A 57,124-nucleotide genomic window follows, 5' to 3' on the forward strand; every position below is an offset into this window, starting at 1 on the left:
CATGGTCAGCGAAATCGGGCCGGGCTCGATGCCGCTGGTTTGCAGCTGTTCGGCATATTGCTGCAGCTCGGCGAAGGTCATCGGCCGATCGGTGCGCACCCAGTTCGGCGCGTCGTAAGGCTGGCGCGGCGCGAGCTGTTCCACCTTGTCCACCGTCACGTTCTGGCCGCGGAACAGGATGTTACCCTGCGCGATGCCCTTCACCGCGGTGATCAAATCGTTGTCGTCACGCCCCTGAATCAACAGCAGTTTGACGTACGGATTGTCGGGGTGGCTGATCATCTCCACCGTCGGGCCGTTGACCGCCGGATAATCGCGCAGGAAATCCGGGCGCTGCGAGTTGGTGGCGAACACCACCGCGTGCTGCGTCGGCAGCGCATTGTACAGCGTCGGGAAGGATTGCCCGCGCCACTGCGCCTTGCTGCCGAACCACGAGGCCAGAATGCCCGCCGCGCGCTGCTGGGCGAGATCAGGCTGGCCGGCGAATACCATCGGCAGCGTCAGCGGCCGATTATCGCGGCTGTCGAAGAACGGCTCAGGGAAGTGCGACAGCTCGTTTTTCACCGGCAGCGTCTGGAAACGCAGCTTCAGCGCGCTGGACTTGCTGACGTCGAGCCACAGCGAAGTGCTGGCCGGGTTTTCGCAGATGTTCTGATAATGGCCGACAAACACCAGCCTGACGCGGTTAAAATCGGTGATATAGCGCGGATCGATCGCCATTTGGATGCGATTGGGCTTGCCCAGCTGCTCTTTGGCGAGGGTGGTCACGCCCATCAGTTCGTCGTTCAGATAGACCTTGACGTGCGACTCCACCGGGATCAGCGCCGGCGACGGCGTAAACTCCATATCGAGCATCGCCTGCGAGACCACCTCATCGCTGCGCACGCCGAATTCGATCTGTCCGTCCGGCCGGGTGCCGCGCAGAACAAAGGTGCCCGGCGGCGGCGCTATCTGCGCAAACGGCAGCGATACGTCGCGCACCGGCGCATTCGGATCCTGCGGCGCGGCGGCCGGCGGTGGCGCGGTCGCCGTATCGGCCGCCGCGGCGATCGGCGGCTGAGCCGCCACGGTCGGCGCAGTGGCGGTTTCGGCCTGCGACAGGGTACTGATGCCTAAGGCCAGAGCAGTTAACCAGGTTATTTTTCGCGTCATCGTATCATCATCAATGTTGGAGCCTGTTCACCGGGCGAGTGAGCGGGCGGTTGAACTCGCAGCTAACCCACTGTTTCTTGTTGATCCAAGGTCGGATCCCTGCCGACGCCGCGCGGAATAAACGACACGACCCAGGCGGTCAGCGACGTGACCCCGACCAGCAGACCGCGCACCAGCGGCGGCGCGTAATCCGCCATGCGCACATAGCCCCGGAAGCCCAACGCCAGCACGTCGCGCAGGCTTTCGATCGGCCGGTCTTCAGGGAACCCGTCCTGCCACAGCGCCCAGGTATCGGCGCGGGCGAAGGTGCACTGAATGAAATCGATGTGTTCACGGGTGGAGAGACTGACCAGACGCACCCCCACCTTGTTGCCGAAGGCGCGCGTCACCACACAGGGGAAGCTGTACTCCTGCTGGCCGCGCTTGAGCAGCAGCGAGGCCTTGTCGCCGTCTTTCAACACGTTTTCCACTCGCATCTCAATGCCCACGCCGCCGTCGGAGTAATCGCGCAGCGTGCAGGGGTAGAGGTGGCCATCGGCACGCGCGATTGCCGCCGGCATGGCGATCTCCACGCGGTGCGCCTGACGCACCTGCTTGGCCTCCACCGCCACCGCCACCGCGCCGCCGAGAATGGTCATGTTGTACAGCACCCACACCAGGCTGATGATCACCGTCATCACCTCGTCCGTCGGGCCATAGGCCAGCCGCCAGGCGCCGAACGCCAGCCCGGCCAGGTTCAGGACCACCAGGAACATGTAAGGCCGGGTGATCACCCAGTCGACATGCTCCTCCTCCACCAGCCCGCCCTTGGCGGTCACGTTGAATTTGCCCTTGTGCGGATTGAACAGCGCCACCGTCGTCGGCCGCGCGATATACCAGGCCAGCACCGTTTCATAGATTTCGCTCCAGAACGAATGGCGGTATTTCCCCTGGATGCGCGAGTTGGTCAGGCTGGCGTGGATCATGTGCGGCAGCACATAAAGCGCGATCGCCAGCGCCGGCGCGAAGATGATGTAGGCATGCAGCAGTAAAAACGCCAGCGGCGCGGTGAGGAAGATCAGCCGCGGAATGCCCGACAGAAAGTGCAGCATGGCGTTGGCGTAGCACAGGCGCTGCGCCAGTTTCAGCCCCTTGCCCAGCAGCGGGTTGTCGAGCCGGAAGATCTGCACCATGCCGCGCGCCCAGCGAATGCGCTGGCCGATGTGCGCCGACAGGCTTTCGGTCGCCAGCCCGGCGGCCTGCGGAATGCGGATATAGGCCGAGGTGTGTCCGCGCCGGTGCAAGCGCAGCGAGGTGTGGGCGTCTTCGGTGACGGTTTCCACCGCGATGCCGCCGATCTCATCCAGCGCGCTGCGGCGCAGGATGGCGCAAGAGCCGCAGAAGAAGGTCGCGTCCCACATGTCGTTGCCGTCCTGCACCAGCCCGTAGAACAAGGTGCCCTCGTTGGGCGTCTGGCGGAAGCGGCCGAGGTTGCGCTCGAACGGATCCGGCGAGAAAAAGTGGTGCGGGGTCTGCAGCATCGCCAGCTTTTTGTCTTTGAAGAACCAACCCATGGTCAGTTGCAGGAAGGAGCGCGTCGGCACGTGGTCGCAGTCGAAAATCGCCACGAACTCGCCGGTGGCCTGCTTCAGCGCATTGTTGATGTTGCCGGCCTTGGCGTGTTCGTGGGTCGGCCTGGCGATGTATTTCACTCCCACTTCGGCGGCGAACGCCCGGAATTCGGGGCGATTGCCGTCGTCGAGGATATAGATGTTCACTTTCTCTTTCGGCCAGTCGATGCCCAACGCCGCATAGATGGTGGGCTTCACCACCCCGAGATCTTCGTTGTAGGTCGGCACCATCAGATCGATGGTCGGCCAGGTGGCGCTGTCAGCGGGCAACGGCACCGGCTGGCGGTTAAGCGGCCAGACGGTCTGGAAATAGCCCAGCACCAGCACCACCCAGGCGTAGGTTTCCGCCACCAGCAGCAACAGGCCGCACACCAGGCTGAGCGGGTCGTCCCAGTTCAGCGTGGCGGTATAACGCCACCACAGGTAACGACAGGAAACGGTCAGCGACAGCACGATCAGCATCAGCGCAGGCAAACGCCCCGGCACCCGGCGCACCACCATCGCGATCCCCCACAGCAGCACGACGAACACGAACTGCGCCGACAGATCGAACGGTTGCGAGATGCACAGCATGGCGAGGATCGCCGCCAACACGCCGACCAGAATAAACAGCGCGCGTCGCATGCCGCGGTTCATGCGGCCGAGGCGCTCTACCGAACGCTGTTCCACGCCGGCGTTTTTCAGCCGTTGCGGCAGGCTCTGCAGCCAATCGGCGTAGCGCTGCTGCAGCCGCCGCCACCCGGCGAAATAGTCGCGCGGCACCGGCGCGCGGCCGCTGCGAAACAGCAGCAGCCACAGACCCTGCAGCAGATAGCGCAGCGCATCCGCCGGGCGCGGGCGTTCGGCGGACAGATGCGGGAACCAGTAAGCGCGGCCGACGCGCACACGCTGCCAGGCCGGTGACTCGAAGCGCAGCAGCATCCACCCCAGCGCCACCAGCAGCGTGGCGAAAAAGGCGGTCAGCGCCGACGCGCCGTTGCGGCGATAGACGCGGTAGCGCGCCTGCACCGCCTGACGCACCGGCGGCACCAGCAGCAGGCTCAGCACCCGGCTCATGGCGCAACGCCCCGTTTGAGGTTGATCAGGCACCAGTTGGCCAGCGTCAGCACTTCATCCGCCGCCAGGCTCTCGGGGCGATACTCGCCCAACGGCTGTTTGACCGCCAGCGCTTCCGCCAACGCTTCGTCGCGGTGGATCACCACCGGCAGCAGGCCGCTCAGGGTTTGCAGCCACAGCTGATGCAGATCCTGCTGCAGCTGGCTGGCGGAGGAGTAGTGATTGACCAGGAAACGGCAGTCATTCGGCAGCGTCTGTTGATGGAGCCGCACCTGACAGTTGGCGTCGGGGTTCAACAGCACGAACACGCTGTCGGCAAGCTGCAGCGCCTGCTGCGCCAACACGCCGTCCCCGACCGGGACATCCAGCAGGATCCAGCGCTGCGGATCGCCGGCGATCAGTTGGCGCAGGTTGTCGCGCCAGCGTTCCGGCTGTTGACGACACTGGCGCTGCACTTCCAGCCTTTCCGCCCCATTCAGGCGGCCAAAAGGCAGAAAGTCGAGGTTTTCACAATAACGCAGCGCACCTTCCTGCCAAGCGCCGCCATCCTGCTCTGCGCGGGCCCAGCCGCGCGCCAGCTCGAACGGTGTGTTGAAATGCAAGCGCAGCAGATTATCCGGCGTGAAGTCGATCGCCAGCACCGACTCGCCCAGTTGCTGCAACGCCCAGGCGAGCGCCGCCGTGACCGAGGTCGTCCCCATTCCACCCCGCAACCCTTGCAGCGCGAGCACCGGCATAGATCAGTGGCTCCCCGTGGTCTGCGCCAATTCGGCCAACAGTGGCCAGCGCGTCATCATTTGCGTTAACCGCTCCTGCCGTGAAATATCGACATAGCGTAATTTCGGCAATGAAAAAGCCTGGCTGAGCGCCTGCAGGTCATCCTGGCTCTCCCCAGGCGCCGCTGCACGAAAATGGGTGGATGCGTTATTCATTCTTCCGCCTTGGCGAAAATAGGCTATGTTAATTAACTATAGCAACGATACAAAAAGAGACAGGCAATAAGATGATTCTCAACAAATATTGTTGAAGAGCGTCGGAGATTTATTATTGCCAGCGTAAAAATGGCTATCTTTAAATATAAACGCCTTTAGTCGGCTTTCAACGAAAGTAGAACACATCCTATGGCGCACTCTTTTTCTCTAGGCATTCGGCAGATTTGGGAAGAGCTGTCGGTGATGCAGGCCCCCGGGCTTTATTGGATCAATATCGACAGGCAAAGCGACGCCGCGCTGCTGTGTCGCCAGGCCATCGCCGCTCAACCGGCCACCCACAAAGTCGCCCTGATCTGCAGCGGAGACAAGCCCGAGCGCCTGCTGGCCGAGCTGGCTGCGCCCGCGTTGCAGAAGCTGCCGCTGTATCAATTACCGGAGAAAAAAGCTGCGCTGACACAGTTGAGCGACGATCTGATGCGCGCCCTGAGGCCGCAAAATCGCTTACTTATCCTGCTGGCCCACGCCAGCCTGTGGCAAACCTTCACCACCGAAGAGCTGCGCGAGTGGACGCGCACCCTCGCCGCCTGGCTGCGGCGGCAGGGCTGTACGCTGTTGATCCTCAGCCACGGCGGCGGCATCAATAAGCTCAAAGGGCAGCTCAGCGCACAGCACCGCATCCTGAACGGCCTGTCCAGCCTGCAATGGCAGCAGGACAGCGCGCAATACCTGGTGAACTGGTGGAGCACCGAAAACGGCATCAACGCCAATCAGCTGCTGACCTTGTATGCGGCGGAAGGTGGCTGGCAGGGCGAGGATGAAAATAGCCAACCCTCCCCCACCGCCTTGCGCAGCGACGAAAGCCAGTATCTGGCCGAGCGCAGCATCCTCGAAGGCGCGCCGCCGCTGTCCGCCAACTGGCAACTGCTGGAGAGCAACGATGAACTGGCGCAGCACGGCATGCTGAGACTCTCGGCGACGTTGATTTTCGCGTTGTATCAAAGCGACCAAATCGATCATCTGGCGCACCAGATCCACACCCTGCGCCGCAGCCGCGGCAACGGCCTGAAAATCGCGGTGCGCGAGATGAGCGCCAGCCTGCGCTACAGCGACGAACGGCTGCTGCTGGCCTGCGGCGCCAACCTGATCGTGCCGCACGTCGCGCCGCTGTCGCGTTTTCTGACCATGCTCGAGGGCATCCAGGGGCAACGCTTCTCACGGCATGTGCCCGCCGACATCGATGCGCTGCTGGCCGGGCTGCGTCCGCTGCAGCTCAAAGGCTACATGCGGCCGGAAGCGTTCAGCCAGGCGGTGCTTTCGCTGATGGGCAACACGCTGCTGCCCGAGGATGGTAAAGGCGTGATGGTGGCGCTGCGCCCAGCCACCGGTCTGCGCGCCGAACAGGCGATGACCCTGTGCCACCTGCGGCGGTTCGGCGACGTGATGACCGTGGTGCAGGGGCGGCTGGTGCTGTTCCTTTCCACCTGCCGCATCAACGATCTGGATACCGCGCTGAAGTTCATCTTCCGCCTGCCGGTGGATGAAGCCTTCAGCAACCGGGTGGTGTGGCACCAGGACGTCGATATCATTTCGGAAATCAAACGCATGGCCCAGGGACGCTGGCAGATTTCGGCCACCGGCCCCGCGGGCGCCGCGCCGCGCCCTCGCGTGGCGGCGGCCGAGGTGCCCGCGGAACGGCGGCAGCCGGTCGCCTTCACGCTGCCGCTTGGCCCGCAGGAGGAACCGCATGCTGAACCTTAACGACATCGTGCAACTGATCCTGCTGTGCGCGCTGATCTTCATTCCGCTGGGCTACGCCTTTCACCGGCGTTTTCCGCATTTGCGTCAATACTGGCAAAACCTGTTGTTATCGCCGCGCTATTTGAAATCCGCCGGTTTATGGGTGCGCACAGGCTCCTCCTCCCAGATTAAACGTAAGAAGCAGCCATGACTCGAAACTCGAATACGCAATCCGATAACGCTCTGTGGCGCTACTGGCGCGGGCTGGGTGGCTGGAACCTCTACTTTCTGGCTAAATTCGCCCTGCTGTGGTTCGGCTACCTGAATTTCCACGCGCTGCCGAACCTGGTGTTCATGGCGTTTCTGCTGATGCCGATCCCTTCGCAACGCCTGCATCGCTGGCGCCATTACCTCGCCATCCCGATCGGCATCGCCTTGTTCTACCACGACACCTGGCTGCCGGGCATCAACAGCATCCTCAGCCAGGGCTCACAGCTGGCCGGCTTCAGCGCCCAGTATCTGCTGGAGCTGATCAACCGCTTTATCAACTGGCAGATGATCGGCGCGGCCTTCGTGCTGTTTATCGCCTACCTGTTCGTCGCACAGTGGGTGCGCGTCACGGTGTTCACCGTGGCGGCGCTGGCGTGGCTCAATATCGTCAACATCGCCGGGCCGGCGGTTTCACTGCTGCCCGCCGCTTCCACGGCGGCCGCCGGCGGCGCCAATACCCCGGCCACATCAGCGCCGGCGGCGGGGGACGCGGCGCCGGCAGACAGCCTGCCGCCGACCAGCGCCAACCTGACGGCCTACCTGAACCAGTTCTACGAGCGGGAAAAAGGCCGCGCCACCGCATTCCCGGCCGCCTTGCCCGCCGACGCCCAGCCGTTCGATCTGCTGGTGATCAACATCTGTTCGCTGGCCTGGGCCGATATGGACGCGGTCAACCTGCAGAATCATCCGCTGTGGTCGAAAATGGACATCATGTTCGACAACTTCAACTCGGCCACCGCCTACAGCGGCCCGGCGGCCATCCGCCTGCTGCGCGCCAGCTGCGGCCAGCTTTCGCATCACGATCTGTATCAGCCGGTGAACCAGCAGTGTTACCTGTTCGACAACCTGGCGAAGCTCGGCTTCAAGGAACAGCTGATGCTCGATCACTCCGGGGTGTTCGGCAACTTCCTGAAAGAACTGCGTGAACAGGGCGGCATGCAGGCGCCGCTGATGTCGCAGGCCGGCGTCGGCAACGAGCTGACGTCGTTCGACGGTGAGCCGATTTATAACGATCTCGAATTGCTGACCCGCTGGCTGGATCAGCAGCAAAAAGGCGGTGACGGCCGCACCGCCACCTTCTTCAACGTCATCCCGCTGCACGACGGCAACCGCTTCGTCGGCTCCAACAAAAGCGCCGACTACCAGCCGCGCGCGCAGAAGCTGTTCGATCAGTTGAACACTTTCCTCAATCAGCTGGAGAAATCCGGCCGCAAAGTGGTGGTGGTGATCGTGCCGGAACACGGCGCGGCGTTGGTGGGCGACAAGATGCAGATGTCCGGCCTGCGCGACATCCCGAGCCCGAACATCACCCATACGCCGGTCGGCATCAAACTGGTGGGCATGAAGGCGCCGCATCAGGGCGGCCCGCTGCAAATCAAAACGCCGAGCAGCTATCTGGCGCTGTCTGAACTGGTGTCGCGCCTGGTGGACGGCAAGGTCTTCAGCGAATCCAGCGTCGATTGGCAGACACTGACGCAGGGGCTGCCGCAGACCCCGGTCATCTCTGAAAACGACAACGCCATCGTGATGCAATATCAGGGGAAACCTTACATTCGCCTGAACGGCGGCGATTGGGTGCCTTATCCGCAATAAGCGCGGCCTCATCAACCTAAAGCGCGCCGCCGGCGCGCTTTTTTATTAGGGCTTTTATAATAGATATAGCGAAGCTTATCGGCCAACCTCACGTTATTAATAACAATTCGTTAAATTCAATTATTCGACAACCATTAACATACGAAGATTCTTAGAAAAATAACTCTTACAAGCATTTAATTAGGGAGGTAATTAAAATGGCGGACTGTGGTCGTTTTCTAATTATTAACCCTTTGATTGAGTAATAAAAAACGCCGGCGTGATGCCGGCGTGAATTTAAGCGATGACGTTCGACGCTTTACGCCCCCGGATGTTCGTCCTGATCGACCGCAAAGCAGGCCACCATCTGCTCACCGTACTGTTTGAGCTGCGGCTGCAGCTGCACGCAGGTGCCGAAAGCGCGGCGGCAGCGGGCATTGAACGCACAGCCCGGCGGCGGATTCATCGGGCTGGGCAGTTCGCCGGTCAGCTTGATACGCTCGCGGCGCATATCCGGGTTCAACCGCGGCGTCGCCGACAGCAGCGCCTGGGTGTACGGATGACGCGGGTTGTTGAAGATCGCCTCTTTGCTGCCCTTTTCCACGCAGCGGCCGAGGTACATCACCATCACCTCGTCGGCGATGTGTTCCACCACCGACAGATCGTGCGAGATGAACACATAGGACAGCCCCAGCTCCTGCTGCAGATCCATCATCAGGTTCAGCACCTGAGCGCGCACCGACACGTCCAATGCCGACACCGGTTCATCGGCGATCACCACGTCCGGATTCAACATCAGCCCGCGGGCGATGGCGATACGCTGGCGCTGGCCGCCGGAGAACATGTGCGGGTAGCGGTCGTAATGCTCGGTCTTCAGGCCGACCTTCGCCATCATCTCCAGCGCTTTTTCCCGCCGTTCGGCGGCGCTGAACGACGTGTTGATCAACAGCGGCTCCTCGAGGATCTGCCCGACCTTCTTGCGGGGGTTGAGCGATCCGTAAGGATTCTGGAACACGATTTGGATCTTCTGCCGCCGCAGCTTCTCGGCCGAGACGTCCGGCTTCAGCAGATCCTGCCCCTGGTAATACAACTCGCCGCCGGTCGGCACTTCAATCATCGTCAGCAGGCGGCCGAGCGTTGATTTGCCGCAGCCCGACTCACCGACCACCGCCAGCGTTTTACCGCGCTCCAGGGTGAAGGACACGCCGTCGAGCGCCTTGACCAGCCGCTCCGGCGCGAACAGGCCCTTTTTCACCGGGTAATGCTTCTTCAGGTCAATCGCCTGCAGTAAAGGTTGATTCTGGCTCATACGGTCGGCCTCCCCGCATCATCCAGCGGTGTGTGACATTTAACCTGACGGCCGGGAATGCTGCGCAGTTCCGGCTCCTCGTTACGGCAGCGCTCGTTGGCGTACGGACAACGCGGGTTGAGCAGGCAGCCGGTCGGGCGATCGTATTTGCCCGGCACCACGCCCGGCAGCGAAGCCAGCCGCGCCTTGTCGGCGGCGAACTCCGGCAGCGCGCGCAGCAGCGCCTGAGTGTACGGGTGGCGCGGCGCGCGGAAAATCTCCGCCGCCTTGCCGGATTCCACCACCTGGCCGGCGTACATCACGATGATGTGATGCGCCGCTTCCGCCACCAGCGCCAGATCGTGAGTGATCAGCAGCAGCGCCATGTTTTCGCGCTGTTGCAGGTCCAGCAGCAGTTCGATGATCTGCGCCTGGATAGTCACGTCGAGCGCGGTCGTCGGCTCGTCGGCGATCAGCAGCTTCGGCCGACAGGCGATGGCCATGGCGATCATCACGCGCTGGCTCATGCCGCCGGAAAGCTGGTGCGGGTATACGTCCAGCCGCGAAGCCGGATCGGGGATGCCCACCTGGGTCAGCAGGTCGATAGCGCGCTGGCGGCGAGTGCGGCGATTGCCGCCCTGATGCACCTTCAGCGCCTCCATGATTTGGTAACCGACGGTATAGCACGGGTTCAGGCTGGTCATCGGATCCTGGAAGATCATCGCCACTTCGGAGCCCACCAGCTGGCGGCGCTCTTTTTCGGAGATCTTGCGCAGATCCTGGCCGTTGAACTCCAGCTTGTCGGCCATCACCTTGCCGGGGAAATCGATCAGGCCCATGATCGCCAGCGAGCTGACGGATTTGCCGGAGCCGGATTCACCGACGATGCCGACCACCTGACCTTGCTCCACGCTGTAACTGATGCGGTCTACCGCGCGGAACGGGGTGCCTTCGTCACCGAAGTGCACCGAAAGCTTGTCTACATTCAATAACGCCATCTCTCTCGTCCTCTGTTACTGCTTGAGTTTGGGGTCGAGAGCGTCACGCAAACCGTCCCCCATCAGGTTGAATGCCAGCACCGTCAGCAGGATCGCCACGCCGGGGAAGGTCACCACCCACCAGGCGCTTTGCGCGAACTGCAGCACGTCGGAGAGCATGGTGCCCCACTCCGGCGTCGGCGGCTGCGCGCCCATGCCCAGAAAGCCGAGAGCGGCCATATCCAGAATGGCGTTCGAGAAACCGAGAGAAGCCTGCACGATCAAAGGCGCCAGGCAGTTAGGCAGAATATTGACGAACATCTGGCGCAGCGCGCCGGCGCCCGCCACCCGTGAAGCCGTGACGTAGTCGCGGTTGACCTCCACCAGCACCGCCGCGCGCGTCAGACGCACATAGTGCGGCAGGGCGACGAAGGTCAGCGCCAGCGAGGCGTTGACGATCGACGGCCCGAATACCGCCACCAGCACCAGCGCCAGCAACAGGCTCGGCAGAGCCAGCATGATGTCGACGACGCGCATGATAATCGCGTCCACCACGCCGCCGAAATAACCGGCCAGCAGGCCGAATATCACGCCCATGATCAGCGACAGCACCACCACCAGGCAGCCGACCAACAGCGACAGCCGTGCGCCGTACATCAGGCGCGACAGCACGTCGCGGCCCACGTCGTCGGTGCCGAGGATATATTGCCAGCTGCCGCCTTCTTGCCACACCGGCGGCTTGAGCAGCGCGTCGCGGAACTGATCCGCCGGCGCATGCGGCGCCAGCACGCCGGCGCCGAGCGCTATCACCAACATCAGAACGATATACACCAGGCCGACCACGGCCCCTTTATTGCGCTTGAAATAGTGCCAAAACTCCTGAAACGGGGTCATCGGCTTCGGCGCACCTTTAACTGCAGACTCAGTGATTTGAGACATGAGAGCGCCCCTTATTTCTTGTGGCGAATACGCGGGTTGACCACGCCGTAGAGCACGTCTACCAGCAGGTTAACCAGAATGATCATACAGGCGACCAGCAACACCCCGCCCTGCACCACCGGGTAATCGCGGCGCTGCAGCGCGTCGATCAGCCAGCGGCCCAGCCCCGGCCAGGAGAAGATGGTTTCGGTCAGAATGGCGCCGGCCAGCATGGTGCCGACCTGCAGCCCGATCACCGTCACCACCGGCAGCAGCGCGTTGCGCAGCGCGTGGACGACGATCACTCGCATGCGGCTCACGCCCTTGGCGCGCGCGGTGCGGATATAGTCTTCGCCCAACACTTCAAGCATCGAGGAACGGGTCATGCGCACGATCACCGCCAGCGGGATGGTGCCCAGTACGATGGCCGGCAGGATCATGTGCATCACCGCGTCGACGAAGTCGCCCGGCTCGCCCCAGATCAGGGTGTCTATCAGCATGAAGCCGGTCAGCGGCTGGCTGTCGTCGAGGAATACCGTGTCGCTGATGCGCCCCGACACCGGCGTCAGGTTAAGCTGCACCGACACCAGCATGATCAGCATCATGCCCCACCAGAAAATCGGCATCGAATAGCCGGTCAGCGAGATGCCCACCGCGGTGTGGTCGAAGATCGAGCCGCGTTTGACCGCCGCCAGCACCCCGACCGGGATGCCCACCAGCACCGCGAAGATCATCGCGCAAATGCCCAGCTCCAGCGTAGCCTGAAAGCGCGGAACGAACTCGCTCCAGACGGAGATGCGGCTTTTAAGCGAGGTGCCCAGATCGCCGTGCAGCACGTTGGACACGTAGGAGAAATATTGTTGATAGAGCGGCTTGTCCAGCCCCATTTCCGCCATCAGCTGCGCGTGGCGCTCGGCGGAGATACCGCGTTCCCCGGCCATGATGGTCACCGGGTCGCCGGGGATCATATGGACGAATGCAAAAGTCAGCAATGTAATGCCGATAAACGTTGGGATAACTAACCCCAAACGTCGGAGTATGAACTGCAACATATCCCGAACTCTCTGTATCAATGCCCGGCAGCTCATCGTCCGCCAGGCTTATTAACGCTCACATGCCTTTGAACGATTCGACGGCCATACGCCGGAGACTGGTCAGCAGGGGCGCAAACCTGTTGCGCCCCTGCAAGTCCATTCGTGCGTCTCCGGTAAAGCGGTCGAAATCAGTCTACAGAGACATTCTCGAAGTGATGCTTACCGAGCGGATCCACGACGTAGCCTTTCACTTCCTTACGCACAGGCTCGTACACGGTGGAGTGTGCGACAATCAGCGCCGGAGCCTGATCGTGCATCACCACCTGCGCCTGCTTGTACAGTTCGATGCGCTTGTCGTGGTTGGATTCGGCGCGCGCCGGTTGAATCAGATCTTCAAACGGCTTGTAGCACCAGCGGGAGTAGTTGGAGCCGTCTTTCGCCGCCGCGCAGCTGAACAGCGTGGCGAAGAAGTTGTCCGGATCCCCGTTGTCGCCGGTCCAGCCCATCATCACCGTCTGGTGCTCGCCCGCTTTGGCGCGCTTGAGGTATTCACCCCACTCATAAGTGACGATTTTGGCTTTCACGCCGATCTTGGCCCAGTCGGCCTGGATCATTTCCGCCATGCGGCGCGCGTTCGGGTTGTATGGACGTTGCACCGGCATTGCCCACATGTCGATGCTGAAACCGTCGGCCATGCCCGCTTCTTTCAGCAGCTCTTTCGCCTTGGCCGGATCGTAAGCGTAATCCTGCACCGCGTCGTTATAGCCCCACATGGTCGGCGGGATCAGGTTCTTGGCCGCCTGACCCGCGCCCTGATAAACCGCGTCGATGATCGCCTGTTTGTTGACCGCCATGGTCAACGCCTGGCGCACCTTCACGTTATCCAGCGGTTTTTTCTCGGTGTTGAACGACAGATAGCCCACGTTCAGCCCCGGTTTCTCCAGCAGGTTGATGGCTTTGTCTTGTTTCATGCGGGCGATGTCGGCCGGATTCGGGTACGGCATTACCTGGCATTCGTTTTTCTGCAGTTTGGCGTAGCGCACGGAGGCGTCAGGCGTGATGGAAAACACCAGGCGATCGATCTTCGGCTTGGTGCCCCAGAAACCGTCGAACGCCTTGTACAGGATCTTGGAGTCTTTCTGGTATTGCAGCAGCTGGAATGGGCCGGTGCCGATCGGGTTCAGATCGACTTTCTCCGGCGTGCCGGCTTTCATCATCACGTCAGCGTATTCGGCGGACAGAATGGACGCGAAGTCCATGCCCAGATCAGCCAGGAACGGCGCCTCCGGGCGGTTCAGCACGAAGCGCACGGTGTTGTCGTCCACTTTTTCGATCTTGGCGATCAGCTTCGGCATGTCCATGCCTTCAAAGTATTCGTAACTGCCGCCGGACACTTTGTGATAGGCGTTGTTCGCATCCAACTGGCGTTCAAAGGAGAACACCACGTCGTCGGCGTTGAAATCGCGCGTCGGTTTGAAGTCTTTGCTGCTCTGCCACTTCACGCCTTTGCGCAGGTGGAAGGTGTAGGTTTTGCCGTCTTCGCTGACGTCCCACTTCTCAGCCAGGCCCGGCTGCAGTTCGGTGGTGCCGGTCTTGAATTCGACCAGCCGGTTGTAGATCGGTACCGAGCTGGCGTCATAGGTGGTGCCGGAGGTAAACAGCTGCGGGTTGAACCCTTCCGGGGAACCTTCAGAACAGTAAACCAACGTCTTGGCCTGTACGCTGGCCGCCACGGTCAGCGCGATCAGCCCAATACCGAATTTCAGAATCCCCGATTTACCCAAGGAACGTGTCATCGTTAGTGCTCCATTGTGTGATGTGATGTGTGTAATTGCCGCCAGGCCTGTATTTTTTATTGCGTGGCCTGTGCGATCGGCGCCCGAAGGCAGAAGGCGTACGAGAAGAGAATGCCGGATGGAACGCATCGCGGCGGGGACGTCTGAGCGCGTGGAATTCACTCAAACAACTCTCGCTCTTACCCCTGAGGCTATCAAGTTGCCAACTGTTTGGGGTGTCGTCAATATAACCAGTGGGGATTTACGCAGACTGTGAGAAACAGCAAACAAACATAAAAAAAACCTTTTGTTAACAGTTCCAGCATGAAAATTTATGCTAAGCGGCCATTTTTAGCGCATTGGTCTGACCCTCACAAACTTACTGGTTTTTAACTCCGTTAAAAAACGCCAAAACTTTGTTGCTGAATGATGAATATCTGAACGGTTATTTTTGTGATCGCCGTTAAAGACAGGAGGAAATGCTGAAGGATTACCCAAAAGGGTGAGTCCGATGAGCGCGTTTTGCTCGGGGCAGAGCCACAATCTGTGCAGCGTAAAAAAACTTTCGGCGGCGAAAAAGCCGGGGGCGAAAGGATATCCCCCGGCAACGCACTGCAACCGATTATTGAACGCCGGCGCTGTTGCCCAGGCTGGCGTTCATGCTGTTGAGAATATCGCCGTTGTCCGCGTCGATCTCCCAGGAGAACAGGCCGCCCAGCTGCTTATCCAGCACGTACTTGCCTTTGGCCTGCACCGAGCGGGCATCGTCGAAGGTGATCAGATCGCCGGTGGAAGGTTTGAACACGTAAGGCGCTTCCGCCGTGGCGTCGTAGGTATACTGCCACTCGCCGCTCATGAACTGGCCGGCGATTTGGCGGTAGTCCACGATGCCGTTCTCCCAGGTGCCTTTAACCGGCCCAGTGGCAGTACCGGTGAACGGAATGTTGTTCTGGTAGCCGTTCACCCCGGTCCAGCCGCGGCCATACATGGCGGTGCCGACCACGATCTTGCCCGGCTTGACGCCCTGCGCCAGCAGCGCATTGACGCCGTTCACCGTGGTGTAAGCGGTGTCCGGCTTCCAGGCCGGCGCATTCAGCGCGGTCTGATGCCCCAGGTTCTTCAGATCGAAGGCGCCATAGAAGTCGTAGCTCATCAGGAAGATGTGATCCATCGAGTTCTGCGCAACGTTGTAAGCCACCTTGTCGATCTTGTCCTTACCGGCGCTGATGGCGGAGGTCAGCTCATACTTGCGGCCGGTTTCCGCCGACAGCTGATCCAGCATCGCCCGCAGCTCCTTCATCAGCAGCACATAGGTTTCCCCGTCTTGCGGGCTGCCCAGGTTCGGGTTGGCGCCTTTGCCGCCCGGGAACTCCCAGTCGATATCCACGCCGTCGAAGAACTTCCAGGTCTGCAGGAACTCTTTCACCGAACCGACGAAGCGATCGCGCTTCACCTTGTCGCCCATGAAGAAGAACGGGTCGGACAGCGTCCAGCCGCCGATCGACGGCAGGATTTTCAGGTCAGGATGCGCCTGCTTCAGCGCCATCAGCTGGCCGAAGTTGCCCTTGTAGGGGTCATCCCAGGCGGTCACGCCCTTCTGCGCTTTTTGCAGCGCGGCGAACGGATCGTGGATCGAGACTTTGAAGTCCTCGCGGCCCTGGCAGGAGCGCTGCAACGCCTGGAAGCTGCCTTCAATCTCTTTCAGGCTGTCGTTGATGCCATTGCCGCCGCAGATCGGGATAAAGCCGTACAGCAGGTGGGTCAGGTTTTGCGCCGGGATCTTGTCGACGGTGAAATTGCGCCCGTAAACGCCCCACTCGACGAAATAAGAACCGACCACTTTGCCGGAGTTCTGTTTATACGGTTTATTCTTTTCCAGCAGCGGCTCTTTCAACGGCGCCAAATGGCTGCCGTCGGTGTCGGCCACCACAATTTCGGTGGCGTCACTGGCGGTGCAGCCGTCGGCATTGCACAATGCCACCTGCATTTGATAACGGCCGCCTTTATTCACTTTAAAATTCGCCGTACCGGAAGATCCGGTTGAAGGACCACTCCACGCCTCTTTACCATTTAATAAAATCTTGGCCGTCGTGCCCGCGTCGCCATTCCATAAATTCCAGGAGACGGAAACATCGGCGGCATTTTTTACCTTCACCAAATTATTATAAGCGGTAGCCGCCTGGTCAACTTCAACGATGGCGAACTTGGTGTTGCCCCAGGCGATGGTCGGCTTGCCCGGCGCGGCGGCCTGCGCCGCGGAACACAGCGTGCTGCCGATCAACAGCGCCAACAGCGGTTTATTAAATTTGCGCATAACTGATTCCTTTATTCCGAGAGGATAAACATAAAAGAGTTAATCGTCGCGATGCATTGCCGAAGCGAAAAAATTCCGCAATAATCCGCGAAGGTTAAAATCAATAAATAACAACAGCGTCTTTCCACGTGGCGAAATAATCATTCCCACCGCGTACATTCAGACTATAAATAAAAAAGGCGCAAAAACAAGAGCGCTATCAACTGGGTTTTATTCAGCAAGCGTGAATTTATTTTCATATAAATAAAAGAAAGCATGACAAATAAGGATAGTGAATTTTCTATTAAGGAAAGATAAATATTTATCAGTATTGCACCACACTCTTCAGCCAGGGTGTTGTCATTATTGACAACACCCTGGCTGTGTTGGTAATGTGAACAACACTTAAGGAAAGAGCATACCTTCGCAGCTAATCTACCAAGACAGGATACCTCTGGCACCTGCAGCATTTGCGCAGCTCGTCATTTGGCGGGTGGTGCCGCCCGTCAGGGCCAGCGGCCACTGTTATAAATACCGATTTGCTTATGTAAAAGACGGCATTTGTCGACTGCGCTATGACAATGAAGCGGGTAAAGGCGATCACAAACATATCGATGGAAAAGAAGAGCCGCTTAATTTCACGACCATTGATGCCTTGCTCGACAGTTTCTGGCGCGAGGTTATGCAGCTTACAGAGGAGTCATGATGAACACAGTCACTATTCGGGTCGCTTCAGTCGAAGAAATGAAACTTGCACTGAAGGAAGCCACAACAGGTCATCAAAGCGCTCAAGGGCAATACATCACATTCCTGGATTGGGAGAGTCTGTGGAAAACCTTATCACCCAAGAAAATGCATATCTTGCATACCATGACCGGCGCCGGCGAACTTTCCATTCGGGAAATCGCGCGCCGAGTGAAGCGTGATGTGAAAGCGGTGCATACCGATCTGCAGTCGCTGTTAGGCTGTGGCATCGTCGATAGAGGTGAACAAGGCGTGATTTTCCCCTATGACGAAATCCATTTTGACTTCGTCGTAGGCAAAGCCGCCTAAACGACGGGCGAAAAAAAACCTGCTTTAAAAAGCAGGTTTTTCGAATGGTGGTCGGCGAGAGAGGATTACGCGCATCGTTGATGCGCGCCCTGCGGGCCGTTGCTAAAGCAACGTTGTCTCGCTTCGCGAGGCTCGAACCTCCTGCGGAGGTGCTCATCCTCATAAACGACGGGCGAAAAAAAACCTGCTTTAAAAAGCAGGTTTTTCGAATGGTGGTCGGCGAGAGAGGATTCGAACCTCCGACCCACTGGTCCCAAACCAGTTGCGCTACCAAGCTGCGCTACTCGCCGATGCGGGGCGCATCTTACTGCTGGCGGTTATAGGCGTCAATCACTTTTTTTCCCCTGCATTTCAAGTGGTGATAAAAGCGCCATAATGCGCTGCACCGGGGGTTGCGCAGCGCATTTTACTCAGGCGTTGGCCGGTTTCAGCGCCGGCGTCTGCGCGCGCAGGAACGGCAGCAGGAACAGCGCCGACAGGCAGGCGGCGATGGAAATCACCACGAAGAAGCCGTTCCAGTGCCAGATCTCCATCACCCGCGCGATCGGGTAGCCGGACAGCGCCGCGCCCAGATAGGCGAACAGGCCGACGAAACCGGTCGCCGCGCCCGCCGCATCCTTGTGCGAGCACTCCGCCGCCGCCATGCCGATCAGCATCTGCGGGCCGAAGATAAAGAAGCCGATGGCGAAGAAACAGCAGGCCTGCAGCAGGTAGGTCACGCCCGGCATCAGCCACAGCGCCGCCACCGACAGGAAGATACCGATGGCGAAGATCAGGTTCATCGGGCCGCGGTTGCCGCGGAACAGCTTGTCGGAACCCCAGCCGGCCACCAGTGAACCGATGAAGCCGCCCACTTCAAACAGTGAGATGGCCGAGTTGGCGGTCATCAGCGAATAGCCCTTTTCCTGCGTCAGGTAGAGGTTGCCCCAGTCGTTGATCGCGGTGCGCACGATGTACACCAGCACGTAAGAGACCGCCAGCAGCCAGATGTACTTGTTGGTCAGCACGTAGCGTTTGATGATCTCGCGGTTGCTCAGCCCCTGGCCTTCCGATTCCTGCACCAGCTCCATGGCGTCGTTGCGCCATTTGCCGACGCTCGGCAGCCCCAGGGTGGATGGCTTGTCGCGCAGGCGCCAGCACATCAGCAGGCCGAGCACCACGCCGATGATGCCGGGAATGATCATGCCGTAACGCCAGCTGAAGTGCAGCGAGATAAAGCCCACCAGCAGCGGGATCAGCGCGCCGCCGACGTTGTGCGAGGTGTTCCAGATCGCCCACCAGCTGCCGCGCTCGGAGCGCGAATACCAGCTGGTGAGGATTTTTGAGCACGGCGGCCAGCCCCAGCCCTGGAAGAAGGCGTTGAGGATCCACAGCGTGCCCAGCATCAGCAACGATGAGCTGAGGCCGAAGAAGATATTCAGCACCCCGGTCATGATCAGGCCCAGCCCCATAAAGTAACGCGGGTTGGAGCGATCGCTGATCATGCCGGAAATGAATTTCGAGCAGCCGTAAGTGATGTAGAACAGCGTGCCGAGGATGCCGACGTCGGACATCGTCAGACCCAGATCGCTCAGCATCGCCGGCATGATGAAGTTGAAGCTTTTGCGCGTGAAGTAAAACGCGGCGTAGCCGATGTACATGGTGCACATCAGCTGGATGCGCCAGTATTTGTAGCTGGCGTCGATCTGCCGTTGATCGGTGACCTGCGGCGCATCCGGGCGGCTTTTAAGGAAAGACCACATGTGGAACCTCAGAGGATTGAATTAAAGTACCGCTATGATGCTCCTCGCGCGCGCGGGCGGCTTACGCCAGATTCCCGACGCGGTTAGGAGTTTTTCCTAGTTTTGCGTTTGCGCCGGTGAAACTGTGGGCAAGATCACACTCAAACAGGCGCCCCGTTCAGCGGTGAACCGCAGGCTGCCGCCGAGGGCGCTGATGCGCTCCTGCATGCCGCGCAGGCCGTATCCCGGTTGATGGTTTTCCGCATCGAAGCCCACGCCGTTGTCGCGGATGGTCAGGGCGATCTGCGGCGCGGCGCCTTTGCGCGGCTGCAGGCGCACATCCAGCTCCAGGCGGCTGGCGCCGGCGTGGCGGCACACATTGGTCACCCCTTCCTGACACACCCGGTACAGCGTAATTTTCAGCGTTTCATCCAGCAGCTCGTCCGGCACCTGCCACTGCAGGCTGCTCACCAGCGACGCGTCCTGCGGCAGCGACTCCCGCAGCATCGCCGCCACCGCCGCTGACAGCGGCAGGTTGTTCAGCGCCGCCGGCCACAGCTGGGTCAGCACATCGTGCACCCCGTCATAGACCCGCAGCGCCAACGCATCGATGGTGTCGGCGCAGCCGATCACCGCCGGTTCCGGCGCCAGACGTTTGACGATGCTGGCCTGGGTGCGGATCACGGTGATGGTCTGCCCTACTTCATCGTGCAGCTCGCGCGCCACCTCGCGCCGGGTTTGCTCCTCCGCCGTCACCAGCGCCCGCGCCAGCTGCCGATTCTCCGCCAGCCGCAGCCGCAGCTGTTGATTCAGTTCGCGCTGGCGCTGAATGCCGGCGCCCAGCAGCAGCCCGGTCAGGCTTTGGGCCAGCAGCGACAGCAGCAGATCGCGGTGCGACTCCGGCTGCGGCGGCTCGTTGACCATCAGCGCCACGCCGTTGAGCAGCGTCGCCAACAGCGCGCCCTGCCAGCCATAGCGATAAGACATGAACACGATAGGGATCGCCAGGCAGAACGGCGCGAAACGGCGCAGCTCGGCGGCGTTAACCTGCTGCTGCAGCCAGATGCTGAACGCAAACAGCAACAGATAGCTGGCCAGGTGGCCCAGACGCAGCTCCACCGGCTTGTGGATCAGCCCCGGCTCCAGCGGCACCCAGATTTGGCGCGCCAGATAGTGCCACAACAGCAGGCAGGTTGGCGCGATGGTGAAACCGCCGGTCAGGCCGAGCAACAGCGCGCGGGCGCCTTCGCCGCTCACCAGTTGCCATACCAGCGCCTGCAGCAAGGCGGCGATGGCGACCACCGCGCCCTGCAACAGCGGCCAGCGCCATTCGCTGTCGCTCTGCTGATGGCGCAACAGCCACGGCGAGGCCAGCAGGCTGAGCAGCACCGTCAACACCAGCACCGCCACCGACGCCCACAGCGCCGGGCCGTAGCCGAACTGATCCGCCAGCAATGCCATCAGCAGCAGGTCGGCCAGCAGGATCCCCGGCCAGAAACGGTACGGGCTCTGCAGCAAAATGCCCATGCGCAGGCCGAACGGAAACAGCAGCAGCGCCTGCCAGGGGGGGTCGATCAGCGCGGTGCCGATGCCCCACAGGCAAAACGCGCTGGCGGCGTAGATGAAAAACAGCGCCAGCTGGGTGATCAGGCGCTGCGTCACAGGTTCAGCATCCGTCTGGCCAGCTCGACGTTGTTGTTGATGCCCAGCTTGGCGAACAGGTTGGCGCGGTGCACATGCACCGTTTTCGGCGACAGCCCCAAGGCGGCGGCGATCTCACGCACCTCCTGGCCCTGCGCCAGCAATAGCGCGATCTCGCGCTCGCGGCGGGTCAACGGATCGACCCTCACCCGCGCCAGCTGCTGCGCGATTTCCGGCATCAGGTAGACGCCGCCGCCGGCGACGGTGCGCACCGCGGTGATCAGATCTTCCGGCTTGCAGCGCTTGGAGAGAAAGCCGCTGGCGCCGCGTTCCAAAGCCATTTCCACCAGCGCCGGGTTATCGTGCATCGACAGCATCACCACGCGGATGCCGGAAGGAATGTCCGCCAGCAGATCCAGCCCGCTGCCGTCCGGCATCGAAATGTCGCAAATGCAGATTTCCGCCTCCAGCCCCGGCAGGCCGGCGCGCGCCTGTGCCGCGCTGCTGAACTCGCCCACCACCTGAATATCGGCCTCCAGTGACAGCAGTTGCACAAAGCCCGAACGCACAATGTCATGATCGTCGATAAACGCCACGCGCAGGGTCATGGAAATCTCCGGTTAGCAGGGGAAGTGCGCAAGTATACCGTATGCGCACACCGGAATAATTGATGAAGAGAATGTATTGGGTGAAATTACCGGGTGCGCAAGGCAGGCACCCGGCGGGAGGGATCACAGGCGGGCAGGCGCCGTTTTATCCTGCGGCAGATGGCACCAGTTGTTTTTATCCACGATGCCGCCATCAGGAGAGGTGTAGCCGAGGCAGCCAAGGATAGTGTCAAACAGCTCGACGTGGCGATGCGTTTTGCCGATGCGCTGCTGCGCCTGCAGCTGCTCAAAAGCGCTGAGGTGCTGCGGGTTTTCGAGGAACTTGTCCGACGCCCACACGATCATCGGCACGCGGAACTGCTCCGGCGGCGCCATTTCGCGCGGCGTGCCGTGCAGGTGCGTATTCTCGCCGATCGATTCGCCGTGATCGGCGGCATAGAACACGATGGCCTTCTTGTCCCGCACCTGGTCGATCACATTACTGATAAAGCTGTCGGTATACAGCACCGTATTGTCGAACGCATTGATCAGCTGCGCCTTGGTGCAGGAATCGTCCACCCCCATGCACTCCGGCTGATAACGCGCATAACTGCGCGGATAACGCTGCGAGTACAGGTAGTGCGAGCCTTTGGTATGCAGGATCACCAGGTGCTTGCCCTTCGGATAGCGCGCCAGCGACTCCTTCATTTCGTCCACCAGCAGCATATCGTCGACCGCCTTGCCGTCGTTGCGCTTCTCGGACGCGATCATCTCGCGGAACGAATAGTTGTTCACCTCGGTGTTGTTGTAGAACCACACCTCGCTCTGCATGGCGAACAGCTCGGACGAGAAGCCCAGATCCTTCAGCACCGCGAACACGTTCTGCTCTTTCAGCGTGCGCTGCGGATTGTCCTCGGTGCCGCCTTCGCGCACGAACATGCAGCGCAGCGACAGCTTGGTGGCGGTATCGCACGACTCGCCGCGGAACGCCACCAGATTCTTCTCTTTAGACAGCCGCGGCGTGGTATCGCGCTCGTAGCCCAGCATGCCCATGTGATCCCAGCGCGTGGTCTCACCGATGATGAACACCACGTAGGTGTCGTCGATGTCCGCCGGCGGTACGTAAGTGAAGTGTTTGCCCGGATCGAACATCGTGCTCTGGTCCTGGCTTTCGTCATAGCGGGTATAGGCGAACAGCCCCAGCGCCGACAGCCAGTTGGACGGCAGATACGAGTGCGCCACCACGCCGCCGTAGCTCGGCAAATCGACGTTGGAAAGCTTCTCTTGCACGCTCTGCTCGTCGTCCAGCATGCGCAGCGGCAGCCAGACCAGCGCCACCACCGCCAGCAACACCAGCAGCGGCTTGATGCGATGACCAGGGGTTTTCAGCTGTTCTATCAGGGTATAGCGCAGATTGTTTTTCCAGATCAGCAGCAGCGGCAAGGCGCTGAGCGCCACCATCCATAGCACGAAGTGCAGGCCGACCACCTCTTTCGACAGATCGATGTCGGTGGTCATTACCGACACCACGATGCCGTAGCCGATCACCACGTTGAAAAACGTCATGTAGTAGCTGGCGGCAACCGAAATCAACACCAGCAGCGAAGCGACGATGCGATAAAACAGCCGGCCACCGAGCGATACCAGCCGCATGATGAAGAACGTAAACAGGACGATAGCGATGACTTCCGTCACCGCCGAAATAAGCTTAATTCCCTGAATGCCGTGCGCCAGCGAATCAAAACGGCGATAGAAAACGGACAGGTTTAGAAAGATGCCGATATAGATCGCTAACAATAACGATAAATTCTGCTGTGATAGCGATTTAACTTTGTTCATGTAACGCGGTGGCTCCGGGGACGGTGTAGCGGTTCTGACTCAGTCAGACACTGATTGCGGCTTCTGGTTCAGCCAACCGGCAATAAGCGTTATTTTGCGGGTAATAATCAAGAGAATTCTCACAAAACGGACAAAATTTACCGTTTTTTTGAGCGATTTTCAGGCAGGGCACGCAAGAAAATGGAGGGATAAACCCTCCATTTTTTCCAGATTTCGGCAAAAATCTTACTTAACGTTCAGAGTTACATCGATATTTCCACGGGTGGCGTTGGAGTATGGGCACACCACATGCGCCTTTTTCACCAGATCTTCCGCCACGCTGCGCTCGATGCCCGGCAGCGAGATATCCAGCTGCACTTCGATGCCGAAACCGTTGGGGATTTCACCGATGCCGACAGTGCCGTCGATCTTGGCTTCGGCCGGGATTTTGACCTTTTCTTTCGCCGCGACAAACTTCAACGCGCCGAGGAAGCAGGCCGAGTAACCGGCGGCGAACAGCTGCTCGGGGTTGGTGACTTCGCCGCCGGCGCCGCCCATATCTTTCGGCACGCCCAGTTTCACGTCCAACACACCGTCGGAGGAGGTCGCACGGCCGTCGCGGCCGCCGGTTGCGGTGGCGTGAGCGCGGTAAACCACTTTCTCAATAGACATCGTTCATTCCTTCTTGCTGGTTGGCGAGATGACTACGGCTTCCACGAAGTAAAGCCGGTCACATATTTATCTTTTGCGATTAAATCGCGCACTACTTATTTTTGACGCTTATTAACCAGTGTAGACCACCCCTGCCGTTCTTGCGTCCGGCGGCGGCGGGTCAAATCTGATCGATCAGGCTGCCGCGCAGCTTTTCCAGCTGCTGTTTGAGCGAGACGATCTCGTCCAGGCTGCAGTCGGTGGCGCACATCACCGCCTCGGGCACCGATTGCGCCCGCTCACGCAGCGCGCGGCCGGCTTCGGTGAGGGCAATGATCACCTGCCGCTCGTCGGCGGTGGCGCGATAGCGCACCAGCAGACCGGCGGTTTCCAGCCGCTTCAGCAGCGGCGTCAGCGTGGCGGAATCGAGGAACAGCCGCTCGCCGATGTCCGATACCGTCACCCGATCGCGCTCCCACAGCACCATCATCACCAGGTATTGTGGGTAGGTGAGTTCGAGCTGATTCAACAGCTTGCGGTAGACTTTGTGCAGCGCCAGGTTGGCGGAGTACAACGCGAAACAGAGCTGCTGATCGAGCTGCAGCAGGTTCTTCGCGTTGGGTTGTGCGGTATCGGTGCTTTTCATGCTTGTGAATATAGATAGTGCACGATGTAATCGCAAGCTATTTCTTGTGAGATATGCTACCTTTTTTTTATGCAGAGGATGCTCGGAGGGAAAGGAAATGACGAATACGCTTGCAGAACGCGCGCGCCGCTACGCCACCAAGGCGCATGCGGCCATCGATCAGCGCCGCAAATACACCGACGATCCATACATCGTCCACCCGCAGGCGGTCATGGAGCTGGTGCGCAGCGTGCCGCACACCGAAGAGATGCTGGCGGCCGCCTGGCTGCATGACACGGTGGAAGACACGCCCACCACCCTCGGCGATATCGACAGCCACTTTGGGCCAAAAGTGGCGGAACTGGTGCGGATGTTGACCAACGTCAGCCACGCCGAGGACGGCAACCGCTTCGAGCGCAAAAACCGCGATCGGCGCCACAGCGCCGGCGCGTCGCCGCAGGCCAAAACCATCAAGCTGGCGGATCTTATCGATAACACCCGCTCGCTGCTGGACTACGACAGCCACTTCGCCCAGACCTACCTGATCGAGAAACAGCGCCTGCTGGAGGTGCTGACCGAAGGCGACCCGACGCTGTGGCGCCAGGCCAGCCATATCGTTGAACAGGGGCTGCTCAGGTTGCAGCAGCCGCCGCACAACGTGCCCGCCAGCTGGTTTGAGCACGCCCGCCGGCGCTACCGCGAGAGCGACGCGGCCTGATCAGAAGGTCACCACCGTTTTCAACGCCGTCACCCAGGCGTCCTGCGTCTCGCTGACGCCCGCCGGGTGATGCCAGTATTGCAGGCCCGGCTGCAGCTGCAGCCACGGCGTGACGTTAACGCGATAATAGAGCTCCGCCGTCACCGAGTGACCCGGCACCGGCCGGTAATTCGGATCGTGATAATCGCTGATGCCGCTCATCTGGTTGAGATAACGCTGATTGTCTTTGTAGCGGTCGCTCAGTTTCACCACCGAGACGCCGAGCCCCAGCCAGTCGTCCGGCCGCGCATCGAACAGCCCGCGATAGCGGATGCCGGTCGAGGTGGACCAGTGCAGGTAGTTGCTGCGCTGATCCCCCAGCCCCAGGCTGTAAAACACGCTCAGACCGCGGTTGACGTCGTCCGCATGGCGCGTCACCTGCTGGTTGAAACCGGTATACAGGAACCAGGTGCGATCGTGGCTGCGATAGCCCTGCGGATCGCTGGCGCCCGGCCCGCCGGACACCCCTTCATAGAGATCGCTCTGGCGCGCGTTAGTGAACAGCACGCCCAGGTTATACACCCCCGGCAGTTGGTTGACGGCGTGGGTTTTCAGCTCCAGCTCCATCGGCAACAGGAAGCCTTTGCTGCCCTTGGTGGACCAGCTCCAGGCGTGGCTGCGGCTGGTGGCGCTCGGGTTCTGTTCCATCACGCCGCCCTTGAGCGTCAGGCCGTCGGTCAGCTTGTATTGCAGCGTGGTGCCCCAGTAATGCACGTTCCAGTTGTACCAGGTCAACGAATTAGCGGACTTGCCGCCGCACAGCGTCAGCGTCTGAAAATCGCAGGGGATAATCTGATCGAAATCCTGCACCTTGTTCATCATGCCGATGCGCCACTGCAGCCGGCGATCGAGGAAGGAGCGGCTAAAGGTCAACCAACCCAACCGGGTAATCGACTGCCCGCCAAAGCTCTCCTGCGACAGATCGGTCAGGCCGACGCGCGGATCCTGCAGCCGATCGCGGGTCAGGTTGTTGTCATGGTTGCGGTTGACGATATTGCCTTCGATCGCCGCGTCCGGAATGCCGGTCAGCGCCTGCAAATCCTGGCTGAAGGTCAGCGAAAACTGGTCGATATACGACGCCTGTTTATCGTGGTTGTAACCGCCGCCGGCGTTATACGACAGCTGGCTGAGGTAGCCGAGGTTATAGTGGAAGCCATGATCCTCCAGGATCGGCCTGATCCCCAGCATATCCCCCAACAGCCCGGGCTGCGGCGGTTCAAAGCCGAGCGCCACCCCTTCCCATTTGGCGGTGGGGGCTTCGACGTCCTTGCCGGTTTGCAGCGTTTCCGCCTGCGCCTGGCTACAGAGCAACGCCAGCGCCGCCAGGGTCATGGAACGAGGTAATAAGCTTTTCATCATTATTATATTTCTCCGCATAACGGCTGACTGCGGGCAACAGCATTCCCTGGGAGAGAATTTCCCATCATGAACAGCAGCGAATAACGTTAGTTAACGCCCGGCGCTTACCGCCGGGCTGAAGGGTTAGCGTCGGTGTTTCAGGCTGGCGCCGTTGCTGTGGATCACATCGCGGTACCAGTAGAAACTCTTCTTGCGGCGGCGCTCGAGGCTGCCGTTGCCGGCATCGTCCCTGTCGACGTGAATGAAGCCGTAGCGCTTCGACATTTCGGCCTTCGAAGCGCTGACCAGATCGATCGGCCCCCAGCTGGTGTAACCCATCACCTCGACGCCGTCGTCGATCGCTTCCGCCACCTGCACCAGGTGGTCATTGAGGTAGTTGATGCGGTAGTCGTCGTTGATGCTGCCGTCGGCCTCGACGCGGTCTTTGGCGCCCAGCCCGTTCTCGACGATGAACAGCGGTTTCTGATAGCGGTCGTACAGCACGTTGAGCAGGTAGCGCAGCCCGATCGGGTCGATTTGCCATCCCCATTCCGAGCTGGCCAGATGCGGGTTCGGCACCATATCGAGAATGTTGCCGCGCGCCGTCTCATACTGCTCCGGGTCGGCGGTGACGCAGCCGCTCATGTAGTAGCTGAACGAGATGAAATCGATGGTTTCGCGCAGCGTTCGCCGATCTTCCTCGGTGATCGCCACCTGAATGCCGTTTTCACGGAAGAAGCGCTGCATATAGGCCGGGTAATAGCCGCGCGCCTGCACATCGCCGAAGAACAGCCAGTCGCGGTTTTGCCGCTGGGTTTCCAGCAGATCTTCCGGCTTGCAGCTCAGCGGATACAGAATGCCGCCCAGCAGCATGTTGCCGATTTTGCCCCCCGGCACGATCTCGTGGCAGGCCTTCACCGCTTTGGCGCTGGCCACCAGCTGATGGTGGATCGCCTGATAGATGGCGCTCTTGTCGCTCTCCGGCGGCAGGCCGACGCCGGTGAAAGGCGCGTGCAGCGACATGTTGATCTCGTTGAAGGTCAGCCAGTGTTTGACCTTGTGCTTGTAGCGTTCAAACACGGTGCGCGCGTAGCGCTCGAAGAAATCGATGGTGCGCCGATCGCCCCAGCCGCCGTAGCGCTTCACCAGGCCGTAAGGCATTTCATAGTGCGACAGCGTGATCAGCGGCTGAATGCCGTATTTCGCCATCTCATCGAACAGCCGATCGTAAAACGCCAGCCCGGCTTCGTTCGGCGTCTCTTCGTCGCCCTGCGGGAAAATGCGCGTCCAGGCGATCGAGGTGCGCAGGCAGGTGAAGCCCATCTCGGCGAACAGCGCGATGTCCTCCGGGTAACGATGATAGAAATCGATCGCCACGTCCTTGATGCCGCTGTCGCCCGCCGCGCGCGGCGTGATGGCGCCGAAGATGCCCTGCGGCTGCAGATCGGAGGTCGACAGCCCCTTGCCGTCGGCCTGATACGCGCCTTCTACCTGGTTCGCCGCTACCGCGCCGCCCCACAGAAAATGTTGCGGAAACTTGCCGTTCATCGCTTGCTCCTCAATTAACGTAATAAAGTCAGCAGCGGCGCCTGTTCCTGCACCGGAGACAGGCCGCTGGTCAACACGTCCACGTAGTCATCGCTGTTGCTGATGATGATCGGCGTGGTGGTGTCATAGCCGGCGGCATGGATCGCCGCCTGGTCGAACTCGATCAGCAGATCGCCCGGGGCGACCCGCTCGCCTTCCCGCACGTGGGCGGTGAAATGCGCCCCGTCGAGCTTCACGGTATCGATGCCGACGTGGATGAGAATCTCCGCGCCATCGTCCGATTCGATGCCGATGGCGTGTTTGGTTTTGAACAGCGACGCCACGCTGCCGCTCACCGGCGCCACTACGCGCCCCTGCTGCGGCGCGATCGCCACCCCTTTCCCCAGCAGGCCGCTGGCGAAGGTCGCGTCGTTCACCTGATCCAGCGGCACGATGTCGCCGGCGATCGGGCTGAGGATGGTCTGTTTGCGGTTAAGCGGCGCGGCGGCTTCAGGCTGCGCCGTCTCTTCCGCCGGCGCGACGCCGAACAGGTAGCTGGCCAGCGCGGCGAACACGAACGACAGCAGGGTGCCGCCGATCGCGCCCCATACCGTGGCGTCGATGCCGCCGCCGGGGATGATCTGCGCGAAGGTGAATACGCTCACCAGGCCGAACGAGTAAACCGAGGTATGAAAGTAGCCGATCACCGCGCCGCCCAGCGCGCCGCCGATGCAGCCGAAGATGAACGGACGCTTGTTCGGCAGCGTGACGCCATACACCGCCGGCTCGGTGATGCCGAAAATCCCGGCGCCGATGGCCGAAGCGGACAGCGCCCGCAGTTTGGCGTCGCGGGTGCGCAGCATCACGCCCAGCGTGGCGCCGACCTGCCCCATCACCGCCGGCAACAGCAGCGGCACCATGGTGTCGCGCCCCAGCACGCTCAGGTTGTTGATCATCAACGGCACCAATCCCCAGTGCAGGCCGAAGATCACGCACACCTGCCACATCGCCCCCATAAAGGCGCCGGCGATGATCGGGTTAAAGGCGTAAATGCTTTGATAGCCGTTGGCCAGCAGGTGGCTGAGCCAGGTTGCCGCCGGGCCGATCAGCAGGAAGGTCAACGGCACGGTGATCGCCAGGCACAGCAGCGGCGTGATGAAATTGCGCAGCGCGCTGTGGATCACCCGGTTAAACAACGGCTCCAGGCGGCAGGACACCCAGGCCGCAAAGATGATCGGGATCACCGACGAGCTGTAGTTGATGAAGGTCAGCGGAATGCCGAAGAAATACTCGCGCACCGCGCCCGGCTGCTGCGCCGCTTCGAAGGCCGCCATCATCAGCGGATGCGTCAACGCGCCGCCGATCGCCATGGTGACGAAGGGGTTGCCGCCGAATTTTTTTCCGGCGGTGTAGCCGAGCATGATCGGGAAGAAGTAGAACAACGAGTCGCTGGCGGCGAACAGCATTTTGAAGGAGCCGCCGCTCTCCAGCAGCCAGCCGCAGGCCAGGCTCAGCGCCAGGAAGCCTTTCAGGATCCCCGAAGCGGCCATCACCCCGAGCAGCGGGGTAAAAATGCCGGACACCAGATCGATAAAGCGGCTGAGCAGGTTGTCTTTTTTATCGTCCGCATCGCTGCCGTTCGACGCACCGTCAGCCAATCCGCCGACCCGATTGACCGCGTCGAACACCTCCGCCACGTGGTTGCCCACCACCACCTGGAACTGGCCGCCGCTCTCCACCACCATGATGACGCCCGGATTTTTCTTCAGCGCTGCCGCGTTGGCGCGATTGTCGTCGCGCAGCTTGAAACGCAGGCGGGTAGCGCAATGCACCAGGCTTTTCACATTGTCGCGGCCACCGACGCCGGCCAAAATCTCACTGGCTAATGTGTCATATTTCATACGGTTATCCTTAGACTTCGCGTTCTGCCGCTCCCCGCCCCGCACTGGCCTGGCGCTGAGGCGAAATTCGGCGCAAAAAAAAACCTAAACCTCGCGGCCTCTGCCCCATCGGGGAACAGAAACGCGAGGTTTAGGTTTTGCCTGCCGTAGCAGTAACAACCCTAAATCGGTTGAGTTATGACGTTAACACCGCGGATTTTGCCGGGGCAAGGCCTTGCGTCGGCAAATTGCCGAACTGTGATCGGGCGGGCAAAACCGATCTGAGGTATCAAATAAGGGCTGTCGCCCTCTATCGGCTTCAGCGCAGCAGTGATATATCGCGCAGGCGGAATAGAGAGGGGCGGAATATCGCCCGCCTCAGGCAAAACATAAGATTAACTAACCTAATAATTCACTATCAGGCGAAAGCAAAGCGCTCTTCCATCCACTGTCAATCCCCACTTTTTTAGTCACAACCGGCAATCCATAAGGCAAATAGATCGCCAAACTTGATTGCACATCGTTAACATTCCACGATATTCACCCGCGCGAAAATCACCATGCGCAATTGACGATGGCGAAAGAAACATCAGAATGACTAATTAAAACGACTGGACAAAAGTCACGCGGGCGATTATTACTGGTCAACGCGTAATCGATTGTAGGGATGACAGCGGCCATGACGTTGCGGACTGAGTTGGGACGGATTCTGATCACCGGCGCCGGCGGCCGGGTAGCCACGGCGTTTCGCCAGGCGATGGGCGATCGCTACGCGCTGCGCCTGGCGGAACGAGACATCAGCCTGCTGAGCGATCTGCGGCCCGGCGACGAAGTCATCAGCTTCAACATCGCCGATCTCGACGCCTGCCGCGCGGCCTGCGCCAATATCGACACCGTGTTGCACCTGGCGGCCGATCCCTCCCCCGATGCCGACTTTTGCGGTTCGTTGATGGACAACAACATTCTCGGCACCTTCAATATCTTCCGCGCGGCGAAAGACGCCGGCTGCCGCCGGGTGGTGTTCGCCAGCAGCGCGCAGGCGGTGGAAGGCTATCCGCTCGATTACCAAATCCGCCCGGATGACGCGCCGAAACCGAAAAACCTGTACGGCGCCAGCAAGGCGTTCGGCGAAGGCATCGCCGCCTACTTCGCCCATCAGGAAGGGCTTTCCGCCCTGTCGGTGCGCATCGCCAACTTCACCACCCTCAGCCCGGGCGATCGGCTCAGCGCCCGCGACATGAGCGCGTTTCTCAGCCATCGCGACGCCGCCGATCTGCTGGAGCGCTGCATTCGTGTCGAAGGGGTGCAATATGCGGTGGTGCACGGGGTTTCCAATAACCGCTACACGCGTTTATCGCTGGAAGAGACCCGTCGCCTGCTCGGCTACGCCCCGCAGGACGATGCGTTCAGCCTGCTCGGCTTTGAGTGAGCGCGGCGGGGAACCCCGCCGCACGCTGTCGTTTTTAACCGTTGACGTAGGCCACTTTTTCGGCCTGACGATGGGTGAACAGCACCAGCAGCAGCGCCAATCCGGCAATAATCGCCCCCATCACCGGTACGAAGCTGTATCCCAGCCCGGCGGAGACTACCGCGCCACCGGCGGCGGCGCCCAGCGCATTGCCCAGGTTAAAGGCGCCGATATTGACCGAAGACGACAGCCCCGGCGCTTCACTGGCGACGCGCATCACGCGCATCTGCAGCGGCGGCACCACGGCAAAGGTCGCCGCGCCCCAAATCACCATGCTGACCGCGGCGCCGATTTCACTGCGCGCCAGGAACGGGATCACCAGCATAATGACCACCAGCAGCAACAAGAAGCCTTTTAGCGTCGCGCTTTCGGAGCGGTCGGCTAACTTGCCGCCGAGGTAGTTGCCGATGGAGAAACCGACGCCGATCAACACCAGCATGGACGTCACGAACAGCGGTGTCGCATCGGTGATGTGCTGCAACACCGGCGAGATATAGGTATAGAGCGTGAACATCGCGCCCGCGCCCAGCACGGTCGTCAGCAAGGCGGACAGCACCTGTGGGCGCACCAATACCGACAGCTCGCGTTTCACATCCGGACGCGCGCCGGCGCTGCCTTTCGGCAACGAGAACCACAGCCCCAGCATGGCGATCACGCCCAGCCCGGCCGTCGCCAGAAACGACATGCGCCAGCCGATGGTTTCACCCAGCCAGGTCGCGGCGGGCACCCCGCCGATATTGGCGATGGTCAGGCCCATAAACATGGTCGCCACGGCGCTCGCCTGTTTCTCCTTCGGCACCACGCTGGCGGCCACCACCGAGCCGAGGCCAAAGAACGCGCCGTGGTTCAGGCTGGTGATGATGCGCGACAGCATCAGGGTGGTGTAGTCAGGCGCAACGGCCGACAGCACGTTACCCAGGGTAAAGATCGCCATCAGGAAGATCAGCGCGCTTCTGCGTGCCCGGTGAGAAAGCAGCAACGTCATCAGCGGTGCGCCGACCATCACGCCGACGGCGTAGGCGCTGATCAACATGCCGGCCATCGGGATGGAGACGTCCACCCCTTTGGCGATGGTCGGCAGCAACCCCATCGGGGAAAACTCGGTCGTGCCGATGCCGAACGCCCCCACCGCCAGGGCTAATAAGGGAAAGTTAATTTTCATTAAACAACTCCGGTTAACCGCTGCCGAAGCGCGGGAAAGTTAAGATGCCAAAAGTATGACATTGATCACACCAAAGATAAGCAGGCGGGAGGCTAAAAGACTTTTGCGATTTTGTTAAAAATCGTGGGGGAAAACAGCAGCCGACTCTATCTTAACCACGCACCGACAGGCAATAGCCGCCGTCGCCCGAGCGCACATCGGGTTCATTCTCGCCACCTGCGGCAAGCCGCCATATCGGCCCGCCGGCGGCTACCGCAACTATTGAACACAGAGCAAAAGTGTTTTGTTATTGTGCGCGTTTTTAGAATTAAACGACGAAATATAATGGCCTCAGTAAAACATCAAGGCCCTACGGCCCAATACACACAGAGGGAAGCGCCATGCTTTTTGACTCGTATTCTTTAAACGGTTTATCGCTGAACAATCGCATCGTCATGCCGCCCATGACCCGCTCTCGGGCCGGCGCCGGCGACGTCGCCACCGACATGATGGCTGAATATTATGCCCAGCGCGCCAGCGCCGGGCTGATCGTCAGCGAAGGCACGCAGATTAGCCAGCAAGGCCAGGGTTATGCCTGGACGCCCGGCATTTACACCCCGGAACACATCGCCGGTTGGAAAAAAGTCACCGACGCCGTACATCAGGCCGGCGGCAAGATCTTCGCGCAGCTTTGGCACGTCGGCCGCGTGTCGCATACCATTCTACAGCCTGACCACGCCGCGCCGGTCTCCTCCTCCGCCATCCAGGCCGACGGGGTCAAAGTGTTCGTGGATGTCGAAGGCCGCGGGCCGGAACATGGCGTGGGTGAAATGGTGCAACACTCCGCACCGCGCGCCTTAACCCGGGAAGAAATTCCGGCGATCGTCAATGACTACGCTCAGGCGGCCCGCAACGCCATCGCCGCCGGTTTCGACGGCGTAGAGCTGCACGGAGCGAATGGCTATCTGATCAATCAGTTTATCGACTCGCGGGAAAACCAGCGCGACGACGAATACGGCGGTTCACTGCAAAACCGCCTGCGTTTCCTGCGGGAAGTGGCGCAGGCGGTAGCGGACGCCATCGGCAAAGAGAAACTGGGCGTGCGCCTGGCGCCGCTGACCACCCTGATGGGCTCGCAGGACGATACCCCGGAAGCCACCTATCTGGCGGCGGCCAGCGTGCTGAACGATATCGGCGCCGCTTATATTCACATCGCCGAAGCGGACTGGGATGACGCCCCGGTAATGCCAGCGGCGTTCAAAGAATCGCTGCGTCTGATCTTCCGCGGCACGCTGATTTACTCGGGCAAATACACGCGTGAACGCGCTGAAGAAGCGCTGGCCAAAGGCTGGGCGGATCTGATCGGCTTCGGCCGCCCGTTCATCGCCAACCCGGATCTGCCTCACCGCCTGCAACACGGGCTGGCGCTGAATGCGCCCATCAAAGAGAAATTCTTCGGCGGCAGCCGGGAAGGCTACACCGATTATCCGACGATCGGTTAACGAGCGCCGACAACGCCGGCTCAAGCCGGCGTTATTTTTTTCTGAGCTTCGATCCAGTCAAGAAATCGCATCATTCTGTCGCTAAAATCCGCGTCATTCGCCTCCCCTGCCGCGTGCGCTAACCAATAGTTCATTTCATCGCGCTGCTCTGCATAAAGCGCCAACAGCTGTTCGGCATAGTCGGTTAGCGTTATCGGCCAGAACGGGCTTCCCTCGGCGCGCAACATATTGGTGGCGCGGATCAGCTTTCTGGCCGCTTCGCGCTTTAAGCGCCTCTCATCCGATACCGTCCTTGCCTGCAGCAGTTGCTCCCGATAACGCGCCAACACGGGCCGTAAATCGGCATTGACCGCCAGCGCGATGCGCCGATCGGGCCGAAACAGCGGAAAAGCGGCGGACAGGTCTTCGCCCCACAGGCATCGGCAGTGATGCTTCAGCCAAAATCCCCAGGAATCATGATGCTCCGGTGCCAACGCTTCATCAACGTTGCCGATGTCAACGTCGACCTTGCTCACGATCCGCTGCTCCAGCTGAAAGGCTTGCCGCCACGCCTCAAGGCGCTGCAACGCCCCGCTATCGGCCGGCTTGATGAGCAACAGCGTGATGTCCAGATCGGACACGCCGGGAAGGGCTTCGCCGCGCGCGACGCTGCCGTAGAGGTAAATGCTGTGGATGAGCGCCGGGAATTGGCGCGGCAGCCCTGCCGTCAGCGCCTCCAGCAACGGGATAAAAGCCTGCTGCAGCGGACATGCCGTCACCGTGGGAATCCACGCCACCTCATCCCCTCCCATTGCGCACTTTGCCCGCGCGCATTTCGATGCTCCGCTGCAATGCGCGCAGCCCGCCGGCCAGGAAACAGGCTTCCGCCAGCACGAACAACGGGCCGATGATCAGGCCCGTCACGTCGTCCATAAACGCCGGCTTTCGTCCCTCCCAGAAATGCCCGACAAACTGAAACAGCCAGCCGATGACGAAGCCGCCGATGCCGACGCTCAGCCACGCCGCCGTCGACAGCGACGCCACCCAGGCGCCGAACGCGAGGCACAGCAGCAGCAACGCCAGCATCATGACGCCAAGACGCAGGCTCAGCCGCAGGTAATAGAGGGCCGACACGATAACCGCCGCGCAGGCCGGCGAAAACGGCAGCCATCCCGCGCCCCATGCCGGCCGGGAGAGCAGCGTCAGCAGGCTGACGACGATCAGCGGGATGCCGATAAAGTGCGTGACGATATTGCGCGCATCGCGGTGATAGGCGGCATAAGCGGCAAGGTGATCTTCCAGACTTCGCATGTTGACCTCCGGTATGTGCGGCCTTCGTCGCCGAACGCGCGCAGCCGCATGCGGCTGCCCTTATCCATAGCTTAGCGCGGGATCACCAATACCGGTTGACCGATCTCATCCAGCAGGCCGCGCGTGACGGAAGCGTTCAGCCAGCGCCCCAATGAAGACAGGTGGCGGTGCGAGATGATCAACAGATCGCAGTTGAACAGCGCCATCTGTTCCGGGATCACTTCGATGGGCGACCCCGCGGCCAGCAAGCCCTGGGCATTGAAGCCCTGCTGTTTCAGCGCCCGCGTCACCTGCCCGACCTGCTTTTCCGCCAGCGCCTCTTCCCGCTGGGCGGCGGGATACTCCTCGCGCTCACCGCTGTCGAAACGCAGGCCGCTGCGGCTGAGCGTGAAGGCATTGTCCACCACCGTCAGCACGATCACGCCGCCGATGCTGCCTTGCAGGCGCGCCATAAATTCCAGGGCGTTGCCGCTGTGTTCAAAGCAATCCACCGCCAATAACACTCTCTCAATCATAACCATCCTCATTCGCCCGAGTTAAATCGCGCCCTTGAAATTGGCTTCGCCCTTTTTCCAATAACCTTTGGCAAACAAGGCGGCGCGGGAGATGCCCATTTCGTTGATAAAACGCGCCTTCAGATAGGCGGCGACCTGGTGCTCACAGGCCAGCCACACCTGCCCTTCGCCGGCCGGCAGCTCGCAATGGCTGACGGCCTGCACCAGCGGGCTGTTCATCACGCTGTCGAAATGTCGGGTGCGGATTTGCCAGCTGTTCACCTGCAAAAAGGAGCAATCGACGTCCTGGATCTCCTGCGCATCGCCCACTTCGGCGAACCACAGCACCGGCAACGGATCGGAGAGCGAGGCGAGAATGGTGCGCATGGCGGGCAGCGCGGTCTCATCACCCAGCAACAGCAGCCAGCGAGTTTGCGGCAATAGCCGAAAGCCGCCGGAGCAAGGGCCGGCGAACCCCAGCTTGTCGCCCGGCATCGCGTCGCGCGCCCAGTTCGACGCCGGGCCTTCGCCGTGCAGCACCATATCGATATCGAAGGTGCGGGCGAGTTTGTCGATGCCGCTCAGGGTGTAGGCCCGCCCGGCCAGCGTGTCGCGCCACGGGAAGAATATCTTGACCCAACTGGCCGGCTCCTGCGCGCGCGGATCGGCGATAAACTTATCCACATCGTCGCCGCTCAACGTGATGCGGCGGATCCGAGCGGTGACTTGCCGCACGGCGCTCACCCGGGCCTCCCGTTTGCGGCGGGTGTCCCTTTCCAGCATCTCGTCGACAATCTTATTCAGCGTGTTGTGCATCAGCCTTCTCCTGTGGCGCCGCAGACGGGTAGGTGTGTTCCCAGCCGCCGCCCAGCGCTCGATAGATATTCACCACGGCGATCGCCGTCTCCTCCTCTGAAACAATTTGCGCGGACTGCAGATCCAGCAGCGCACGCTGCGTGCTCAGAACGTGGATAAAATCGCTGGCGCCGTTCAGATAGCTGTCGCGCGCCAGCGCAAACGCGTGCCGGTTGGCGGCCAGCGCCTCGGCCAGGTGTGTCTGGCGGCGCTGCTGGGCGCGATAGCCGGAAAGCGCGTCGTCGATCTCGTGCCAGGCGCGCAGCACCGTTTGCTGGTAGGCGATGGCCATTTCCTGCTGCCGGTATTCGCTCAGGCGCACCCGCTGGGTGATTTTCCCCCCGTCGAACAGCGGCAGATACAGGGCGGGGCCGATGGCGAAGGTATGCGTGGACCAACTGCCCATATCCGCCAGCGCCAGCGCCTGATAGCCCGCGTTGCCGGTCAGCGTGATGCGCGGATAGTAGTCGGCGGTGGCGACGCCGATCTCGGCGGTCGCCTGATGCAAACGCGCCGCCGCTTCGCGAATATCCGGCCTGCGCAGCGCCAGATCCGACGGCACCCCCATCGGCACCGCGCGCGCCAGCGTCGGCAGCGGCCCCGTCGGCGACAACATCGCTTTCAGCGCGCCAGGCCGCTCGCCCAACAGCAGGCTGATGGCGTTGATCAAGCGTTCCTGCCTATCGAACAGCGTCGGCAGCAGGGCATCCACCTGCGCCAACTGCACCTGCGCCTGATCGATATCCAGTTCGTTGCCCGCGCCGCTTTGATAACGGCTTTGCGTCAGCTGCAGCGTGCGCAGCGCCGTGGCGCGGTTTTCCTGCGCCACCGCCAGCTGCTGCTGCGTGGCGCGCAGACGCAGATAGTCGCTCGCCACCTCCGCCGTCACCGACGTCAGCAGCGCGCGCCGATTCTCCTGCGAAGCGGCGAAGCCGGCGCGCGCGCTTTCCGATGCGCGACGCAGCTTGCCCCACATGTCCAGCTCCCAGGTGGCGCTGAATCCGCCGCGCCAGAGGTTATAATCCGCCTCTCCGCCGTTGCCGGACGGATCCATGCTGCCCACCGAGGTGGCGCGCTGGCGCTGATAGGCGCCGTCCAGGCTCAGATCCGGCATCAGCGCCGCCTCTGTCACGCCCAGCAAGGCGCGGCTTTGCTGCATGCGCGCCGTGGCGAGCTGCAGATCCAGGTTGCCGGCCGCCACGCGCTGCACCAGCTGCGACAGCGGCGCATCGTTGAATATCGACCACCAGGCCACCGGCAGCGCCCCGCCGCCGGCCTGCTCACCCCAGCTCTCGGGCAGCGCGCTCTGCGGCCGAGCGTAGTCCGGCCCTACCGCCCGGCAGCCGCTCAGCGCCATCAACAGCAGCGGGATCACGGCTCTGTTCATTGCAGGCCCCCGTCCAGCGTATTGATGCTGACGTCCGCAGACATGCCGACGCGCAGGGCGCTCAACAAAGCGGCGTGCTCTTTGTTGATATCAAATACAATTTTCACCGGGATGCGCTGCACGATCTTGGTGAAGTTGCCGGTGGCGTTCTCCGGCGCCACGGCCGCGAAGCTGACGCCGGAAGCCGGCGCGATGCTGTCCACCTGCCCTTTCAGCGTTTGGCCGGGAAAGGTATCGATATGGATGTCTACCGACTGCCCGTGCGCAATGTTTTCCAGCTGGGTTTCCTGGTAGTTGGCGATGATGTACAGCTTGTCCTGCGGCACGATGGCCAGCAGCGCATCGCCCGGTTTGACGAACTCCCCGACCCGCAGGCTTTTCTTGCCGATCACGCCGCCGATCGGCGCGGTGATGCGGGTGTAAGACAGATTCAGTTCGGCCATCGCTTTCTTCGCCTGCGCCAGCATCAGCTCGGCGTCGCTGTCCGCCAGCTTGGCTTGCAGCACCTGCTCCATGTTTCGCGCCGCTTTGAGCGTCGCCTCCGCCTGCGCCACATTGGCGGAAAGCGTGTGCACTCGCGTTGTCGCCTGCTGCGCCGCCTGCTGCGACCCCGCGCCGCTGCTGGCCATTCTCTGGTAGCGGTTCTGCTCCTGGCGCGCAAACGCCAGCTCCGCCTGCGCCGCCTGTCGCTCCGCCAGCGCGGCGGCGATCAGCGCGCTCTGCCGGGTGAGGTTGGCCCTGGCGTCGTCCTGCCGGGCGCGGGCGGATTGCTCCTGCGCCGTCGCCTGCGCCAGCGCGACGTTGAATTCACGCGGGTCGATCACCGCCAGCAATTCCCCCTGTTTGACCCACTGGTTGTCTCTGACCAACACCTGCGCAATTTCACCGGCAATCTGCGGAGAAATACGCGAGATATCGGCGCGAATATAGGCATCATTGGTATTCTGCTGTGTCTCTTTAATAAAGAACTTATTCATTATTAACCCCAGCGTAATGACGGCAACCGCCAATACGGCGACGGCGACTTTCTTGTTAGCCATAAAAGTGACTCCACTTAATATTTATTTCTGATGATAAAATGTCAGGCGGCGACCGAACGCGGCGGATAAATACGGGTCGGCATAACTAAAATCAGCGCGGTCAGTAATAACGCCAGGCCGGCAACCAACAAATAAAGATCGGCGCTGGCCAGCACGTGGCCCTGCCGGGCGGCAAGCTGCGCCAGCTGCTCCGCCGATCCCGATGCGCGGCTGTAGGCCGAGCCGAAGCCGTCGGCAATCGTGCCGGCGTGATAGTCCCCGCGCTGTCGGCTGAGCAGCGCGATGGCGCCGCCGGCCGCGGTGGCGGCGAAACCCTTCACCGCGTTGAACCAGGCCGCCGCAAACGGCCCGTCGGTCGGCAACAGTCCGCCGGTCGCCTGCATCAGCAGGGGGATGATCGCCATCGGTTGCGCGACCGCCTGCAACAGCGCGATAACGCGAAACGTATCGCCGTTCCATTCCGGCGTCAGCTGGGCGGCCAGCACGCAGGCGGTGGCCATCAACAGCAGGCTGATCGCCAGCACCCAGCGGCAATCCACCCGCGGCGTATTGCAAATAATGGCGACAATCGGCAGCGTAATTAATTGCGGCAACGCCACCCACAGCATTAAGTCGGAAGTTTGTTCCTGACGATAGCCCTGAATCGCAGATAAATATCCCGACGTAATATTGACCAGCGACACCATAATTAACAGCACGCCACCCAGCGTAATTAAGGAGAAGGACAAATTCTTTTTGCTTAATAGCTGCAAATTGAAAAAAGGCAGCGGGTGATACCATTCGTTAATCAGAAATAATGCCAATAACCCGATGCCGCCCAACAATAAAACGTAGATCAGCGGTGAGTTCAGCCAGTCGAGGCGCTCCCCCTGTGAGATGCCCATCGTCAGCATGCCGAGCGCCATGCCGCCGAGCAGCAGACCGCGCCAGTTGAACTGCCGCAGGCGCTCCAGCCGCAACGGATCCTGCGGCAGACCGTAGCCGATACACACAGCGGCGATCGCCATCAGCGGCAGGTTCCAGTAGAAGTACCCGCTCCAACCCCAGTGAAAGGCAAAGGCGGCAGCGGTGGCGCCCAGCGTAGCGCTCCAGGCCGAGACCCAGCCGTAGGCGCCCAGCCCCAGCACCTTGATCAGCGGCGGCATAAAACGCAGCACCACCGTCATCAGCATCGGCGGCAACGCGCCGCCGGCGAAGCCCTGCAGGCTGCGCACCGCCAGCAGCACGCCATACTGTTCTCCCAACCAGGGCGTCAGCAGCCCACCGGCCAGGTAAAGGCCGCACATCGTCAACGCCACCCGGCGCAGCGAAAAGGTTGGCCAAAAACAGGGCGTGAACCCGGAACCGATCACAAAGCCGGTGACGTAACAGGTGGTCAGCCAACTGCCGGCATCGAAGCTCAGCAGCATGCCGCCCTGTATATCCGCCAGCGCGAACTTGCTGGCGTTTTCCCCCACGCCGCTGGCCATCACCGCCAAAAACACGCCGAACAGCCCCAGCCAGGTGCGGCCGTTGATTTCACCGGCGCTGGCGAGCCATCGATTTTTGTGGTGCGGCGTAACAGACACCTCAACCATTCCCCACTCCTGCTGTTTCAGCCTCAATCTTTGTTGTCGTGGGCAGTATCCGGACTTATTTCGATTGTTTAAAATGAAATGATGTAATTAACTAGTTGCACAAAACGCAATCCATTGAGCGCGCCACCACCGGAGAGTCCATGCCGCAAAAAATTGATTTCAACCTGATCTATGCGCTGAATCTGCTGCTGGAAGAAGGGAGCGTGAGCGGCGCCGCCGAAAAGATGAATCTGAGCGCGCCGGCGATGAGCCGCATTCTGGGGCGCATCCGCCGGCAGTTCGACGATCCGATCATGGTCAGGGCCGGCAAGCATCTGGTGCCGACGCCGCGCGCGCTGGAGTTGAAACGCCAGCTCGGCGAGATCATCGAGCAGGCCGCCGCGCTGATCGCACCGAATGATGCGTTCGAACCCGGCAAGCTGACCCGAACCTTCACCATTCGCGCCAACGACATTTTTATCGGCGCGCTGGCGGGCGGCTTGCTGGAGACGCTGCGGGACATGGCGCCGTTAAGCGGCCTGAAGTTTATCGCTGAAAGCGACGGCGAGGATGACGCGCTGCGCAGCGGCAAGGTGGATCTGGTGATCGGTTCCTCACGCGACTGGCATCCGGAAATCAAGACGCAGAGCCTGTTCACCAGCACCTTTCAGGCGCTGGTGCGCCCTGGGCACCCAATCATCGGCCGGGTAACGCCCGAAACCCTGACCCATTACCCGCATATCAGCGTCTCCCGCCGCGGGCGCACGCAGGGGCCGATCGACGACGCGCTGCGCGATCTCGGCCTGCAGCGCAACGTCGCCCTGACCCTGCCGGGCTTCCATTCGGCGATGATGCTGACCATGAAATCGGACTTTATCCTGCCGCTGCCGCGCCATGTGCTGCAAGGGGTGAGCAACATCCACCTGCCGTTGGCGGAGATCGAGCTGCCGCTCGAGCTGGAATCGGTGTTTATCGTGCAGGCCTGGCACCCGCGCCTGGATCGCGATCCGGCGCATCGCTGGCTGCGGCAGACCATCAAACAGTTCTTTTTGCAGCGGGAGTGAGGGGCTTCGCCGCCCATAATGCCTCCTGCAGCGTATTGCGGCACTGCCGCCAGAAGCCTCGCTAGAGGTGAGCCGCGCCCTGCGCCGGCAGGGGCAAGTTTATGGTGATTAACAGCCCTTTGCCGGCCGGCAGACTGGCTGTTATTGTTCCGTGATGGGCAACGCAAATCGCCTTCGCAATGGAGAGCCCGAGCCCGCTGCCGCCGGAATCGCGCGCGCGGGATGTTTCACCGCGAGTGAAACGCTCAAACATCTGCGGCAAATAATCCTGTGCAACGCCAGGCCCCGTATCTTGAAAAGCCAACACGATTTCCTGCGTTGTCCGTTCGAGACAAATGCGCATTCGATCGCCCTGGCTACAATAACGAAGCATATTTTCGATAAGTATACTGAATACCTGACCTACCCTGAATTCATCCCCAATAAAATCAAACTGCCCGCTCTCCTTGATGGAAATGGACATGCCCGCTGCCTCCAATTGAGGCTTGAGCCATGCCACTCTTTCCTTTAACACGTTGTTGATAGTGAAAACGTTTTTACTCAACTTCAGTTGGCCCGCACTGGCCAGGGAGAGGAAATACAGATCTTCGGTAAGGTAACTCAGATTTTTTAATTGCGTCATGACCATATTCAGCTGTGCCTGACTCGCAGGAAAAACGTCGTCTATCATGCCTTGAAGACGGCCCATAGCCCCGGTCAACGGTGAACGCAGCTCATGAGCCAAAGCGACATGCGACGCCTTTATCTCACGTTCGTACAAAGCGAGCTTGTTAACCATTTCATTGAAATTTATTGAGAATCTTATAATTTCATCAGGACACACCTGAACCAGCTCGGCTTGTTGCTTAAAATTCCCCTGAGCCACAATTTCCGCAACGTCGGTGAGATTGCGAAATTGGGCGGTAAGAGGACGTGCGATGCGCACGCACATCAACGTTATCAATGGAACGACAACGATCAGAAAAATAAGCAGCCACCCCCAATTTAAAGAAGTCAGCGAAGGCGTGCTGTAATCCAGTCCCCAATATGTATCGACGATCTCATGGAACGCATCTATATCCAGATTCGGATTTTCTCGCAGCATCAAGAATCTCTCGTAAACAGATGCCGGCATTTCATGAATGACATAAAAGTACTGGGCAGCAAAAATACCCCACATTGCAAGAATAATGGTAAAAAGCGTCACGATGGCGACAATGACGATGCGAACAGACACCCAAAACAAAAGAGACTTATTTTTGCTCTTCATGATTTGCAAAACCGATAGCCAACGCCGCGCACGTTAAAGATCACGTTATCAACGCCTGCCGCTTCAAGTTTTCGTCTTAAATTATAAACATGTGTATCCACCACTCTTTCGAGCGCATCACTCTCAGGTAAACATTTTTCAAGCAAAAGCTGGCGGCTTAGCGGCCTCGTTGAAGCTTTCATCAACGTGCTGAGAATGGAAAACTCGGTTAATGTTAAATCCAGCGAGAGAGCGCCGCTCTCGCCCGTTGCCACCCTCGCCACCATATTAGCGAGATCCAGTTCGAGCCGTTCCCAACGCAATATTTCTTCGCCTACCAGCTGATTCCCGCCGCTTCGCCTTAACACTGCCTGCACGCGAGCCATAACTTCGCCGGGGTTATAGGGTTTAACAATATAATCATCCGCACCATAGCGAAGCGCGCCTATTTTATCATGAGGCTCCCCCATCGCCGTGATCATGATAACCGGCGTATTCACCTTGCGCCTGAGAGACGCCAATATCTCAGTGCCGTTCATATCAGGCAACATAACATCTAATAATATGAGGTCGGGCTTCCAGCTTAACGCCGTATTTAAACCAATCAATCCATTTCCCACCACTGCGACATGATAACCCTCACGCCTAAGATAGGCCTCCAGCACATTTGCCGCATCGATATCATCTTCAATGACTAAAACTCGTTTATTTTGCATATCATCCCACCTGAAGGTTCTTGGTTATTTATTGATTATTAATTGACGGTTAATTGACAAATCATCGGCATACTCCGCCTTGCGTGAAAAGTCTTATCATACCGACACACATAATAAAGAGGCTCATAATGTTAGAAAGTAAAATGCTTAAAAATACGTTGGTTCTGCTGATAATATCCAGCATTTCCCCCAGCTATGCAAGTGATAACGATAAAAGTGGAACGGCATTTACCGTAAGTTTTGGTGCGGTATCATCGCCAAAATACAGCGGTTCAAATGAGCAAACCTGGGGAGCCGCACCGCAATTTCATTACCAACAAGATAATTTCTTTGTCGATTCAATGAATGGTGCTGGTTTTCGTTTTCAAAGCGAAAACGGTTTATATTTCATTCCAACGATAGGCTATGATTCTGGGCGAACCGATGAAGATTTAGGTTGGCGTAAAGGCTCAGACGCGCTGAAAGGCATGGGAGATGTCTCGGCAACTGTTAATACGGGCCTAACCTTAGGATGGGCGGTAACGCCCTGGCTGGTGTTGGAAGGGAAAGCCACTCTGCCGCTGAGTGATGGCCAAGGGATATCTTACGCGACCTCCGTCGATTTCATTCCTATTCTGGATGAAGAGGATACCGTGGCGTTTAAAATCAGCGCATTATTTGCAGACTCTCGTTATATGAACACCTGGTACGGGGTCAACAGTACGCAAAGCGCAAACTCAGGTTACTCCCGCTATAACAGCGCAGGCGGCTATTACGGCACCGACGTGAGCCTGACGTGGGCGCATCAGTTTAACGAAAACTGGGGCGGATGGTTTGGCATCAACCATACCTGGCTCGGGGATAACGCCGCCAATAGCCCTATCGTTAAACAAAAGGAGGGAACAAGCGGCGTCGTGGCAATAAGTTATACATTCTAAGCCAGTACAAAAACCTGAAGCTGCAAAGTGACGTTCAGAAGAGTAATGGGACTTTAAAGATCCCTCACTCAACAGCTTGCTGTAATTAAAGTTTCATTACTCTTCAACCAACAATTCAGGAAAATGTAACTGATGAAGTTAAAAACTGGGATTTTAACGCGATTTTAAAACGTTTTAGTAAAGGTTTAAATATATAAAACTTGGGGGCATTAACGCATTGCGGTACATCATGAGAAGAGCACGACTTGAAATCACAGGTTATTGCACTTGCTCCGTTGCCGAGTATGCCAATACCGCTTTGAATGCCGAAGCATAGCCTTTCATGGCAATGAATCGCGGTGATGAATATTGATGCCAATAAAAAAATTAACGACATGGTTTTCACGAGGCCTTCCTCATTACAGTTTAACTGTCTTGAATGGTTTATTAACCAAAAGGAAAGCATGCCAAAAAATCATCAACCCACTGTCAATCCACTGCAAAGAAACGCTCAACATGGCGCCAAAGTGAAAATACCCCGACCTTCCAGCCCCGGATAGTCGGATTAAATAAGCAGTTGTTAATTTTCTGCAAAATGAATCAGACGTTATCAAACCGAGAGTCGATACCGCAAAAACAGGATGAGTTTATGTTTCTAAAGATTGCCTATTACCTTTTAACCCTATCATCAACGCTTGCGTTATCCGGCTGCGTTTCGCTTTTCTAACCGTCAGAGGCCTAAATGAAGTCACTCATTTACATTTCTATTCTGTCATCCATTTTTTTACTCAGCGGCTGTTTATCCATCGGTACGCACCTATTCAATAAGTAGCCGTAATAATCCCTCGCGCAGCCGGACAATCTCATTGTCTGGCTGCAAGATCTCATATCCATTCAGATGGACGGTCATGTAAGTTGCAAAACTCGGCTAACACAGAAGAGCAAGGGAGACGATGATTGGCGGAAGATCACAGGAGTCGAACCTGCCCAGGACCGCTGGCGGCCCCAACCGGATTTGAAGTCCGGCCGCCCCACCGGGGACGAGGATCTTCCTTGGAGAAGAGAAGAAGCAAGGCGCTGATTATAGCGCAGTTTGTTCGCTGCGCTAAGCGGGAAATGGCGGCCGCCGGCGATTCGGCGGCCGGGGAGCGCTACTTCAGGAAATCCTTCACGTCCAGCAGGATGAACTCGTTGTCATCCGCCATATTGGGCTGGCGGCTGGAGGAGAACGGGAAGTTGTTGTCGTTGCCGACGATGATGTGGTTGGCATCCACCACGTCCACGTTCTCAATAGTGAAGAACGGGAAGGTCAGCACGCCGTCGTTCAGCGGCTTGCGCGCCAGCTTGTCCGGATCCTGAATGTTCATCAGGTCGATATAGCCCAATTTTTCGACCGGTTTGCCGACGTTGGCCTCCGAGAAGGCGATTTTATACACCCGCTTGAACTTGGCCACCTGGCTGAAGCAGTTGTCGGTTGGCGCGCCGGCGGCGCAGGCTTTATCCGGCGTGCCTTCGCCGTTGTCGCGCTCAATCACCAGCCCGTGGGTGGCGTCGATCATGTTGAAATCGCCGATGGCGTTCTGGTTGTCTTCCAGCACGTACTGCCAGCTGCGGCCGGTCCAGGCCTGCTGTTTGACGTCGAACTCCAGCACCCGCAGGTAGCGTTTGCCGCCGACGTTCTCGAACTGCTCGCCGTCCCACAGCGCCCCTTCCAGCAGCGGATACAGCTTGCTGCCGTCCGGCGAGGCGGCCATGCCTTCAAAGCCTTTGGAACGCGCCACCTGGAAGTTCTGTTTGCCGTCCGGCGCGCCCGGCAGGGTCAGCGTCGGGTTGTCCGGCGATTTCACCACCTTGCCGTCCACCTGGGTGTCGAACACCGCCAGCACCTTGCCGTTCAGGTCGGCCTTGATCAGGTAAGGCCCGAACTCTTCACCGATCCACAAGGCATCATCGGCAAACTGGAAGCTTTCCGGATCGAAATCGCTGCCGGTCAGATAGCGCTTCTCGGTGCTCTCGTTGATGATGTGGAACGGCACCTTTTTATCCGGATCGTGCAGGAACACCGTCTTCAGCGGCGCGACCGTGCCGTCTTTGAAATCGATTTTGTAGTGGTTGAGGTACAGCATGGCGTCCGGGGAGTTGGCCTTGCTGCCGAAACCGTTGTCGGTCAGCACCCAGTAGGTGCCGTCGGGCATGTGTTTGATGCCGGAGTGGCCCTGCAGCGGTTGGCCGTTGATTGGCAGGCCGATGCCGGTCAGGCGATCGGCGGATTTGCCCGCCACGCTGCCCAGCTCGGTGACGCGTTTGCCGCTGGTGTATTTACCGCTCTGCTGCAAATCGCTCGGCGCATCCTTCGGTGTGGAAACGGCGGATTTCACCGGCAGCAGCGCATGCCCCGCCAGCGTCGCCTGCACCGGCTGCGCCTCAGCCCACAGGTTGGCGCTCAGCGCCATGCAGCCGACCAGCAGCGCCAGCCGGGTTTTGGTGTTGTGCATGTCATTGTCCCTTTTCGTTGTTATCGCCCAGAAGTAAAAGCAACGTCACTATAGGGAGCGGCAATGACAGAAATATTATTCGGCGAACGCCCGCCGATAGCTGTGCGGGTGGAAGCGCCAGGTGATGGCGATCAGCACCACCACCAGCAGCGCGTGGATCTGCCAGTCCAGCACGAAGCCGCCGCTGTAATCGCGCAGCAGGCCGGAAAGGTAAGGCGTGACGCCCGCCAGCAGGAAACCGACACCCTGCATGAAGGCCACCAGCCGCCCGGCCGCCGCCGGCTGGTGCAGATGATCGAGCGCCAGCACCAGGCACAGCGGGAACGCGCCGCCCAGCCCCAGCCCGGAAAGCAACACCCACAGCCACGGCAACGTCTGCGGCAGATAAATCAGGCCGATAAAGCCGATCAGTTGCATCATCAGCGCCAGCAACAGCAGCGGCCGCCGGTCATGGTTGCGCGCCAGCGCCGGCAACAGCAGCGCGCCCACGACCTGGCCGAAGGTCATCAGCGCCAGCAGCGAACCGCTGGCCTGCGGCTGCCAGCCTAGCTGCATGTAATACGGCGGCAGCCAAGCGATCAGGCTGGTATAGCCGCCGTTGATCAGGCCGAAATAGGCGCCGAGCAGCCAGGCGCGCCGGTTGCGCAGCAGGCTTGGGCCGCGGTGTTCTCCCGCCGCGCCCAGGCGAGACAGCCCCCGGCTGACCGGCCACCAGGCCACTAGCGCCACCAGGGCCGGCAACGCCCACCAGGCCAGCGCGCTGTGCCAGTCGTGCCCCGCGCTCATCAGCCACGGGGTGATCGCCGCCCCCAGCCCGCCGCCGCCCATCAGCGCCGCCGACCACAGCCCGGCCACCAGCGCCATGCTTTTAAGGAAGTGATGCTTGATGATGCCGGGCATCACCGCCTGGATCACCCCGATACCAAGCCCACCCAGCACCGCGCTCATCAGCAGTTGCACGCTGCCGGGGGCCAGTTCGCGCCAAAGCGCGCCCAGTCCGATCGCCAGCAGGCTCAACGCCACGGCGCTGCGTTCGCTGAACAGCCGATTGATGGCGCCGCCCGCCAGCGCCATCAGCCCCATCATCAGCACCGGCAGCGTGGTCAGCAGCGCCGCGCCGCCAAAGCTCAGCCCGGTGGCCTGGCGCAGCGTCGGCAGCAACGGGCCGATCGAGGTCAACAGCGGCCGCATGTTCAGGCCGATCAACACCAGCGCCAGCAACAGAGGGTTGAGCCAGCGGCGTGGGGAAGGTGAATTAACAGAATGATTTAACACGGCATATTCCTGGTACTGCGAAATGAAGAGTGCGGCGTCACAGCGCGATCGCCGCAGCGTTGCGTTACTGTAGGCAACGCCGCTAGTATTGGGAAATTAAATAATAAAATAGCCAACAGTGGGAAAATGAATCGCTACCCGATGTTCAATCCGCAGCTGCTGCTCAGCTTCGTCGCCGTGTGCGACAGCAACAGCTTCACCCGCGCCGCAGAGCGGGTGTTTTTGTCGCAGTCCACCGTCAGCCAGCAGGTGCGCCGGCTGGAAGAGATGCTGGGCAAGCCGCTGTTTGAGCGTTCCTCGCACCAGGTGCTGCTGACCGAAGAAGGCGTCAAGCTGTTGAGCTACGCGCGCCGCATTATCGCGCTGAATGAAGAAGCCCATGACGCGCTGACCGGCATCTGGCGCGACGGCGTGCTGCGGATCGGCATGCCGGAGGATTTCGCCGTGCCCACCACCGAACTGCTGGCCGACTTCAGCCGCGAGCACCCGCACCTGCGGCTGGACGTCGCCAGCGGCCTGAGCGCCGATCTGCACAGCGCCTACGCGCGTGAAGAGCTGGATCTGATCCTGGTGAAACAGCGCCGCCGGCAACCGCCGCGCGCCGCGCGGCCGGAACCGCTGCTGTGGCTGGACAGCCTGGCCTTCCCGGCCATCGAGCAATCGCCAGTGCCGCTGGCGGTATTTCCACTGAACGGCCTGTACCGCGACGAGCTGTGCCAGGCGCTCGACAACCTCGGCAAACGCTGGCGCATCGGCTACAGCAGCGCCAGCCTGGCGGCGCTGACCGCCGCTTCGGCCGCCGGGCTGGGCGTCACCCTGCTGCCGGCCGGCTGCCGTTTGCCGACGCACCGGGTGCTGGGCGGAGCCGAAGGATTGCCGCCGATAGACAGCTTCGAACTGGCGCTCTACTACCGCGACGGCGCCCCTGCCGCCACGCTGGCGCTGGCCCAGCGGCTAACGGTGTTTTGCGGGTTGAAGTAAGGCAGCTTACGCCACTATCTGCGGATGTTCGTGCTGCAGCCAGTCGATAATCCGTACCCACAGCGCTTCTGTCTGCTCAAGGCAAGCCTGTACCGCCGCGTCCGTCACCAAGTCGCCGGAATAATCCGCCACGTTGCGCTGTTTTCGCAATGCATCCAGGCAGATCATTTCCTCTCGCGGCAGCCCTACGGTGAGCGGCAACGATTGGATCATGATCTGGTGATGGCCGGGTTTGCTGGTCAGCGTGCGGTATCCTTTGGCTTGCAAAGCGTCATTCGCCATTTGCATGACCGCTTTATATGCCGTGTCGAAACGGCTCTCATTGCTGAGCTGAGTGATACCCGCATCGCGTCGATTGCGAGCGGCGGCGGCCAGCAATTTTTTAATCGCCCCCGCGTCAGGCGTTATCACCTCCAGTCCCAGCCCGACCAGATTGTCCAGCGTCATCCTTGTCTCCCGCAATCCAAAGTTGGGGTTTCTGCATAATGTCCTGTATAAACGCGGAGTTCTCGGCCAAAGCCGCTCGCCACTCTTCTGGCGAGTACAGTTTGGGGTTAATTTCCCGACCCAGCGTTGCCTGCAGCGGGTAAACCGCCTGAATCACCTCCGCAAAAGACAGTTTGCCGACAATCAGAACATCGATATCACTGGCCGCCGTCGCTTTGCCACTGGCGACAGAACCAAAAATAAAAGCGCGTTCAATAGCTTCGCCAAACGCTGCCAATGTCTGCCTTAAGCACTCCGCCGGCCCGCAAACCTTGCGGAAAATCGCCGCCAGCTCAGGGAAAATCAGGCAATCGGCGTTGGCCTGATAGCAAATTTGGTTGCCCTGCCGCTGCCTGAGCAAGATGCCGCTCTCCGCCAACCTGCTCAACTCTTTATGTAAAGTGCCGGCCTGAGTTGCGGTGCGCCGCGCAATTTCTCGCACATGAAACGCACGCCCGGCTTCAATAAACAGCAGGCTTAGCACTTTTCTACGGTATTCGCTGAACAGCAACTCGAGCATCGGATCGTGCATAACGCTAACCTCATGTAGCTTTAATGGCTACAAATGTAGCCATTAAAGCTACGAAAGAGCAAGCCAGGAAAATCCTTGCCCCGGCGCACGCCGGTCATTACCAAATCGAATAGTCACCAGTGGCAAATGTCGCTGCCAACCGGCCGGTTCCTCTCCTAAATTGGAGGATGTTTTCACCCCTCACCTCTGGATTAAGGAACCGAACGTGGAAAACCCTCAGCAACCGGGCCGCAGAGCCTTCCTCAGCCAAACCGGCAAACTCACCACCGCCTGCGCGGTGATCGGCCTGACAGGCGGCATGGCACAGGCCGCTTCGCCTGGCGGCGAGCCGTGTGCGCCAACGCCGATGACCCTGACCGATCGCCACTACTGCCTGAGTGAGGTGCGGCTGGAAGACGGCTTTGAATACGACGGCGAAACGGTGATCGGCACCCGCACCGCGCTGTACACCCTGGAGATCAAAGACGGCAAGATCGCCGCCATTCATGCCGCCAACGCCGCGTTGCCCGCCGGCGTGCCTCGCTATCAGGCGCGGGGCCAGCTGCTGCTGCCGGCGTTCCGCGATATGCACATCCACCTGGACAAAACTTTCTACAGCGGCCCGTGGCAGGCGCCGCGCCCGCGCCAGGGCAAAACCATCATGGACATGATCGCGCTGGAGCAGACGCTGATCCCGAAACTGCTGCCCACCTCGCAGCAGCGAGCGGAAAACCTGATTGCCCTGCTGCAGTCCAAAGGCAGCACCGTGGCGCGCAGCCACTGCAATATCGATCCGGTCAGCGGCCTGAAAAGCCTGGAGCACCTGCAGCGCGCGCTGGAAAACCACCGGGCGGACTTCAGCTGTGAAATCGTCGCCTTCCCGCAGCACGGCCTGTTGCACTCCAAAGTCGACGCGCTGATGCGCGAAGCGATGCAGATGGGCGTGCAGTACGTCGGCGGGCTGGATCCGACCAACGTCGACGGCGCGATGGAGAAATCGCTCGACGCCATGTTCCAGATCGCCCTCGATACCGGCAAAGGCGTGGATATCCACCTGCATGAAACCAGCCCGGCCGGGGTCGCCGCCATCAACTACATGATCGCCACCGTGGAGAAAAACCCGGCGCTGCGCGGCAAGGTCACCATCAGCCACGCTTTCGCCCTGACCACGCTGACGCCGGGCGAACTGGCGGAAACCGCCACCCGGCTGGCGGCGCAGCAGATCACCATCGCCTCCACGGTGCCGATCGGCGGCCTGATGATGCCGCTGCCGCAGCTCAGCGAGAAAGGGGTGTTCGTGATGACCGGCACCGACAGCGTGATCGACCACTGGTCGCCGTTCGGCACCGGCGACATCCTGGAGAAGGCCAATCTGTACGCCCAGCTGTACCGCGGCTCCGACGAGTATCACCTGTCGCGCGCCATGGCCATCTCCACCGGCGGCGTGCTGCCGCTGGACGATAAGGGGCAGCGCGCCTGGCCGAAAGCCGGCGACGCCGCCGAGTTCGTGCTGGTCAACGCCAGCTGTTCCGCCGAGGCGGTCGCCCGTCTGCCGACGCGCAGCGCCACCTTCCATCGGGGGCGCCTGGTGGCCGGTCAGGTGAGCAAAGCCTAAGGTCGGTCCGCTGTTGTCATCATGATGGCCGTTTTTGGCCTTCTGTCCGAGTAAGGCGCGGCGCAAGATGGTCGCTACACACACTGGCGGAGGGCCGAAAATGTCACAGAGCGCGTTATTGATCATCGATGTCCAGCAATCATTCCAGCACCGTCCATTCTGGCAGGAGGACGATCTGCCGGCGTTTCAACAGGCTCTGACCCGCCTGATCGCGGGCTGCCGACAACGCGGCGCGGCGCTGGTCGACGTGCTGCACGTCTCGCCGCAGGGGCCGTTCTCACTGGCTTCAGGCTACGTGCAGCGCCTGCCGTTCCTCACCCACCAGGCGGATGTCACCGTGCATAAGCATGTGCACAATGCGCTGACCGAATCCGGCCTCGACGCCTGGCTGCGCGAGCGGGACATCACCCACCTGATCGTCTCCGGCATCCGCACCGAACAGTGCTGCGAAACCACCACCCGGGTGGCGTCCGACCTCGGTTATCGGGTGACTTTCGTCACCGAGGCGACGTTAACCTTCCCGATGCGCCATCCCGACGGCGAAGTCTTTACCCCCGCGCAGTTGAAGCGGCATACTGAAACCGTACTGGTCGATCGTTTCGCCCGCATCGCCAGCGTGGATGAGGCGCTGGCGCAACTCGCACAGGAGTAACCATGCCGCAGGCCGTCTATTTTCTGCTGTTGCCCAACGTGCTGTCGCTCGACGTCAGCGGCCCGGCGGAAACCCTGCGCCTCGCCGGGTCGTTCAGCCTGCGTTACCTCAGCCCGGCGCCGCAGGTCGTCTGCTCCATCGGCATGACGCTGAGCGGCCTGCAGCCGTTGCCCGAACGCCTGGAAGACGGCGCCATTCTGGTGCTGCCGGGCGTCGGCGATTCGCAGCGCTATTTCGCCGGTGAAGAGGCCGAGCAGGCCCGCCGCTGGCTGGCGACGCTGCGGCCCGATCTGCAGCGGCAGCGCATCACCCTGGTGTGCATCTGCTCCGGCGCGCTGCTGGCGGCGCAGGCCGGGCTGCTCGACGGCTATCAGTGCACCACCCACCACGACGTTATCGAGCGTATCCGCCGGCAGGCGCCGGCGGCGCAGGTGAAAGAGAACCGCATCTTCGTCGAAGACCGCGGCGTCTATACCAGCGCGGGCATCACCACCGGCATCGATTTGGCGCTGCATCTGGTTCACCGCCACTGCGGCTCCGGCCGGGCGCGCGACGTCGCACGCGACATGGTGGTTTATTTCCGCCGCGCCGGCGACGATCCGCAGCTGTCGCCCTGGCTGCGCTACCGCAACCACCTGCACCCGGCGGTACACCGCGCGCAGGACGTGATGGCCGCCGAGCCGGAGGCCGACTGGTCGGTGCCGCAGATAGCGGAGAAGGCGCACGTCAGCAGCCGCCATCTGGCGCGGCTGTTTCGCAGCCACGTCGGCATCAGCGTACGGGAATATCATGAACAGCTGCGGTTGGCGGTGGCGCAACAGCGCCTGCAGCAAGGATATGGCTTGGAGAAGGCCGCGCTGGCGGCCGGTTTTTCCTCCGGGCGGCAGCTGCGCCGCGCCCAGCAGCGCCAGCGCTCGCCGCTATGACACCAGCCGGCGGGTATCCAGCCGCTGCAGGCCGACAGACAGCAGCAGGCTGAGCCCCAGCGCCACGCCGAACACCCAGAAGATATCCAGCAGCGGGTGGCCGGTGAAATCCAGGTGCCGATTGCGCATCACGTTGACGATCAGGGCGTGAAAACCGTAAATCGCCAGCGAATGGCGGGAAAACGCGCTCAGCCAGCCGATCGGCTGCGGCAGACAGTGTTTCACCCACACCAGCAGCGCCACCGCCGCCATAAACACCAGCGGGCCGCTGTAGATGTAGTAGGTATCGGCGAAGTTGCCGTTGATGAACAGCTGATGTTTGGTGCCGCGCGCGATCAGCGCCACGCACAGCGCAAATCCCAACGCCGCCAGCCAGCCCACGGCGCGCCCGCGCGTCTCCATCATGCCAATCGCCCGCCCGGCCAACGCATACAGTAGGTAGTAGAAGGTATCGCCGTAGATATACAGGTTAACCGGCAGCAGATGCGCGTTGCCGAAGGTCAGCTTGTCGGTATTCGGGTTGGCGATCGCCGCCAACACCACCAGCGCGGCGGCCAGGTAGCGGCGCGACACCGGTTTGACGCTGATCAGCGGCGACAGCAGGTAAATCACTGCAATGGCGTAGAAAAACCACAGATGATAGAACACCGGCTTTTGCAACATGCCGCGCAGCGACGGCCAGAAACCGATCTTGGTGAAGGCCGCGATGTAGATCAGCGCGATGGCGCTGTAGAACAGAATGCAGCAGGCGATGCGGGTGAAATGCCGCCGGCCGGCGCTCTTTTCGCCGAAGAACAGGTAGCCGGAAATCATAAAGAACAGCGGCACCGACACGCGCGACAGCGAGTTCAGCACGTTGGCGATATCCCAGTTGTGCAGCCCTATCGCCGCGCCGTTGGTGACGTAATAGGTGGTGGCGTGGATCATCACCACCATCATGCACGCCATCGCCCGCAGGTTGTCTATCCAGCCGATTTTCTCGCTCAAACGCTCGCCCGATCTTGTGTCATATTGATATGTTAAGAAGAGGTTATCGGGCACGGCGTTCGGCGACAACCCAAAAGCGAAATATCAGAATGCACTTAAACAACACCTTATGATTGCGAAGGTGAACAATTGGCGGCAAAATAGCCGCCACAACTCGCTCAGTTTGCGCTTCCCGCCCTGGCAGTTCCTTTTTCTCTTTTACTATCAGTACAATAATATGAAAACGACATTACCACCTGCGGCACGTTTGGGCCGACAGGCGCTTTTATTCCCTCTTTGTCTGGTGCTGTTCGAGTTCGCCACCTATATCGGCAACGATATGATTCAGCCGGGCATGCTGGCCGTCGTGGCGGATTTCAACGCCGGCGAAGAGTGGGTGCCTACCTCGATGACCGCCTATCTGGCCGGCGGCATCTTCCTGCAGTGGCTGCTCGGGCCGCTGTCGGATCGCCGCGGCCGTCGTCCGGTGATGCTGGCCGGGGTGGCGTTCTTTATCGTCTCCTGCCTGGCGATCCTGCTGGTCACCACCATCGAGCAGTTTATCGCCATGCGTTTCCTGCAGGGCATCGGCCTGTGCTTTATCGGCGCGGTCGGCTACGCCACGATCCAGGAGTCGTTCGAGGAGGCGGTGTGCATCAAGATCACCGCCCTGATGGCCAACGTGGCGCTGATCGCCCCGCTGCTGGGGCCGCTGGCCGGCGCGGCGCTGATCCACGTCGCGCCGTGGCAAAGCATGTTCGTGCTGTTTGCGGCGCTGGCGGCCATCGCCTTCTACGGCCTGTGGAAAGCCATGCCGGAAACCGCCACGCTGCAGGGCGAGGCGTTTTCCGCCGCCAACCTATGGCGCGACTACCGCCAGGTGCTGGGCAACCGCCGCTTCCTGTGCGGCGCCCTGGCGATCGGTTTCGCCAGCCTGCCGCTGCTGGCCTGGATCGCCCAGTCGCCGGTGATCCTGATCAGCGGTGAGTCGCTGTCGACGCTGGATTATGGCCTGCTGCAAATCCCGGTGTTCGGCGCGCTGATCCTCGGCAACCTGACGCTGGCGCGTCTGACCGGCAAAAACAGCGTGGAGCGCCTGATCAAGCTGGGCGCGGGCCCGATGCTGCTGGGGCTGCTGATCGCCGCGCTGGCGACCCAGTTCTCCAGCCACGCCTACCTGTGGATGACCGCCGGCCTGAGCCTGTACGCTTTCGGCATCGGCCTCGCCAACGCCGGGCTGTACCGCCTGACGCTGTTCTCCAGCAATGTCAGCAAAGGCACGGTGTCGGCCACTATGGGCATGCTGAGCATGATGGTGTTCACCGTCGGCATCGAGCTGGCCAAGGTCGCCTACGTCTGGGGCGGCAGCGGGCTGTTCAACCTGTTCAACCTCATCAGCGGCCTGTGCTGGCTGACGCTGGTGGCGCTGTTCCTCGGCAAACGCCGCAACGGCGACCCCACGCCGCAGCCGAACGGCGCGGTGTAAACGCGACGATAAAACGCCGGTCCGGTTTCCCGACCGGCGTTTTTTATGCGGCTTCAGCCGAGCAGCCCCCACAGTGCATACCCCGTTCCCACCATCGCCACCGCCAACAACAGCAACGCCGACAGAACGGAGATCGCCCGTCGCGCGCGCTGCAGCGCCGTTCCCGACAGCAGGGTGATATAGGCCAGCAAAATGGCGAAGTCCGCCAGCACCCACAGCGCGGTCAGCAGCGTCAGGCTAGCGCCGATCGAGGGGGTGACGGCGATGAACTGCGGGAAAAAGGCGACGAAGAAAATGATGTCCTTGGGGTTGGCGATCCCCACCAGAAAACCGTTCAGGATCGCCGAGCGTTTTTGCGGCGGCGTAACGGGCGGCGCATCGGGGGGACGCGCGGATAAATCCTCATACAGCGAGACGATCGCCATGCGGCCGATAAACAGGCAACCCAGCAGGCCTGTCCACTGCAGCAAGCGCATATCCACCGCGAACAGCCCGGTGACAACCAGCGCGGCGATGCCGATCAGCAACAAGGAGGCCCCGTTGCTGCCCAGCGCGGTCAACAGCGCGCGCCGGGCGCCAAAGCGCGCCGCGGTGTTGGCGACCATCACCACCACCGGCCCCGGCGTGGCGATCAGCAAGAAAATGGCGGCGCAATACGCCGCCAGCAACGACAGGTTCATCTTTATTTCACTCACATTCAGTCAGTTGGCGTCGCGCCATTATCATGCCGCCGCCCCCGCCTTGAAAAAGGAGTAATCCTGTCGTTTACTGTGAATCAGACTCATTATTAGAGACGCCGCGATGGCCAGTTCCCTTCCGCCGCTTTACGCCCTGCGCGCCTTCGAAAGCGCCGCCCGCACCGGCTCGTTCACGCTGGCCGCC

At 60.5% G+C, this 57,124-nt stretch carries 51 protein-coding genes, 2 tRNA genes and 1 other RNA gene (2 of these 54 only partly in view); 16 read left to right on the forward strand and 38 right to left on the reverse strand.

Features of this window, described 5'->3' with window-relative positions:
* From bcsB to bcsR, 4 genes are all read right to left on the reverse strand, one after another.
* Positions 1-1,152, reverse strand: partial view of a cellulose biosynthesis cyclic di-GMP-binding regulatory protein BcsB gene (gene bcsB / locus ACP39K_RS17380; RefSeq protein ID WP_033639027.1) — the start only. The gene continues 1,155 nt to the left of window position 1, outside the view; only the first 1,152 of its 2,307 coding nucleotides appear in the window; its start codon is at positions 1,150-1,152; its stop codon lies off the left edge, out of view.
* 62 nt (positions 1,153-1,214) lie between these two features.
* Complete coding sequence (bcsA, locus tag ACP39K_RS17385; RefSeq protein WP_147881543.1) at positions 1,215-3,818, reverse strand: UDP-forming cellulose synthase catalytic subunit; 2,604 nt, start codon at positions 3,816-3,818, stop codon at positions 1,215-1,217.
* Positions 3,815-4,555, reverse strand: a complete 741-nt coding sequence (gene bcsQ, locus ACP39K_RS17390; protein ID WP_028127819.1) for a cellulose biosynthesis protein BcsQ — start codon at positions 4,553-4,555, stop codon at positions 3,815-3,817. Before bcsQ ends, bcsA begins: the two co-directional genes overlap by 4 nt.
* Positions 4,556-4,558: 3 nt before the next feature.
* Positions 4,559-4,750: a cellulose biosynthesis protein BcsR gene (bcsR, locus tag ACP39K_RS17395; protein ID WP_048796356.1), complete on the reverse strand. Its 192-nt coding sequence runs from the start codon at positions 4,748-4,750 to the stop codon at positions 4,559-4,561.
* Between the two features lie 189 nt (positions 4,751-4,939).
* Between bcsR and bcsE the strand changes: the two genes are divergently transcribed.
* Genes bcsE through bcsG form a run of 3 tightly spaced genes read left to right on the forward strand, consistent with a single transcriptional unit; the run spans position 4,940 to position 8,350 of the window.
* Complete coding sequence (gene bcsE / locus ACP39K_RS17400; protein ID WP_060444966.1) at positions 4,940-6,508, forward strand: cellulose biosynthesis protein BcsE; 1,569 nt, start codon at positions 4,940-4,942, stop codon at positions 6,506-6,508.
* On the forward strand, positions 6,495-6,698 hold the full coding sequence (gene bcsF, locus ACP39K_RS17405; protein WP_004934139.1) for a cellulose biosynthesis protein BcsF: 204 nt from the start codon (positions 6,495-6,497) through the stop codon (positions 6,696-6,698). Before bcsE ends, bcsF begins: the two co-directional genes overlap by 14 nt.
* Positions 6,695-8,350: a cellulose biosynthesis protein BcsG gene (gene bcsG / locus ACP39K_RS17410; RefSeq protein WP_497008722.1), complete on the forward strand. Its 1,656-nt coding sequence runs from the start codon at positions 6,695-6,697 to the stop codon at positions 8,348-8,350. Before bcsF ends, bcsG begins: the two co-directional genes overlap by 4 nt.
* Positions 8,351-8,648: 298 nt before the next feature.
* On the opposite strand, the gene dppF is transcribed toward bcsG, so the two are convergent.
* The 6 genes from dppF to chiA all read right to left on the reverse strand — a co-directional run bounded on the left by dppF (position 8,649) and on the right by chiA (position 16,635).
* The gene (gene dppF / locus ACP39K_RS17415) at positions 8,649-9,638 is read right to left on the reverse strand and encodes a dipeptide ABC transporter ATP-binding subunit DppF (protein WP_016929525.1); all 990 of its coding nucleotides are present in this window, start codon (positions 9,636-9,638) and stop codon (positions 8,649-8,651) included.
* On the reverse strand, positions 9,635-10,615 hold the full coding sequence (gene dppD, locus ACP39K_RS17420) for a dipeptide ABC transporter ATP-binding protein (protein WP_004934132.1): 981 nt from the start codon (positions 10,613-10,615) through the stop codon (positions 9,635-9,637). The genes dppF and dppD overlap by 4 nt, the downstream gene beginning before the upstream one ends.
* A 15-nt stretch (positions 10,616-10,630) precedes the next feature.
* Positions 10,631-11,533 carry a dipeptide ABC transporter permease DppC gene (gene dppC, locus ACP39K_RS17425; RefSeq protein ID WP_025304838.1) on the reverse strand — a complete coding sequence of 301 codons (903 nt, stop codon included), beginning with the start codon at positions 11,531-11,533 and terminating at the stop codon, positions 10,631-10,633.
* A gap of 11 nt (positions 11,534-11,544) precedes the next feature.
* Positions 11,545-12,564: a dipeptide ABC transporter permease DppB gene (gene dppB / locus ACP39K_RS17430; RefSeq protein ID WP_033634229.1), complete on the reverse strand. Its 1,020-nt coding sequence runs from the start codon at positions 12,562-12,564 to the stop codon at positions 11,545-11,547.
* Between the two features lie 170 nt (positions 12,565-12,734).
* On the reverse strand, positions 12,735-14,342 hold the full coding sequence (gene dppA / locus ACP39K_RS17435; protein WP_033639032.1) for a dipeptide ABC transporter periplasmic-binding protein DppA: 1,608 nt from the start codon (positions 14,340-14,342) through the stop codon (positions 12,735-12,737).
* Between the two features lie 601 nt (positions 14,343-14,943).
* Positions 14,944-16,635 carry a chitinase ChiA gene (chiA, locus tag ACP39K_RS17440; protein ID WP_115116335.1) on the reverse strand — a complete coding sequence of 564 codons (1,692 nt, stop codon included), beginning with the start codon at positions 16,633-16,635 and terminating at the stop codon, positions 14,944-14,946.
* A gap of 433 nt (positions 16,636-17,068) precedes the next feature.
* Here chiA and ACP39K_RS17445 point away from each other — a divergent pair, with 433 nt between their 5' ends.
* Together ACP39K_RS17445 and ACP39K_RS17450 are read left to right on the forward strand one after the other, a co-directional pair.
* Positions 17,069-17,320 (forward strand): toxin-antitoxin system TumE family protein, encoded by a 252-nt coding sequence (locus ACP39K_RS17445; protein ID WP_249339835.1) that lies wholly within the window; start codon positions 17,069-17,071, stop codon positions 17,318-17,320.
* Positions 17,317-17,667: an HVO_A0114 family putative DNA-binding protein gene (locus tag ACP39K_RS17450; protein WP_016929530.1), complete on the forward strand. Its 351-nt coding sequence runs from the start codon at positions 17,317-17,319 to the stop codon at positions 17,665-17,667. The genes ACP39K_RS17445 and ACP39K_RS17450 overlap by 4 nt, the downstream gene beginning before the upstream one ends.
* Before the next feature lie 48 nt (positions 17,668-17,715).
* On the opposite strand, the gene ACP39K_RS17455 is transcribed toward ACP39K_RS17450, so the two are convergent.
* The 8 genes from ACP39K_RS17455 to ACP39K_RS17490 all read right to left on the reverse strand — a co-directional run bounded on the left by ACP39K_RS17455 (position 17,716) and on the right by ACP39K_RS17490 (position 24,731).
* A non-coding RNA gene (locus tag ACP39K_RS17455) (RtT sRNA) lies at positions 17,716-17,844 on the reverse strand.
* Between the two features lie 36 nt (positions 17,845-17,880).
* Positions 17,881-17,957 (reverse strand) — tRNA-Pro (locus tag ACP39K_RS17460).
* A gap of 120 nt (positions 17,958-18,077) precedes the next feature.
* Positions 18,078-19,409, reverse strand: a complete 1,332-nt coding sequence (locus ACP39K_RS17465; protein ID WP_004934121.1) for an MFS transporter — start codon at positions 19,407-19,409, stop codon at positions 18,078-18,080.
* A 96-nt stretch (positions 19,410-19,505) separates the two neighbouring features.
* A complete protein-coding gene (gene uhpB / locus ACP39K_RS17470) occupies positions 19,506-21,050 on the reverse strand; it encodes a signal transduction histidine-protein kinase/phosphatase UhpB (RefSeq protein ID WP_497008723.1) in 1,545 nt (514 codons plus the stop codon).
* Complete coding sequence (gene uhpA, locus ACP39K_RS17475; protein ID WP_004934117.1) at positions 21,047-21,637, reverse strand: response regulator transcription factor UhpA; 591 nt, start codon at positions 21,635-21,637, stop codon at positions 21,047-21,049. The genes uhpB and uhpA overlap by 4 nt, the downstream gene beginning before the upstream one ends.
* A 123-nt stretch (positions 21,638-21,760) precedes the next feature.
* The gene (eptB, locus tag ACP39K_RS17480; RefSeq protein WP_015376231.1) at positions 21,761-23,455 is read right to left on the reverse strand and encodes a kdo(2)-lipid A phosphoethanolamine 7''-transferase; all 1,695 of its coding nucleotides are present in this window, start codon (positions 23,453-23,455) and stop codon (positions 21,761-21,763) included.
* A 225-nt stretch (positions 23,456-23,680) separates the two neighbouring features.
* Positions 23,681-24,106: an organic hydroperoxide resistance protein gene (locus ACP39K_RS17485; RefSeq protein WP_148123029.1), complete on the reverse strand. Its 426-nt coding sequence runs from the start codon at positions 24,104-24,106 to the stop codon at positions 23,681-23,683.
* 160 nt (positions 24,107-24,266) lie between these two features.
* Positions 24,267-24,731 carry a MarR family winged helix-turn-helix transcriptional regulator gene (locus ACP39K_RS17490; RefSeq protein WP_016929534.1) on the reverse strand — a complete coding sequence of 155 codons (465 nt, stop codon included), beginning with the start codon at positions 24,729-24,731 and terminating at the stop codon, positions 24,267-24,269.
* Positions 24,732-24,828: 97 nt separating this feature from the next.
* On the opposite strand from ACP39K_RS17490, the gene ACP39K_RS17495 reads away from it, so the two are divergent.
* Entirely contained in the window at positions 24,829-25,428 is a 600-nt protein-coding gene (locus ACP39K_RS17495; RefSeq protein ID WP_049274352.1) for an HD domain-containing protein, read from the forward strand.
* Here the strand turns inward: ACP39K_RS17495 and ACP39K_RS17500 are convergent, their stop codons facing one another.
* The 3 genes from ACP39K_RS17500 to bglF all read right to left on the reverse strand — a co-directional run bounded on the left by ACP39K_RS17500 (position 25,429) and on the right by bglF (position 30,233).
* Positions 25,429-26,799 (reverse strand): carbohydrate porin, encoded by a 1,371-nt coding sequence (locus ACP39K_RS17500; RefSeq protein WP_497008741.1) that lies wholly within the window; start codon positions 26,797-26,799, stop codon positions 25,429-25,431.
* A 150-nt stretch (positions 26,800-26,949) separates the two neighbouring features.
* Positions 26,950-28,353, reverse strand: coding sequence for a glycoside hydrolase family 1 protein (locus ACP39K_RS17505; protein ID WP_147881540.1), 1,404 nt, complete (start codon positions 28,351-28,353; stop codon positions 26,950-26,952).
* Between the two features lie 14 nt (positions 28,354-28,367).
* Positions 28,368-30,233 carry a PTS beta-glucoside transporter subunit IIABC gene (bglF, locus tag ACP39K_RS17510; RefSeq protein ID WP_033639037.1) on the reverse strand — a complete coding sequence of 622 codons (1,866 nt, stop codon included), beginning with the start codon at positions 30,231-30,233 and terminating at the stop codon, positions 28,368-28,370.
* Between the two features lie 658 nt (positions 30,234-30,891).
* Here bglF and ACP39K_RS17515 point away from each other — a divergent pair.
* The gene (locus tag ACP39K_RS17515; RefSeq protein WP_028127800.1) at positions 30,892-31,641 is read left to right on the forward strand and encodes an NAD-dependent epimerase/dehydratase family protein; all 750 of its coding nucleotides are present in this window, start codon (positions 30,892-30,894) and stop codon (positions 31,639-31,641) included.
* Positions 31,642-31,675: 34 nt separating this feature from the next.
* On the opposite strand, the gene ACP39K_RS17520 is transcribed toward ACP39K_RS17515, so the two are convergent.
* Positions 31,676-32,842, reverse strand: a complete 1,167-nt coding sequence (locus ACP39K_RS17520; protein ID WP_016929540.1) for an MFS transporter — start codon at positions 32,840-32,842, stop codon at positions 31,676-31,678.
* Between the two features lie 380 nt (positions 32,843-33,222).
* On the opposite strand from ACP39K_RS17520, the gene ACP39K_RS17525 reads away from it, so the two are divergent.
* Complete coding sequence (locus ACP39K_RS17525; RefSeq protein ID WP_016929541.1) at positions 33,223-34,323, forward strand: alkene reductase; 1,101 nt, start codon at positions 33,223-33,225, stop codon at positions 34,321-34,323.
* Between the two features lie 20 nt (positions 34,324-34,343).
* Here the strand turns inward: ACP39K_RS17525 and ACP39K_RS17530 are convergent, their stop codons facing one another.
* From ACP39K_RS17530 to ACP39K_RS17560, 7 genes are all read right to left on the reverse strand, one after another.
* A complete protein-coding gene (locus ACP39K_RS17530; protein WP_233496217.1) occupies positions 34,344-35,099 on the reverse strand; it encodes a nucleotidyltransferase domain-containing protein in 756 nt (251 codons plus the stop codon).
* Between the two features lies 1 nt (position 35,100).
* Entirely contained in the window at positions 35,101-35,613 is a 513-nt protein-coding gene (locus ACP39K_RS17535; RefSeq protein WP_048796903.1) for an Mpo1 family 2-hydroxy fatty acid dioxygenase, read from the reverse strand.
* A gap of 71 nt (positions 35,614-35,684) precedes the next feature.
* Positions 35,685-36,128 carry a universal stress protein gene (locus ACP39K_RS17540; protein WP_234213421.1) on the reverse strand — a complete coding sequence of 148 codons (444 nt, stop codon included), beginning with the start codon at positions 36,126-36,128 and terminating at the stop codon, positions 35,685-35,687.
* Between the two features lie 21 nt (positions 36,129-36,149).
* Positions 36,150-36,923 (reverse strand): siderophore-interacting protein, encoded by a 774-nt coding sequence (locus tag ACP39K_RS17545; protein WP_048796904.1) that lies wholly within the window; start codon positions 36,921-36,923, stop codon positions 36,150-36,152.
* Positions 36,904-38,349, reverse strand: coding sequence for an efflux transporter outer membrane subunit (locus tag ACP39K_RS17550; RefSeq protein ID WP_048796905.1), 1,446 nt, complete (start codon positions 38,347-38,349; stop codon positions 36,904-36,906). Before ACP39K_RS17550 ends, ACP39K_RS17545 begins: the two co-directional genes overlap by 20 nt.
* On the reverse strand, positions 38,346-39,389 hold the full coding sequence (locus ACP39K_RS17555) for an HlyD family secretion protein (RefSeq protein WP_016929545.1): 1,044 nt from the start codon (positions 39,387-39,389) through the stop codon (positions 38,346-38,348). Before ACP39K_RS17555 ends, ACP39K_RS17550 begins: the two co-directional genes overlap by 4 nt.
* A gap of 41 nt (positions 39,390-39,430) precedes the next feature.
* Positions 39,431-40,966: an MFS transporter gene (locus ACP39K_RS17560; RefSeq protein WP_033639044.1), complete on the reverse strand. Its 1,536-nt coding sequence runs from the start codon at positions 40,964-40,966 to the stop codon at positions 39,431-39,433.
* A gap of 140 nt (positions 40,967-41,106) precedes the next feature.
* Between ACP39K_RS17560 and ACP39K_RS17565 the strand changes: the two genes are divergently transcribed.
* A complete protein-coding gene (locus tag ACP39K_RS17565; RefSeq protein WP_031299766.1) occupies positions 41,107-42,009 on the forward strand; it encodes a LysR family transcriptional regulator in 903 nt (300 codons plus the stop codon).
* Between the two features lie 61 nt (positions 42,010-42,070).
* Here the strand turns inward: ACP39K_RS17565 and ACP39K_RS17570 are convergent, their stop codons facing one another.
* Positions 42,071-43,258, reverse strand: a complete 1,188-nt coding sequence (locus tag ACP39K_RS17570; protein ID WP_497008724.1) for a sensor histidine kinase — start codon at positions 43,256-43,258, stop codon at positions 42,071-42,073.
* Positions 43,255-43,953 (reverse strand): response regulator, encoded by a 699-nt coding sequence (locus ACP39K_RS17575; RefSeq protein WP_060444939.1) that lies wholly within the window; start codon positions 43,951-43,953, stop codon positions 43,255-43,257. Before ACP39K_RS17575 ends, ACP39K_RS17570 begins: the two co-directional genes overlap by 4 nt.
* A 128-nt stretch (positions 43,954-44,081) precedes the next feature.
* Here ACP39K_RS17575 and ACP39K_RS17580 point away from each other — a divergent pair, with 128 nt between their 5' ends.
* Positions 44,082-44,870 (forward strand): MipA/OmpV family protein, encoded by a 789-nt coding sequence (locus tag ACP39K_RS17580; RefSeq protein WP_497008725.1) that lies wholly within the window; start codon positions 44,082-44,084, stop codon positions 44,868-44,870.
* Between the two features lie 937 nt (positions 44,871-45,807).
* Here the strand turns inward: ACP39K_RS17580 and ACP39K_RS17585 are convergent.
* The 3 genes from ACP39K_RS17585 to ACP39K_RS17595 form a co-directional block, all read right to left on the reverse strand.
* Positions 45,808-45,902 (reverse strand) — tRNA-Sec (locus ACP39K_RS17585).
* A gap of 98 nt (positions 45,903-46,000) precedes the next feature.
* On the reverse strand, positions 46,001-47,344 hold the full coding sequence (locus ACP39K_RS17590; protein ID WP_497008726.1) for an esterase-like activity of phytase family protein: 1,344 nt from the start codon (positions 47,342-47,344) through the stop codon (positions 46,001-46,003).
* Positions 47,345-47,419: 75 nt separating this feature from the next.
* Complete coding sequence (locus tag ACP39K_RS17595) at positions 47,420-48,619, reverse strand: cyanate transporter (protein WP_321161827.1); 1,200 nt, start codon at positions 48,617-48,619, stop codon at positions 47,420-47,422.
* Between the two features lie 126 nt (positions 48,620-48,745).
* Here ACP39K_RS17595 and ACP39K_RS17600 point away from each other — a divergent pair, with 126 nt between their 5' ends.
* Positions 48,746-49,600 carry a LysR family transcriptional regulator gene (locus ACP39K_RS17600; protein ID WP_033639068.1) on the forward strand — a complete coding sequence of 285 codons (855 nt, stop codon included), beginning with the start codon at positions 48,746-48,748 and terminating at the stop codon, positions 49,598-49,600.
* Positions 49,601-49,606: 6 nt separating this feature from the next.
* Here the strand turns inward: ACP39K_RS17600 and ACP39K_RS17605 are convergent, their stop codons facing one another.
* A complete protein-coding gene (locus ACP39K_RS17605; RefSeq protein ID WP_497008727.1) occupies positions 49,607-50,047 on the reverse strand; it encodes a DNA-binding protein in 441 nt (146 codons plus the stop codon).
* A complete protein-coding gene (locus ACP39K_RS17610; protein WP_016929554.1) occupies positions 49,998-50,618 on the reverse strand; it encodes a nucleotidyltransferase domain-containing protein in 621 nt (206 codons plus the stop codon). The genes ACP39K_RS17605 and ACP39K_RS17610 overlap by 50 nt, the downstream gene beginning before the upstream one ends.
* Before the next feature lie 205 nt (positions 50,619-50,823).
* Here ACP39K_RS17610 and ACP39K_RS17615 point away from each other — a divergent pair, with 205 nt between their 5' ends.
* The 3 genes from ACP39K_RS17615 (at position 50,824) to ACP39K_RS17625 (ending at position 53,790) form a co-directional block, all read left to right on the forward strand.
* A complete protein-coding gene (locus tag ACP39K_RS17615; protein WP_033639070.1) occupies positions 50,824-52,212 on the forward strand; it encodes an amidohydrolase family protein in 1,389 nt (462 codons plus the stop codon).
* Positions 52,213-52,312: 100 nt separating this feature from the next.
* Complete coding sequence (locus ACP39K_RS17620; protein WP_033639071.1) at positions 52,313-52,864, forward strand: cysteine hydrolase family protein; 552 nt, start codon at positions 52,313-52,315, stop codon at positions 52,862-52,864.
* Positions 52,865-52,866: 2 nt separating this feature from the next.
* The gene (locus ACP39K_RS17625; protein ID WP_497008728.1) at positions 52,867-53,790 is read left to right on the forward strand and encodes a GlxA family transcriptional regulator; all 924 of its coding nucleotides are present in this window, start codon (positions 52,867-52,869) and stop codon (positions 53,788-53,790) included.
* Here ACP39K_RS17625 and ACP39K_RS17630 read toward each other — a convergent pair.
* Positions 53,785-54,777, reverse strand: a complete 993-nt coding sequence (locus tag ACP39K_RS17630) for an acyltransferase (protein WP_497008729.1) — start codon at positions 54,775-54,777, stop codon at positions 53,785-53,787. The genes ACP39K_RS17625 and ACP39K_RS17630 overlap by 6 nt on opposite strands.
* Before the next feature lie 217 nt (positions 54,778-54,994).
* Between ACP39K_RS17630 and ACP39K_RS17635 the strand changes: the two genes are divergently transcribed.
* Positions 54,995-56,242: an MFS transporter gene (locus tag ACP39K_RS17635; RefSeq protein WP_028127797.1), complete on the forward strand. Its 1,248-nt coding sequence runs from the start codon at positions 54,995-54,997 to the stop codon at positions 56,240-56,242.
* 53 nt (positions 56,243-56,295) lie between these two features.
* On the opposite strand, the gene ACP39K_RS17640 is transcribed toward ACP39K_RS17635, so the two are convergent.
* Complete coding sequence (locus tag ACP39K_RS17640) at positions 56,296-56,922, reverse strand: LysE family translocator (RefSeq protein ID WP_033639074.1); 627 nt, start codon at positions 56,920-56,922, stop codon at positions 56,296-56,298.
* A 121-nt stretch (positions 56,923-57,043) separates the two neighbouring features.
* Between ACP39K_RS17640 and ACP39K_RS17645 the strand changes: the two genes are divergently transcribed.
* On the forward strand, positions 57,044-57,124 hold the beginning of the coding sequence (locus ACP39K_RS17645) for a LysR family transcriptional regulator (RefSeq protein WP_033639075.1). 831 nt of this gene lie beyond the right edge of the window; only the first 81 of its 912 coding nucleotides appear in the window; the start codon lies at positions 57,044-57,046; its stop codon lies off the right edge, out of view.

Source organism: Serratia sp. EC4, from assembly GCF_059652115.1.

Coding starts and splice junctions, on each gene's coding strand:
- bcsG (WP_497008722.1), top strand. CDS start 6,695: ATGACTCGAAACTCGAATACGCAATCCGATAACGCTCTGTGGCGCTAC.
- bcsF (WP_004934139.1), top strand. CDS start 6,495: ATGCTGAACCTTAACGACATCGTGCAACTGATCCTGCTGTGCGCGCTG.
- chiA (WP_115116335.1), bottom strand. CDS start 16,635: ATGCGCAAATTTAATAAACCGCTGTTGGCGCTGTTGATCGGCAGCACG.
- bglF (WP_033639037.1), bottom strand. CDS start 30,233: ATGAAATATGACACATTAGCCAGTGAGATTTTGGCCGGCGTCGGTGGC.
- ACP39K_RS17635 (WP_028127797.1), top strand. CDS start 54,995: ATGAAAACGACATTACCACCTGCGGCACGTTTGGGCCGACAGGCGCTT.
- ACP39K_RS17600 (WP_033639068.1), top strand. CDS start 48,746: ATGAATCGCTACCCGATGTTCAATCCGCAGCTGCTGCTCAGCTTCGTC.
- dppB (WP_033634229.1), bottom strand. CDS start 12,564: ATGTTGCAGTTCATACTCCGACGTTTGGGGTTAGTTATCCCAACGTTT.
- ACP39K_RS17555 (WP_016929545.1), bottom strand. CDS start 39,389: ATGGCTAACAAGAAAGTCGCCGTCGCCGTATTGGCGGTTGCCGTCATT.
- ACP39K_RS17625 (WP_497008728.1), top strand. CDS start 52,867: ATGCCGCAGGCCGTCTATTTTCTGCTGTTGCCCAACGTGCTGTCGCTC.
- ACP39K_RS17450 (WP_016929530.1), top strand. CDS start 17,317: ATGATGAACACAGTCACTATTCGGGTCGCTTCAGTCGAAGAAATGAAA.
- eptB (WP_015376231.1), bottom strand. CDS start 23,455: ATGAACAAAGTTAAATCGCTATCACAGCAGAATTTATCGTTATTGTTA.
- bcsE (WP_060444966.1), top strand. CDS start 4,940: ATGGCGCACTCTTTTTCTCTAGGCATTCGGCAGATTTGGGAAGAGCTG.
- ACP39K_RS17610 (WP_016929554.1), bottom strand. CDS start 50,618: ATGCACGATCCGATGCTCGAGTTGCTGTTCAGCGAATACCGTAGAAAA.
- dppA (WP_033639032.1), bottom strand. CDS start 14,342: ATGACACGTTCCTTGGGTAAATCGGGGATTCTGAAATTCGGTATTGGG.
- ACP39K_RS17500 (WP_497008741.1), bottom strand. CDS start 26,799: ATGACCCTGGCGGCGCTGGCGTTGCTCTGTAGCCAGGCGCAGGCGGAA.
- ACP39K_RS17550 (WP_048796905.1), bottom strand. CDS start 38,349: ATGAACAGAGCCGTGATCCCGCTGCTGTTGATGGCGCTGAGCGGCTGC.
- dppD (WP_004934132.1), bottom strand. CDS start 10,615: ATGGCGTTATTGAATGTAGACAAGCTTTCGGTGCACTTCGGTGACGAA.
- ACP39K_RS17580 (WP_497008725.1), top strand. CDS start 44,082: ATGTTAGAAAGTAAAATGCTTAAAAATACGTTGGTTCTGCTGATAATA.
- ACP39K_RS17640 (WP_033639074.1), bottom strand. CDS start 56,922: ATGAACCTGTCGTTGCTGGCGGCGTATTGCGCCGCCATTTTCTTGCTG.
- ACP39K_RS17520 (WP_016929540.1), bottom strand. CDS start 32,842: ATGAAAATTAACTTTCCCTTATTAGCCCTGGCGGTGGGGGCGTTCGGC.
- bcsR (WP_048796356.1), bottom strand. CDS start 4,750: ATGAATAACGCATCCACCCATTTTCGTGCAGCGGCGCCTGGGGAGAGC.
- ACP39K_RS17570 (WP_497008724.1), bottom strand. CDS start 43,258: ATGAAGAGCAAAAATAAGTCTCTTTTGTTTTGGGTGTCTGTTCGCATC.
- dppF (WP_016929525.1), bottom strand. CDS start 9,638: ATGAGCCAGAATCAACCTTTACTGCAGGCGATTGACCTGAAGAAGCAT.
- bcsA (WP_147881543.1), bottom strand. CDS start 3,818: ATGAGCCGGGTGCTGAGCCTGCTGCTGGTGCCGCCGGTGCGTCAGGCG.
- ACP39K_RS17535 (WP_048796903.1), bottom strand. CDS start 35,613: ATGCGAAGTCTGGAAGATCACCTTGCCGCTTATGCCGCCTATCACCGC.
- ACP39K_RS17525 (WP_016929541.1), top strand. CDS start 33,223: ATGCTTTTTGACTCGTATTCTTTAAACGGTTTATCGCTGAACAATCGC.
- ACP39K_RS17565 (WP_031299766.1), top strand. CDS start 41,107: ATGCCGCAAAAAATTGATTTCAACCTGATCTATGCGCTGAATCTGCTG.
- ACP39K_RS17540 (WP_234213421.1), bottom strand. CDS start 36,128: ATGATTGAGAGAGTGTTATTGGCGGTGGATTGCTTTGAACACAGCGGC.
- ACP39K_RS17465 (WP_004934121.1), bottom strand. CDS start 19,409: ATGTGGTCTTTCCTTAAAAGCCGCCCGGATGCGCCGCAGGTCACCGAT.
- ACP39K_RS17605 (WP_497008727.1), bottom strand. CDS start 50,047: ATGACGCTGGACAATCTGGTCGGGCTGGGACTGGAGGTGATAACGCCT.
- ACP39K_RS17505 (WP_147881540.1), bottom strand. CDS start 28,353: ATGAACGGCAAGTTTCCGCAACATTTTCTGTGGGGCGGCGCGGTAGCG.
- bcsQ (WP_028127819.1), bottom strand. CDS start 4,555: ATGCCGGTGCTCGCGCTGCAAGGGTTGCGGGGTGGAATGGGGACGACC.
- ACP39K_RS17545 (WP_048796904.1), bottom strand. CDS start 36,923: ATGCACAACACGCTGAATAAGATTGTCGACGAGATGCTGGAAAGGGAC.
- dppC (WP_025304838.1), bottom strand. CDS start 11,533: ATGTCTCAAATCACTGAGTCTGCAGTTAAAGGTGCGCCGAAGCCGATG.
- ACP39K_RS17620 (WP_033639071.1), top strand. CDS start 52,313: ATGTCACAGAGCGCGTTATTGATCATCGATGTCCAGCAATCATTCCAG.
- uhpA (WP_004934117.1), bottom strand. CDS start 21,637: ATGACCCTGCGCGTGGCGTTTATCGACGATCATGACATTGTGCGTTCG.
- ACP39K_RS17590 (WP_497008726.1), bottom strand. CDS start 47,344: ATGCACAACACCAAAACCCGGCTGGCGCTGCTGGTCGGCTGCATGGCG.
- ACP39K_RS17490 (WP_016929534.1), bottom strand. CDS start 24,731: ATGAAAAGCACCGATACCGCACAACCCAACGCGAAGAACCTGCTGCAG.
- ACP39K_RS17485 (WP_148123029.1), bottom strand. CDS start 24,106: ATGTCTATTGAGAAAGTGGTTTACCGCGCTCACGCCACCGCAACCGGC.
- ACP39K_RS17575 (WP_060444939.1), bottom strand. CDS start 43,953: ATGCAAAATAAACGAGTTTTAGTCATTGAAGATGATATCGATGCGGCA.
- ACP39K_RS17560 (WP_033639044.1), bottom strand. CDS start 40,966: ATGGTTGAGGTGTCTGTTACGCCGCACCACAAAAATCGATGGCTCGCC.
- ACP39K_RS17495 (WP_049274352.1), top strand. CDS start 24,829: ATGACGAATACGCTTGCAGAACGCGCGCGCCGCTACGCCACCAAGGCG.
- ACP39K_RS17515 (WP_028127800.1), top strand. CDS start 30,892: ATGACGTTGCGGACTGAGTTGGGACGGATTCTGATCACCGGCGCCGGC.